Annotated in this window: 53 protein-coding genes (2 of these 53 cut by a window edge); 22 read left to right on the top strand and 31 right to left on the bottom strand. The window is 61.2% G+C overall.

Annotation, left to right across the window (positions count from 1 at the left end; genetic code table 11):
* Window positions 1-503, top strand: the 3' portion of a protein-coding gene (locus ACNAZA_RS02055) for a putative bifunctional diguanylate cyclase/phosphodiesterase (protein WP_415794725.1). It extends 1273 nt beyond the left edge of the window; only the last 503 of its 1776 coding nucleotides appear in the window; the start codon falls outside the window, past its left edge; the stop codon is at window positions 501-503.
* A 125-nt stretch (window positions 504-628) separates the two neighbouring features.
* On the opposite strand, the gene ACNAZA_RS02050 is transcribed toward ACNAZA_RS02055, so the two are convergent.
* Both ACNAZA_RS02050 and ACNAZA_RS02045 read right to left on the bottom strand, forming a co-directional pair.
* A complete protein-coding gene (locus ACNAZA_RS02050) occupies window positions 629-1639 on the bottom strand; it encodes an inorganic phosphate transporter (protein WP_120966509.1) in 1011 nt (336 codons plus the stop codon).
* 19 nt (window positions 1640-1658) lie between these two features.
* The gene (locus ACNAZA_RS02045) at window positions 1659-2306 is read right to left on the bottom strand and encodes a DUF47 domain-containing protein (RefSeq protein ID WP_415794724.1); all 648 of its coding nucleotides are present in this window, start codon (window positions 2304-2306) and stop codon (window positions 1659-1661) included.
* A 309-nt stretch (window positions 2307-2615) separates the two neighbouring features.
* Between ACNAZA_RS02045 and ACNAZA_RS02040 the strand changes: the two genes are divergently transcribed.
* Window positions 2616-2954, top strand: coding sequence for a hypothetical protein (locus ACNAZA_RS02040; protein ID WP_415794723.1), 339 nt, complete (start codon window positions 2616-2618; stop codon window positions 2952-2954).
* A gap of 159 nt (window positions 2955-3113) precedes the next feature.
* Here ACNAZA_RS02040 and ACNAZA_RS02035 read toward each other — a convergent pair whose 3' ends face one another.
* From ACNAZA_RS02035 to ACNAZA_RS02015, 5 genes are all read right to left on the bottom strand, one after another.
* Entirely contained in the window at window positions 3114-3878 is a 765-nt protein-coding gene (locus tag ACNAZA_RS02035) for an ABC transporter ATP-binding protein (protein ID WP_415794722.1), read from the bottom strand.
* 2 nt (window positions 3879-3880) lie between these two features.
* Complete coding sequence (locus tag ACNAZA_RS02030) at window positions 3881-4663, bottom strand: ABC transporter ATP-binding protein (protein ID WP_415794721.1); 783 nt, start codon at window positions 4661-4663, stop codon at window positions 3881-3883.
* 26 nt (window positions 4664-4689) lie between these two features.
* Complete coding sequence (locus ACNAZA_RS02025; protein WP_415794720.1) at window positions 4690-5769, bottom strand: ABC transporter permease subunit; 1080 nt, start codon at window positions 5767-5769, stop codon at window positions 4690-4692.
* Window positions 5770-5778: 9 nt separating this feature from the next.
* Window positions 5779-6708 (bottom strand): branched-chain amino acid ABC transporter permease, encoded by a 930-nt coding sequence (locus ACNAZA_RS02020; RefSeq protein ID WP_120966505.1) that lies wholly within the window; start codon window positions 6706-6708, stop codon window positions 5779-5781.
* Window positions 6709-7070: 362 nt separating this feature from the next.
* The gene (locus ACNAZA_RS02015) at window positions 7071-8429 is read right to left on the bottom strand and encodes a replication-associated recombination protein A (protein ID WP_415794719.1); all 1359 of its coding nucleotides are present in this window, start codon (window positions 8427-8429) and stop codon (window positions 7071-7073) included.
* 383 nt (window positions 8430-8812) lie between these two features.
* Between ACNAZA_RS02015 and brnQ the strand changes: the two genes are divergently transcribed.
* Complete coding sequence (gene brnQ, locus ACNAZA_RS02010) at window positions 8813-10138, top strand: branched-chain amino acid transport system II carrier protein (protein ID WP_415794717.1); 1326 nt, start codon at window positions 8813-8815, stop codon at window positions 10136-10138.
* A gap of 133 nt (window positions 10139-10271) precedes the next feature.
* Here brnQ and lolA read toward each other — a convergent pair whose 3' ends face one another.
* Together lolA and ACNAZA_RS02000 are read right to left on the bottom strand one after the other, a co-directional pair.
* Window positions 10272-10907: an outer membrane lipoprotein periplasmic chaperone LolA gene (lolA, locus tag ACNAZA_RS02005; protein ID WP_415794716.1), complete on the bottom strand. Its 636-nt coding sequence runs from the start codon at window positions 10905-10907 to the stop codon at window positions 10272-10274.
* Window positions 10908-10944: 37 nt separating this feature from the next.
* Window positions 10945-13305, bottom strand: coding sequence for a DNA translocase FtsK (locus ACNAZA_RS02000; RefSeq protein WP_415794715.1), 2361 nt, complete (start codon window positions 13303-13305; stop codon window positions 10945-10947).
* A 257-nt stretch (window positions 13306-13562) separates the two neighbouring features.
* Here ACNAZA_RS02000 and trxB point away from each other — a divergent pair, with 257 nt between their 5' ends.
* The 3 genes from trxB to rpmG all read left to right on the top strand — a co-directional run bounded on the left by trxB (window position 13563) and on the right by rpmG (window position 15195).
* Window positions 13563-14516 (top strand): thioredoxin-disulfide reductase, encoded by a 954-nt coding sequence (gene trxB, locus ACNAZA_RS01995; protein WP_120970712.1) that lies wholly within the window; start codon window positions 13563-13565, stop codon window positions 14514-14516.
* 254 nt (window positions 14517-14770) lie between these two features.
* Window positions 14771-15004 (top strand): 50S ribosomal protein L28, encoded by a 234-nt coding sequence (gene rpmB / locus ACNAZA_RS01990; protein ID WP_066539714.1) that lies wholly within the window; start codon window positions 14771-14773, stop codon window positions 15002-15004.
* 20 nt (window positions 15005-15024) lie between these two features.
* The gene (gene rpmG / locus ACNAZA_RS01985; RefSeq protein WP_415794714.1) at window positions 15025-15195 is read left to right on the top strand and encodes a 50S ribosomal protein L33; all 171 of its coding nucleotides are present in this window, start codon (window positions 15025-15027) and stop codon (window positions 15193-15195) included.
* Between the two features lie 74 nt (window positions 15196-15269).
* On the opposite strand, the gene ACNAZA_RS01980 is transcribed toward rpmG, so the two are convergent.
* Window positions 15270-16778 (bottom strand): aminotransferase-like domain-containing protein, encoded by a 1509-nt coding sequence (locus ACNAZA_RS01980; RefSeq protein ID WP_415794713.1) that lies wholly within the window; start codon window positions 16776-16778, stop codon window positions 15270-15272.
* Window positions 16779-16985: 207 nt separating this feature from the next.
* On the opposite strand from ACNAZA_RS01980, the gene ACNAZA_RS01975 reads away from it, so the two are divergent.
* Window positions 16986-17351: a hypothetical protein gene (locus ACNAZA_RS01975; RefSeq protein ID WP_415794712.1), complete on the top strand. Its 366-nt coding sequence runs from the start codon at window positions 16986-16988 to the stop codon at window positions 17349-17351.
* On the opposite strand, the gene ACNAZA_RS01970 is transcribed toward ACNAZA_RS01975, so the two are convergent.
* A complete protein-coding gene (locus ACNAZA_RS01970; protein ID WP_415794711.1) occupies window positions 17326-18537 on the bottom strand; it encodes a DesA family fatty acid desaturase in 1212 nt (403 codons plus the stop codon). The genes ACNAZA_RS01975 and ACNAZA_RS01970 overlap by 26 nt on opposite strands.
* A 126-nt stretch (window positions 18538-18663) precedes the next feature.
* A complete protein-coding gene (locus tag ACNAZA_RS01965; RefSeq protein WP_415794710.1) occupies window positions 18664-19995 on the bottom strand; it encodes an RsmB/NOP family class I SAM-dependent RNA methyltransferase in 1332 nt (443 codons plus the stop codon).
* Window positions 19996-20138: 143 nt separating this feature from the next.
* Here ACNAZA_RS01965 and ACNAZA_RS01960 point away from each other — a divergent pair, with 143 nt between their 5' ends.
* The gene (locus ACNAZA_RS01960) at window positions 20139-20396 is read left to right on the top strand and encodes a DUF1653 domain-containing protein (RefSeq protein ID WP_415794709.1); all 258 of its coding nucleotides are present in this window, start codon (window positions 20139-20141) and stop codon (window positions 20394-20396) included.
* Between the two features lie 40 nt (window positions 20397-20436).
* Here ACNAZA_RS01960 and purN read toward each other — a convergent pair whose 3' ends face one another.
* Entirely contained in the window at window positions 20437-21015 is a 579-nt protein-coding gene (purN, locus tag ACNAZA_RS01955) for a phosphoribosylglycinamide formyltransferase (RefSeq protein WP_415794708.1), read from the bottom strand.
* A gap of 88 nt (window positions 21016-21103) precedes the next feature.
* Between purN and ACNAZA_RS01950 the strand changes: the two genes are divergently transcribed.
* From ACNAZA_RS01950 to ACNAZA_RS01940, 3 genes are all read left to right on the top strand, one after another.
* Complete coding sequence (locus tag ACNAZA_RS01950) at window positions 21104-21790, top strand: YceH family protein (protein WP_415794707.1); 687 nt, start codon at window positions 21104-21106, stop codon at window positions 21788-21790.
* A 256-nt stretch (window positions 21791-22046) separates the two neighbouring features.
* Window positions 22047-23228 carry an acyl-CoA dehydrogenase family protein gene (locus ACNAZA_RS01945; protein ID WP_415794706.1) on the top strand — a complete coding sequence of 394 codons (1182 nt, stop codon included), beginning with the start codon at window positions 22047-22049 and terminating at the stop codon, window positions 23226-23228.
* A 126-nt stretch (window positions 23229-23354) separates the two neighbouring features.
* Window positions 23355-24470, top strand: coding sequence for an acyl-CoA dehydrogenase family protein (locus tag ACNAZA_RS01940; protein WP_415794704.1), 1116 nt, complete (start codon window positions 23355-23357; stop codon window positions 24468-24470).
* Window positions 24471-24570: 100 nt separating this feature from the next.
* Here ACNAZA_RS01940 and uraD read toward each other — a convergent pair whose 3' ends face one another.
* A complete protein-coding gene (uraD, locus tag ACNAZA_RS01935) occupies window positions 24571-25122 on the bottom strand; it encodes a 2-oxo-4-hydroxy-4-carboxy-5-ureidoimidazoline decarboxylase (protein ID WP_415794703.1) in 552 nt (183 codons plus the stop codon).
* Between the two features lie 68 nt (window positions 25123-25190).
* A complete protein-coding gene (locus ACNAZA_RS01930) occupies window positions 25191-26123 on the bottom strand; it encodes a LysR family transcriptional regulator (protein WP_415794702.1) in 933 nt (310 codons plus the stop codon).
* A gap of 131 nt (window positions 26124-26254) precedes the next feature.
* On the opposite strand from ACNAZA_RS01930, the gene ACNAZA_RS01925 reads away from it, so the two are divergent.
* From ACNAZA_RS01925 to ACNAZA_RS01910, 4 genes are read left to right on the top strand one after another with little or no spacing between them, the layout of a single operon-like run.
* Window positions 26255-27592, top strand: coding sequence for an MFS transporter (locus tag ACNAZA_RS01925; RefSeq protein WP_415794701.1), 1338 nt, complete (start codon window positions 26255-26257; stop codon window positions 27590-27592).
* Window positions 27593-27622: 30 nt separating this feature from the next.
* Complete coding sequence (locus tag ACNAZA_RS01920) at window positions 27623-28153, top strand: hydroxyisourate hydrolase (protein ID WP_415794700.1); 531 nt, start codon at window positions 27623-27625, stop codon at window positions 28151-28153.
* Window positions 28154-28205: 52 nt separating this feature from the next.
* Entirely contained in the window at window positions 28206-28541 is a 336-nt protein-coding gene (uraH, locus tag ACNAZA_RS01915) for a hydroxyisourate hydrolase (RefSeq protein WP_120966487.1), read from the top strand.
* 26 nt (window positions 28542-28567) lie between these two features.
* A complete protein-coding gene (locus ACNAZA_RS01910; protein ID WP_415794699.1) occupies window positions 28568-29062 on the top strand; it encodes a nucleoside deaminase in 495 nt (164 codons plus the stop codon).
* Window positions 29063-29146: 84 nt separating this feature from the next.
* On the opposite strand, the gene ACNAZA_RS01905 is transcribed toward ACNAZA_RS01910, so the two are convergent.
* Window positions 29147-30094: a bestrophin family protein gene (locus tag ACNAZA_RS01905; protein ID WP_415794698.1), complete on the bottom strand. Its 948-nt coding sequence runs from the start codon at window positions 30092-30094 to the stop codon at window positions 29147-29149.
* Window positions 30095-30189: 95 nt separating this feature from the next.
* Window positions 30190-30747 carry an HNH endonuclease gene (locus ACNAZA_RS01900; RefSeq protein WP_120966484.1) on the bottom strand — a complete coding sequence of 186 codons (558 nt, stop codon included), beginning with the start codon at window positions 30745-30747 and terminating at the stop codon, window positions 30190-30192.
* Between the two features lie 172 nt (window positions 30748-30919).
* On the opposite strand from ACNAZA_RS01900, the gene ACNAZA_RS01895 reads away from it, so the two are divergent.
* The 4 genes from ACNAZA_RS01895 (at window position 30920) to ACNAZA_RS01880 (ending at window position 37635) form a co-directional block, all read left to right on the top strand.
* Window positions 30920-31981, top strand: a complete 1062-nt coding sequence (locus ACNAZA_RS01895) for a bifunctional riboflavin kinase/FAD synthetase (protein WP_415794696.1) — start codon at window positions 30920-30922, stop codon at window positions 31979-31981.
* A 129-nt stretch (window positions 31982-32110) separates the two neighbouring features.
* Complete coding sequence (ileS, locus tag ACNAZA_RS01890) at window positions 32111-34966, top strand: isoleucine--tRNA ligase (RefSeq protein WP_415794695.1); 2856 nt, start codon at window positions 32111-32113, stop codon at window positions 34964-34966.
* Window positions 34967-35082: 116 nt separating this feature from the next.
* Window positions 35083-35610, top strand: a complete 528-nt coding sequence (lspA, locus tag ACNAZA_RS01885) for a signal peptidase II (RefSeq protein ID WP_415794694.1) — start codon at window positions 35083-35085, stop codon at window positions 35608-35610.
* A 360-nt stretch (window positions 35611-35970) separates the two neighbouring features.
* Window positions 35971-37635, top strand: coding sequence for a Na/Pi cotransporter family protein (locus ACNAZA_RS01880; RefSeq protein WP_415794693.1), 1665 nt, complete (start codon window positions 35971-35973; stop codon window positions 37633-37635).
* A 64-nt stretch (window positions 37636-37699) separates the two neighbouring features.
* Here ACNAZA_RS01880 and ACNAZA_RS01875 read toward each other — a convergent pair whose 3' ends face one another.
* On the bottom strand, window positions 37700-38506 hold the full coding sequence (locus tag ACNAZA_RS01875; RefSeq protein ID WP_415794692.1) for an NUDIX hydrolase: 807 nt from the start codon (window positions 38504-38506) through the stop codon (window positions 37700-37702).
* Between the two features lie 146 nt (window positions 38507-38652).
* On the opposite strand from ACNAZA_RS01875, the gene ACNAZA_RS01870 reads away from it, so the two are divergent.
* The gene (locus ACNAZA_RS01870) at window positions 38653-39555 is read left to right on the top strand and encodes a DMT family transporter (protein ID WP_415794691.1); all 903 of its coding nucleotides are present in this window, start codon (window positions 38653-38655) and stop codon (window positions 39553-39555) included.
* Here ACNAZA_RS01870 and ACNAZA_RS01865 read toward each other — a convergent pair.
* The 10 genes from ACNAZA_RS01865 to ACNAZA_RS01820 all read right to left on the bottom strand — a co-directional run bounded on the left by ACNAZA_RS01865 (window position 39552) and on the right by ACNAZA_RS01820 (window position 51042).
* Complete coding sequence (locus ACNAZA_RS01865; protein ID WP_415794690.1) at window positions 39552-41441, bottom strand: putative bifunctional diguanylate cyclase/phosphodiesterase; 1890 nt, start codon at window positions 41439-41441, stop codon at window positions 39552-39554. The genes ACNAZA_RS01870 and ACNAZA_RS01865 overlap by 4 nt on opposite strands.
* A gap of 227 nt (window positions 41442-41668) precedes the next feature.
* Entirely contained in the window at window positions 41669-42466 is a 798-nt protein-coding gene (locus ACNAZA_RS01860; protein ID WP_415794689.1) for an SDR family oxidoreductase, read from the bottom strand.
* A 323-nt stretch (window positions 42467-42789) separates the two neighbouring features.
* Window positions 42790-44094, bottom strand: a complete 1305-nt coding sequence (locus ACNAZA_RS01855) for a DUF3422 family protein (RefSeq protein ID WP_415794688.1) — start codon at window positions 44092-44094, stop codon at window positions 42790-42792.
* A 128-nt stretch (window positions 44095-44222) separates the two neighbouring features.
* Entirely contained in the window at window positions 44223-45734 is a 1512-nt protein-coding gene (locus tag ACNAZA_RS01850) for a tripartite tricarboxylate transporter permease (RefSeq protein ID WP_415794687.1), read from the bottom strand.
* A 17-nt stretch (window positions 45735-45751) separates the two neighbouring features.
* Window positions 45752-46240 carry a tripartite tricarboxylate transporter TctB family protein gene (locus ACNAZA_RS01845; RefSeq protein WP_415794686.1) on the bottom strand — a complete coding sequence of 163 codons (489 nt, stop codon included), beginning with the start codon at window positions 46238-46240 and terminating at the stop codon, window positions 45752-45754.
* Between the two features lie 183 nt (window positions 46241-46423).
* On the bottom strand, window positions 46424-48220 hold the full coding sequence (tfpB, locus tag ACNAZA_RS01840; protein ID WP_415794685.1) for a type IV pilus assembly ATPase TfpB: 1797 nt from the start codon (window positions 48218-48220) through the stop codon (window positions 46424-46426).
* A 70-nt stretch (window positions 48221-48290) separates the two neighbouring features.
* On the bottom strand, window positions 48291-48629 hold the full coding sequence (locus tag ACNAZA_RS01835) for a FlxA-like family protein (protein ID WP_415794684.1): 339 nt from the start codon (window positions 48627-48629) through the stop codon (window positions 48291-48293).
* 63 nt (window positions 48630-48692) lie between these two features.
* Window positions 48693-49565, bottom strand: a complete 873-nt coding sequence (locus ACNAZA_RS01830; protein WP_415794683.1) for a spermine/spermidine synthase domain-containing protein — start codon at window positions 49563-49565, stop codon at window positions 48693-48695.
* A 14-nt stretch (window positions 49566-49579) separates the two neighbouring features.
* Entirely contained in the window at window positions 49580-50107 is a 528-nt protein-coding gene (locus ACNAZA_RS01825; protein WP_415794682.1) for a DNA-deoxyinosine glycosylase, read from the bottom strand.
* Between the two features lie 104 nt (window positions 50108-50211).
* Window positions 50212-51042, bottom strand: coding sequence for a TatD family hydrolase (locus ACNAZA_RS01820; RefSeq protein WP_415794681.1), 831 nt, complete (start codon window positions 51040-51042; stop codon window positions 50212-50214).
* A 195-nt stretch (window positions 51043-51237) separates the two neighbouring features.
* Between ACNAZA_RS01820 and ACNAZA_RS01815 the strand changes: the two genes are divergently transcribed.
* Entirely contained in the window at window positions 51238-52680 is a 1443-nt protein-coding gene (locus ACNAZA_RS01815; RefSeq protein WP_415794680.1) for a methyl-accepting chemotaxis protein, read from the top strand.
* Window positions 52681-52790: 110 nt separating this feature from the next.
* On the opposite strand, the gene lolD is transcribed toward ACNAZA_RS01815, so the two are convergent.
* The 3 genes from lolD to ACNAZA_RS01800 form a co-directional block, all read right to left on the bottom strand.
* Window positions 52791-53492 (bottom strand): lipoprotein-releasing ABC transporter ATP-binding protein LolD, encoded by a 702-nt coding sequence (lolD, locus tag ACNAZA_RS01810; protein ID WP_415794679.1) that lies wholly within the window; start codon window positions 53490-53492, stop codon window positions 52791-52793.
* A complete protein-coding gene (locus ACNAZA_RS01805) occupies window positions 53485-54738 on the bottom strand; it encodes a lipoprotein-releasing ABC transporter permease subunit (RefSeq protein WP_415794678.1) in 1254 nt (417 codons plus the stop codon). Before ACNAZA_RS01805 ends, lolD begins: the two co-directional genes overlap by 8 nt.
* Before the next feature lie 76 nt (window positions 54739-54814).
* Window positions 54815-55294, bottom strand: a complete 480-nt coding sequence (locus ACNAZA_RS01800; RefSeq protein WP_415794677.1) for a MarR family winged helix-turn-helix transcriptional regulator — start codon at window positions 55292-55294, stop codon at window positions 54815-54817.
* A gap of 176 nt (window positions 55295-55470) precedes the next feature.
* On the opposite strand from ACNAZA_RS01800, the gene ACNAZA_RS01795 reads away from it, so the two are divergent.
* Window positions 55471-55668 carry the start of a Bug family tripartite tricarboxylate transporter substrate binding protein gene (locus tag ACNAZA_RS01795; protein WP_415794676.1) on the top strand. It continues 810 nt past the right edge of the window, so the window shows 198 of its 1008 coding nt (coding positions 1-198); its start codon is at window positions 55471-55473; its stop codon lies beyond the right edge, outside the window.

The following is a 55668-nucleotide window of genomic DNA, read 5'->3' as shown; positions in this document are numbered from 1 at the left end:
AGCAGTTGCAGCAAGCAGACTTTGCCAACCAGGTCGAGCAGATCATCAAACTCTGCGGTATCGCCCCAAGGCAATTGTTGCTGGAGTTTTCTGCAGCCCAGCTGCAAAACGCCACGCACGACAATCTTCAGACGTTGCGCCAGCTGGCCTCTGGCGGCATACGCCTGTCTCTCGATGACTTTGGCGCAATGCCCACTTCACAGAATCTGCTGATGCAGCTGCCGCTGTTCCAGCTCAAGATTTCTCAATCCCTGGTGCAAAGACTGGGTCCAAACAACGCCAGCGAGGCAGCCATGCAAGCAGCTATAGCGATGGCCAAGCAGCTGAAGATACAGATCGTGGCCAGCGGCGTAGAGACGCTGGAACAGCGCGCCTTGCTGATGCAAAACGATTGCCAACAGTTTCTGGGCTATCTGTTCAGCGTTCCCGTTCCAGCCAGCCAGCTCAAGTCCCTGCTGTACAGCAAGCCGACTCACAGAAGCGACCCGCTGCTGGTGGGCTGACAGCCCACATAAACCAGCCTCCCAATGAAAAAAGGCTTCGCATTCGCGAAGCCTTTGATTTTTCAAGCCAATCACGCTGCAGTCCTTTAAGGATGTGCGCTTTCAGCTCTCAATTCAGAAGTTCATCAGAACAGCTGCAAGCTCAACCAATAGGCAATGGAGGCCACGAAAGCGCTGGCAGGAATCGTCAGAACCCAGGCCCAGACGATGTTGCCCGCCACGCCCCAGCGCACGGCACTGGCGCGCTGTGTGGAGCCCACACCGACAATGGCACCCGTGATGGTGTGCGTGGTCGAGACCGGCACGCCCAGGAAGGTGGCCAGAAACAGCGTCAATGCACCACCGCTTTCGGCACAGAAGCCGCCCACAGGCTTGAGCTTGGTGATCTTCTGACCCATGGTCTTGACGATGCGCCAGCCTCCAAACATCGTGCCCATGCCAATGGCCAGATAGCAGCTGATGATGGTCCAGGTAGGTGGCTCGGCATCCGCCGCATTGGCATATCCGGTCGCAATCAGCAACAGCCAGATGATGCCGATGGTCTTTTGCGCATCATTGCCGCCGTGGCCGAGGCTATAGGCACCGGCCGAAACCAGTTGCAGACGACGAAACCACTTGTCCACACGATTGGGGCTTGCGCGGCGGCAAACCCAGGCCACCAGCACCATCATCAACGAGCCCAGCAGGTAACCCAGCACAGGCGAGACGAAGATGAAAGCCACGGTCTTCCAGATACCGCTGGCGATCAGTGCACCAGCACCGGCCTTGGCAATCACCGCACCGACGATACCGCCGATCAGCGCATGCGAAGAGCTGCTGGGGATGCCGTAAATCCAGGTGATGATGTTCCAGGCGATGGCGCCCACCAGTGCACCGAACACCACATGAGTATCCACAATGCCGGGTTGAACAATGCCCTTACCAACGGTTGCCGCCACACTGAGGTGGAAGACAAAAATCGCGACGACATTGAAGAAAGCCGCAAACAACACGGCTTGCGTGGGCTTGAGCACCCCCGTGGAAACCACGGTGGCAATGGAGTTGGCCGCATCGTGAAAGCCGTTCATGAAATCGAACAGCAAGGCGAGCACAACCAACAAGATCACAACCCAAAGGGCTGCTTGTACGGATTCCATTTTCCAGCTCCCGCGAGAATCAGGAATTCTCGAGGACGATGCCCTCGATCAGATTGGCCACGTCTTCGCAGCGGTCGGTGATGGTTTCCAGCAACTCGTAAATCGCCTTGAGCTTGATCACTTCACGCACATCGGGCTCTTCACGGAACAGCTTGCTCATGGCGGCGCGCATCACGCGGTCCGCATCGCTTTCCAGCCTGTCGATCTCATCGCAGGTCTTGGTCGAGGCTTCCACCACGCTCGGATCTGCGATGCGATCCAGCATCTTCACGGCATCACGAACGCGCTCGCAGCAGCGCACGGACAGATCCGTCAGACGCGTGATTTCGTCCGTCATATGGCGCACGTCGTACAGCGCCATGGTCTCTGCCGAATCCTGAATCAGGTCGGCCACATCGTCCATGGTGTTGATCAGCGAGTGGATGTGCTCGCGGTCCAGCGGAGTGATGAAAGTCTTGTGCAGCAGCTTGGTGACGTCATGTGTCACCTTGTCTGCCGCGCGCTCAGCGTTATCCACATCGTCGTTGTATTTCTGACGCAGATGGGGATCGTTGTAATTGGCTACCAGCTGCGAGAAGGCGTGCGCAGCATCAACGATGTGGTCAGCATGTTGATTGAACATCTCGAAAAAATTGCCTTCGCGCGGCAACAATTTGCCAAACAGCATGAATGCTCCTTACCGGGGAAAAAATAAAACCAGGCGACTCACTACGGCACAAAGGTGTGCAGGCATGGCTTCCCGGTTTGAATGACGCGAAGTGTACTCTTGAGTCTTTTTGCGTTTCTGCGCGCCTCAAAGACACCCCTTCAAGCCGCACGAAAAATAAAATACACCGTGCCAAGCTCGCACAAACCTGTCAAAGAAAACCCTAGGCTCGCGACCGGCTCGGCCAGCACACGACAAACCACGCAGCCGCCGCGAATGTGATCGCTTCCTCCATGCTCGAAGCTGATCCACCTGGAAGGCCGATCAGCCATGCGCCTGACAGGCCGCAATCACAGGCATTCTCACAGTGCAATACGCCACAACATCCAGGCTCCGGCCACCAGTACGCAGTTGCAAAAGCCATCAGCAGCAGGACCAAAAGACGGCCACAATCGTGCTCATTGCTGCTGGCCCTGTATCTGCAACACCGCGGCCCGCACGCATGTTCGTCGCAGTCTCCAGCAGCCATCGGGCTTTTTATCGGCAGAGATCACCTGGTTTGCGGGCATGGAGGCCATCCAGATCACACGCGAATTCATTCTAAAAATTTCTTTTATTTATATGCAAATACAAAAATCCGCATTTAAAGAAATAAAACGAATCAATTAACAACAATAACAACATTTCAAAAACATCAAAGAAACGTCATTTTTTTGTCATGTTTGCATTTTTGGGGGCATATTTAAGCGCCTCATGATGAAAATACAGCGCTGAAACGACTCAGAAAAGGCGCGTTTGAGGGCCTTGTTCTGCCTGCCTTCCAGAGGCTCACTCACCCAGATACGCAGCGCGAACCCGGGGGTCATTGAGCAAGGTCTGGCCTTTGCCGGTCATGGTGATGATGCCGGACTCCATCACATACCCCCGGTCGGCAACGGCCAGAGCGCGGCTGGCGTTCTGCTCGACCAGCACCATGGTCACGCCCAGCGCGTACACATCCCGCACCACTTCAAAAATCTTGTCCACCATGATGGGAGACAGGCCCATGGAAGGCTCGTCGAGCAGCAAGACCTTGGGCTGGCTCATCAGTGCCCGCGCCATGGCCAGCATTTGCTGCTCGCCGCCGGACATGGTGCCCGCCAGCTGATCCTTGCGCTCCTTCAGGCGCGGAAAGATGCCGAACATGCGCTCGATATCGGCCTGAATGCCGGCCTTGTCATTGCGCGTATAAGCGCCCATGAGCAGGTTTTCGGTGATGGTCATGCGGGCAAAGACGCCACGCCCCTCGGGCACCATGACCAGACCTTGCTTGACCAGATCCCAGGCTCCTTTGTTCTTGATGCTCTGACCCAGATACAGAATTTCGCCATCGGCCATGGGCAGACCGCGCGTCACAGCCTTCATGGTGGTGGTCTTGCCCGCACCGTTGGAGCCGATCAGCGAAACCAACTCGCCCTCGCGCACCTCGAAGTCCACACCTTTGACGGCCTGGATGCCGCCATAGGCCACCTTGAGGTTTTTGACGGCCAGCAGTATCTGACTCGCGGATTTGCCCGTCACGGCCACCAGTCTGTCTTGGATTTGCTCTTGCATAGTCAATGCCCTCCGGTGCCCAGATAGGCTTCAATCACTTTTTCATTCTTCTGCACCTGTGCCGGCGTGCCTTCGGCAATCGGCTTGCCGTAGTCCAGCACCGTGACACGGTCGCACAGGCCCATGACCAGCTTCACATCGTGCTCGATCAACAAGATGGTGCGCTGATCGTTGCGAATGCGGTCGATCAGCTCGCGCAGCTGCAGTTTTTCGGTGGCATTCATGCCGGCAGCGGGTTCGTCCAAGGCAATCAGCTTGGGATCGGTCGCCAAAGCGCGAGCAATCTCCAGGCGACGCTGATCGCCGTACGAGAGGGTGCGGGCCTTGAAGTCCGCGTATTTGCCAATGCCTACATAGTCGAGCAGCTCATACGCTCTTGCACGAATTGCCGCCTCCTCGGCTTTGAAGCGCTTGGTGCGCAGCACGGCGCCTATCAGGCCCGAATGGGTGCGTACATGGCGGCCCACCATCACGTTCTCCAGTGCCGTCATTTCGGCAAACAGGCGGATATTCTGAAACGTGCGGGCAATGCCGGCCCTGGCCACCTTGTGCACGGCCGAGGGCTCGTAGGGCTTGCCAGCCAGTTCGAACTTGCCGCTGTCCGGCGTGTAGAGGCCGGTGATAACGTTAAAAAACGTGGTCTTGCCTGCGCCGTTAGGTCCTATCAGGCCGTACACCTGTCCGCGCTCAATCTTCATGCTCACGCCGGACAGGGCCTGCAGCCCGCCAAAGCGTTTGGAGATATCCGACACATCAAGGACGGTGGAAGTTGTGCTGTCTGCCATATCGGTTGCCATTCCTTGGTTCTGGATCAGGACGCACGCGTCAAATTCTTGCCATGCTCTGGCGTAGGCCACAGGCCGCGCGGGCGCATCAGCATGATGACGATCATGGCCAGAGCAATCAGCAGCTGACGCAAGATGGAGGCATCCAGACGACCGCCCGTCATCTCCTGCAAGGGGCCGGCCACATAGCGCAGCACCTCGGGCAGAGCCGACAGCAGCACGGCACCCAAAATCACGCCGGGGATATGGCCCAGGCCGCCCAGCACCACCATGGCCACGATCATCACCGACTCCATCAGGCTGAAGGACTCGGGCGAGACAAAGCCCTGGAAGGCGCCAAACATGGAACCGGCCACGCCGCCGAACGATGCGCCCATGCCAAAGGCCAGCAACTTCATATTGCGCACATTGATGCCCATGGCCTTGGCGGCAATCTCGTCCTCGCGAATCGCCATCCAGGCGCGGCCGATGCGCGAATCCTGCAGGCGGTAGCAGATCAGGATCGTGAGCAGCACCAGCGCCAGAAACAGGTAGTAGTACAGCGTCACCGAGGAAATATCAAAGCCGAAGATTTCCTGGCGCTTGGCCAGATCCAGGCCGAAGATCTTGACCGAATCCACCTGCGCCAGGCCTTTGGGGCCGTTGGTGATATTGACCGGCTGATCCAGGTTGTTCATGAAGATGCGGATGATCTCGCCAAAGCCCAACGTCACGATGGCCAGGTAATCGCCCCGCAATCTCAGCACCGGCAGGCCCAGCAGCACCCCGGCGCAAGCCGCCAGCAGCATGCCCAGCGGAATCACCAGCCAGATGGACGTGTGCAGCCCCTCGGGGAACATGTTTCTGAACCACTCGAAAGTCTCCCCCAGATGCGGCGAGGCCATGAGGGCAAACATATAGGCACCCACGGCGTAGAAAGCCACATAGCCCAGGTCCAGCAGACCCGCATAGCCCACCACGATATTGAGGCCCAGCGCCAGCATCACATACAGCAAGGCTAGGTCGGCAATCCGCACCCAGGCATTGCCAAAATACTGCAGTATCAGCGGCAGCACCAGCAAGGCCATACCGCCCAGTACCCAGTGGAGTGTTTTGTTGTTCTTCATGGTCACTCCTTATGCCCGATCGGCCACACGCTCACCCAGCAGGCCCGAGGGGCGCAGCGTGAGAATGATGATGAGCACGACAAAGGCAAAAATATCGGTGTACTGGCTGCCCAGCACGCCCCCGGTCAGGTCGCCGATATAACCGGAGCCAATCGACTCGATCAGGCCCAGCAGCAGGCCGCCGACCACGGCGCCCGCCAGATTGCCGATGCCGCCGAACACCGCGGCCGTGAACGCTTTGAGGCCGGGCAGGAAACCCATGGTGTGATGGGCCGTGCCGTAGTTGGAGGCGTACATGATGCCGGCAATGGCTGCCAGCACCGCACCGATGATGAAGGTGGCGGAGATGATCATGTCGGGTTTGACGCCCATCAGCGCCGCCACACGCGGGTTCTCGGCCGTGGCCCGCATGGCCCGACCCAATTTTGTGTAGTTGACCAGATACATCAACGAAGCCAGGGCCACGGCCGTCACGCCCAGCACCAGAATCTGCGTGGGCGTGATGACTGCCGAGCCAATTTCATAAGGCGTGCTGGACAGCAGCGTGGGGTAGGCCTTGTAGTTGGGCTTCCAGATGATCATGGCCAGCGTCTGCAGCAAGATGGAGACGCCGATGGCGGTGATCAGCGGCGCCAGGCGCGGGCTGTTGCGCAAGGGTCGGTAAGCGACTTTCTCGATCACGAAATTAAGCGAGGCCGCCACCACACAGGCAATGATGGTGGCCAGCAAAAGCATCAGCCAACCTGGCAAGCTGGGCATGGCCTCCTGCATCAAGCCTATGCAGCTCCAACTGGTCAAAGCTCCCACCATCAGCACCTCACCGTGCGCGAAGTTGATCAGCTGAATGATGCCGTACACCATGGTGTAGCCCAAGGCTATCAAGGCGTACATGCTGCCCAGAACCAGACCATTGATGATCTGCTGCAGCAAGATATCCATAAGCGCGCTCCCCTACCTCAACCCCAAGACGGAGACACTGCAAGCCTCTCATCCCGAAGGCGGGGCCAGCGATGCCATGGCACCCCTCCTGCCAGCCGCGGCTTTGTGAGCCGCTTGTGCCAAGAGGTTGGCGCGATTCTAGGCAGCAGTGCTCACGGTGCAGAGACGGGGTTTCCCGTGGCAAGGGCCTCGCTTGCTGCGACGCAGCAATGCCACGATTTCCACAAATCCAATGAATACAGCGACTTAGTTGCGCACTGCAGCATCAAGCCATGGAAAACACTAGGAGCAGATCAAAAATTGCAGCATGCACGCAGTGACCGTGTTACGACAACCGCCAAAGTTTCGCTTTACAAGGCGGCTTAAGTCTCATCCGTCCGAGGCGATCCGGCCGCCCCTGCCTCGCGTGCGGCATCGTTGCGGGCGCGCAGCTCGGCCAGTTTCTGGCCAATCTTGATCTCCAAGCCGCGCGGCACGGGTTCGTAAAAACCGGGCTCCTCCATGCCGTCGGGCAGATAACTCTCGCCCGCCGCAAAACCGCCCTCCTCGCTATGGGCGTAACGGTAGTCACGGCCGTAATCCAGCTCTTTCATCAGCTTGGTCGGTGCATTGCGCAAATGCAGGGGCACGGGGCGGGTGGCATCGGTCTTCACAAACGCCTTGGCCTTGTTGTAGGCCATATAACCAGCATTGCTTTTGGCCGCCACAGCCAAATAGATCACGGCCTGGGCCAGCGCCAGCTCGCCCTCGGGGCTGCCCAGGCGCTCATAGGTGGCGGCCGCGTCGTTACACAGCTGCATGGCACGCGGATCGGCCAGTCCTATGTCCTCCCAGGCCATGCGCACAATGCGCCGGGCCAGATAGCGCGGATCCGCTCCGCCGTCGAGCATGCGGCAAAACCAGTACAGGGCCGCATCGGGGTCCGAGCCGCGCACGGATTTGTGCAAGGCGCTGATGGTGTCGTAGAACTGTTCGCCCCCCTTGTCGTAGCGGCGCATGCGCTCGCCCAGCACCTTGAGCAACCAGGCATCGGTGATCTGCTCGATCTTGGCCTGTTCGGCGGTGATGGCCAGCGTCTCCAGCGTGTTGAGCAGGCGCCTGGCATCGCCGTCGGCATAGGCGATCAGGCGATCAAGCGCTTCATCTTCTATAGCTGAAACTGCTTGTATCGCCTGGGCCTTAGCCACTATTTGCTTCAAGTCATCAGCCGTCAGACTTTGCAGCACATACACCGCAGCGCGCGAGAGCAGGGCCGAATTGACTTCGAACGAGGGGTTTTCCGTGGTCGCACCGATAAAGGTGAACAGCCCGCTTTCCACATGGGGCAAGAAAGCGTCCTGCTGGCTTTTGTTGAAGCGGTGTACTTCGTCCACAAACACGATGGTGCGCTGCTGCATCAAGCCATCGCGGGCGGACTGGGCCTGCTCCACGGCTTCGCGAATGTCCTTGACCCCGCCCAGCACGGCGCTCATGGAGATGAACTGCGCATCAAAGGCATCGGCCATCAGACGGGCAATTGTGGTTTTTCCCACGCCCGGCGGGCCCCAGAGAATGCAGCTGTGCGGACGCCCCGACTCGAAGGCCAGCCGCAGCGGCATGCCTTCGCCCAGCACATGCTGCTGGCCTATCACCTCGCCAAGCGTGCGCGGACGCAGGCGCTCGGCCAGGGGCTGATGGGAAGCCGCAGAGACGGCAGGGGAGAAGCTCTTTTGCGTGACCATACCCCCTCGAGTATCCACGCCTGGGCCAACCCTGGCAGCTTGCAGCCTCTTTTCAGCGACGGATGCCACCCAGCTTTTCCACAATTCAATAACAGATTCCTATATCGTGGAAAATAGGGTTTTCAGCGGATCAACACTCTCCATTTACGAGGCCACCCCTCACTGATATGGAAAGTAGCTCCCTATCTGCCTGCCACAAGCCAGGCTGGAGCTACGCCCCGGTTTTTTGCCGCCCGATTTCATCCGGCCGGCAATGCCTGTGACTGATGCTGCCACCCGCGCCTCAGCCAGAACTCAATCGAAAGCATCCGCTACTTTCCTTGATTCCCCCCAATTCTCCCGGACCTGCCGCTGCATGGCGGCACACGGGAGCCGTGCTTCGTATGACAAAACTCAAGACACAGGACTTGATTGCCCTGGGCTTCATGACCTTTGCCCTTTTTCTGGGTGCAGGCAACATCATCTTTCCTCCTAGCGTCGGTCTGGCCGCCGGAGAAAATCTCTGGGGCGCTGCCGCAGGCTTTTTGCTCACCGGTGTGGGCCTGCCCCTGATCACCGTGGTGGCCATGGCCCGCGTGGGCGGCGGCATCAAAACCATTACCTCGCCGATCGGCGTGGTGGCGGGCACGATTTTGGGCATTGCCGTCTACCTGACGATAGGCCCGTTCTTCGCCACGCCGCGCACGGCCACCGTGTCGTTCGAGCTGGGCGTGGCCCCGTTCATCGGCAACTCGTCCACTGCACTGATGCTGTATTCGGTGCTGTACTTCGGCCTGACCATGGTGCTGTCGCTCTACCCCGGCAAGCTGATGGACAACATAGGCAAGATCATCACGCCGGTGCTGATCCTGGCGCTGGTCGTGCTCGGCGGCGCCGCCTTCATGCTGCCTGCCGGTGCCTTCTCCACAGCTGCGCCTGACTATCTGCCGCAGAACATGGCTTTCGGCCAGGGCTTTTTGCAGGGCTACCAGACCATGGATGCGCTGGCGGCACTGGTGTTCGGCATCGTCATCATCAATGCCATCAAGGACAGCGGCATCAGCGACACCCGTCTGCACACGCGCTACGCCATCATTGCCGGCGTCATGGCCGCCACCGGCCTGGGCCTAGTCTATGTCTCGCTGATCTATCTGGGCGCCACCAGCAGCCCGCTGGTCGGCAATGCCTCGAGCGGCGTGCAGATTCTCACGGCCTATGTGCAACACACGTTTGGCGTCTGGGGCATGGCACTGCTGGCCATCGTCATTTTGCTGGCCTGCCTGACCACCGGCGTGGGCCTTATCAGCGCCTGCGCCACCTATTTCAGCCAGCTCACCGGCAAGTCCTATCGCAGCATGGTGATCGCCATCGGTCTGTTCAGCCTGGTGGTCTCCAATCAGGGGCTGGAACAGCTGATTGCCGTGGCCGTTCCCGTGCTGGTGGCCATCTACCCGGTGGCCATCGCCCTTGTGGCGCTCAGCCTCCTGCATTCGCTGTGGAAGCATCCCGGCCGCGTCTATACGCCCGTGATGACGATGGCCCTGGCGCTGGGCATCAGCGACTCGGCCAAGTCCCTGCTGGGTGGCGATGCCATGCCTTCATGGCTGGCCGATCTGCCCGGTGCCGCCATGGGTCTGGGCTGGACGACTCCGGTGCTGGCCGTGCTCGTCGTGGCGGCCATTGCCGATCGCATACTGCCGCCAGTGGCTCTCAAACCGGCCCAGCTCTGAAGCCATTGACTAACAAAATATGAGCTGCATGCGCTTATTGATATTGGGCTTCAGCCAGATTTCATAAGATATCGATACAAAAAAAGCCTGTGAGCGTGAAGTTCACAGGCTTTTTTTGATGAGGCGACCAGTTCTACTGCTTGAGCACATCCGCCCCCTTGGGCACGCTGAACTGGAAGGTCGATGCCGGCAGCGCAGCCAGGATCTGCAAGCCCTTGAACTGCATCAGCGAGCGCTGACCGAAGCTGTCTTCGATATCCAGCGCTGCCAGCTGGCCTTCGGGCGTAAAGCCCACGCGCACGCTTTTGAGCTGACCGCCCTTGACCTTGGGCGAAGCCAGCACCCATTCCAGACCTTCGCTGGCGGGCTGGGCACTCAGACCAAAATCGGCCTGCAAGGCCTTGAGATCCGTGGCCGAGGTCAGAATCGCTGCCGGGGTACTGGCCAGCACCTGGGCCTGGGCCCGCTGGGTGACCTGGTTCAGATCCGCGTCATACAGCCACAGCGTCTTGCCGTCCGCCACGATGAGCTGCTCGAAAGGCTTGGTGTAGTTGAACTTGAACTTGCCGGGACGCTGAAATTCGAAAGTGCCGCTGGAGACCTTGGTACGTGCCTCCTGGCCGGCCTTGGGCGGCGAGGTCACGGACTGGGTGAACTCCGCCTTGCCCGCATGGGCGCTTTTCATAAAGGATTCAAGGCTTTTCAAGCCGTCAGCCCACGCACCACTTGCGCTAGCAGCTATCAAAAATGCAGTCAAAAAACGTTTCATCAATCCTCTTCCTTTCGCGTCGTGAGGTCTCGCCCGCTCACTCCACCCGGGCCGCCACCAGCACTTCGCGCTGGCCGCCCGAGGTCAGCGAACTGACCAAGCCGGCCTTTTCCATCTGCTCCAGCAAATTGGCCGAGCGGTTGTAGCCTATGCGCAGCTTGCGCTGGACATAGGAAATGCTGGCTTTGCGGTCTTTCAGCACGATTTCGACGGCCTGGTCGTACATGGGATCTTTTTCCCCGTCGCCGCCGCCTTCACCGCCGTCCTCGCCTTCACCATCGGCCGAGCCGCCTTCCAGCACGCCGTCAATGTAATCGGCCTCGCCTTGCTCCTTGAGGTAACTGACCACGCGGTGCACTTCCTCGTCAGACACAAAAGCACCATGCACGCGAATCGGCAGGCCGGTGCCGCTGGCCATATAGAGCATGTCGCCCATGCCCAGCAGGGACTCGGCCCCCATCTGATCAAGCACGGTACGGCTGTCGATCTTGCTGGAGACCTGGAAGGCAATCCGGGTCGGAATATTGGCCTTGATCAGGCCGGTGATCACGTCCACGCTGGGGCGCTGGGTCGCCAAAATCAGGTGAATGCCGGCCGCGCGCGCTTTTTGCGCCAGACGGGCAATCAGCTCTTCGATCTTCTTGCCCACCACCATCATCAGGTCGGCCAGCTCATCGATCACGATCACGATGTGCGGCAGGCGCTGTAGCGGCTCGGGCTCTTCGGGCGTCAGGCTGAAGGGGTTGGGAATCGATTCCTCGCGCGCCTTGGCCTCGTCGATCTTGGTGTTGTAGCCGGCCAGATTGCGCACGCCCAGCTTGCTCATCAGCTTGTAGCGGCGCTCCATCTCGGCAACGCACCAGTTCAGTCCGTTGGCGGCCTGCTTCATATCGGTGACCACAGGGCACAGCAGGTGGGGAATGCCTTCGTAGACCGACATTTCCAGCATCTTGGGATCGATCATCAACAGGCGCACATCGCGGGCCTCTGCCTTGTAGAGCAGAGACAAAATCATGGCATTGATACCCACGGATTTGCCAGAGCCGGTGGTACCTGCCACCAGGCAGTGCGGCATCTTGGCCAGATCGGCAACCACGGGGTTGCCCACAATGTCCTTGCCCAGACCCATGGTCAGCATGCTCTTGGCATCGTGATAGACCTGCGAGCCCAGCACCTCGGACAGCCGAATCGACTGGCGCTTGGCATTGGGAAGCTCCAGAGCCATGAAATTCTTGCCGGGAATGGTCTCGATCACGCGAATCGACACCAGGGACAGCGAGCGGGCCAGATCCTTGGCCAGATTGACGATCTGCGAGCCCTTGACGCCCGTGGCGGGCTCGATCTCGTAGCGCGTGATCACGGGGCCTGGCATAGCGGCGACCACGCGCACATCCACGCCAAAGTCCTTCAAGCGCTTTTCTATCAGACGGCTGGTCATCTCCAGGGTTTCGGGAGACACCGATTCCTGGCGCAGTGGCGCCGCATCCAGCAGCTCCACCTGGGGCAGCTTGCTGTCGGGATGGTCCGTGAACAAAGGTTTTTGGCGCTCCTTGGCCACGCGGGCGCTGGGCTGGGTCGCATCGCGCAGCACGGGCTCGATGATCTGAACCGGGGCCGGCGGGCTGATCTCGGCGCTTTCGCTGCGCTCCTGAATGACTTCTTCACGCTCGCGCGCGGACTTGCGGCCCACGGCGGCATCCTTGGCAATTTCGCGGCGCTCGCGGCCGAACTGCACCATGCCGTCCAGGCGGGCGCCCAGGCTCTCGGCCAGATTGCCCCAGGAAAAGCCGAACACCATGGCCAGTCCCAGCACGAAGAGGCAGATACCGATCAGGCCCGAGCCTGTGGAGCCCAGCCATTGCAGGCTGTGAAAGCCCACCATATAGCCAAATACGCCACCGGCCGGGCCGGGCAAATGGCTTTCGAAACGATAAAGTCGCGTCCACTCCAGCGCACAGCTGGCGGACATCAGCACGGCCAGACCGCCCCAGAACAGAAAACGGCGGCGCCAGATCGGCACCAGCGGCAACGGTGCGCCATCCTTGCCCACGCCACCGCGCATCCAGCGCAGCAGCGAGGTCATCCAAGTCTGCAGGCCGGCCAGTACCAGCCACCAGACGGACAGGCCAAAACCAAAATAGCAGGCATCGGCCAGCCAGGCGCCTACGCGCCCCATCCAGTTGCGCACAAAGGCCATCTGCCCGCCGCCGGAGGTGGACCAGGCAGGGTCCAGCGGCGAATAGGTCAACATGGACACCAGCCAAAAGACCAGCGCCAGCAGACCTATGAGCAGCAACACTTCCTGGCTGAAACGGATCACACCATAGCGCGGAGCAGCCGAGCGGGATTTGTTCTTGCTAGAAGAAGACGCGTTCAAAGCGTTCAATGAATAAGTCATACGCAAGCAGGAGCTTACCTTAGCACCCGGGCAGGCGATGCAATTGTTCGGGACGGACCCTCAAGCGTAATGCAAGCACTTGCAACATTAGGGACTCGGACTGGAGGCAAACAAGTCATAACCATGATTTTTTACAATTTCGGCGATTAATACCGCGCAAACCGCAGGCCTTGATACCGAGCGATACTCCCACATCCTCCAGATTCTTTGACTGCGCGCCGGTTGTCGGCATGCGTTTTTTCTCAAAGCCAGGTTTCATGTCCTCTACACAACACGCACAAGTTCTCATTCTCGGCTCCGGCCCTGCTGGCTACACCGCCGCCGTGTATGCCGCCCGCGCCAACCTCAAGCCTCTTTTGATCACCGGCATGGCCCAGGGCGGCCAGCTGATGACCACCACCGAAGTGGACAACTGGCCTTCCGACGTGAACGGCGTGCAAGGCCCCGAGCTGATGCAGCGTTTTCAAGAGCACGCCGAGCGCTTCAACACCCAGATCATCTTTGATCACATCAGCAAGGTAGACTTCAGCCAGCGGCCCTTCACCCTGACCGGCGACAACGGCACGTATACCTGCGATTCGCTGATCATCGCCACCGGCGCCTCTGCCAAGTACCTGGGCCTGCCCTCCGAAGAAGCGTTCATGGGTCGCGGCGTCTCCGCCTGCGCCACCTGCGACGGCTTCTTCTACCGCGAGCAGCCCGTATGCGTGATCGGTGGCGGCAACACCGCCGTGGAAGAAGCGCTGTACCTGTCCAACATCGCCAGCAAGGTCACCCTGGTGCATCGCCGCGACAAGTTCAAGGCCGAGCCCATCCTGGTGGACAAGCTGATGGCCAAGGTCAAGGAAGGCAAGATCGAGCTCAAGACCCACTTCACCCTGGATGAAGTGCTGGGCGACCAGAGCGGCGTGACCGGCATCCGCATCAAGAGCACCCAGGACGGCCATACCGAAGACCTGAAGCTGCAAGGCGCTTTCATCGCCATCGGCCACCACCCCAATACCGACATCTTCCAGGGCCAGCTGGAGCTGGAAAACGGCTACATCGTCACCCAGGGCGGCCTGAAGGGTTTCGCCACCCAGACCAGCGTGCCCGGCGTGTTTGCCGCCGGCGACTGCCAGGACCACGTGTACCGCCAGGCCATCACCAGCGCCGGCACGGGCTGCATGGCTGCCCTGGACGCCCAGCGCTTCCTGGAACAGCAAGGCTGATCCAAGCCCGCAACCCATAAAAGCCCTTGAGTGCTGCCAGATATGGCCGGCCTCGGGGGCTTTTTAGCAAAAACGCTATAATCCAAGGCTTTGCTGAATTCAAGGCACTGCCAGGTGTTTGCACTTTGCAGGTTCGGGCTTTTTGCAATGGGGTTACCGCCACCCTTTTAAAACTGGCGAGGTGAGGTTGCCGGCACATTTTGCTTTTGCAAAATTTCAGAGCCGACAGCCGATTCAACTATCGGAGTGTCCAAATGGCACGCGTATGTGAAGTTACGGGCAAAAAGCCCATGGTGGGCAACAATGTTTCCCACGCCAACAACAAGACCAAGCGTCGTTTTCTCCCTAACCTGCAATACCGTCGTTTCTGGGTGGAAACCGAGAACCGTTGGGTGCGTCTGCGCGTTTCCAGCGCTGCTCTGCGCCTGATCGACAAGAACGGTATCGACTCCGTGCTCGCAGACATGCGCGCTCGTGGCCAAGCTTAATTTCCTAAAGGAGAAACACCATGGCTTCTAAAGGCGGACGCGAAAAGATCAAGCTGGCTTCTACTGCTGGCACTGGTCACTTCTACACCACAACCAAGAACAAGAAGACGATGCCTGAAAAGATGTCGATCATGAAGTTCGACCCCAAGGCTCGCAAGCACGTCGAGTACAAGGAAGCCAAGCTGAAGTAATTCAGCCCGGTCATCCTGAAAAAACCGCCTCACGCAAGTGCAGGCGGTTTTTTTATTGCCGCTTGATATCTGCCTCATTCCCGCACCGGCTGACCCAGCTGGCGGCAAGCCATGGCCCCCAGCTGCTGGATTGCCTTTTCCATCGCCGCATTGACCGGATGGGTACAGGCCAGCCGCATGCAGTGCTCGTAGCGACCGGAGTTGGAGAACATGCTGCCCGGCGCAATGCGTATGCCATGGACCAGTGCCTCGGTAAACAGACTGGCGGTAGACATGGCTTCAGGAAACTCCAGCCACAGGCACAGACCTCCCCCGGGAAGGCTGAGCCGCGTGCCCAGCGGAAAATAGCGCGCCACCAGGCGTGCCATGGCTTCGCGCTGGCTTTTAAGCTGCGCCTTGAGCCGCTGCAGATTGCGCAAATGCGTGGGCGAACCCAGCACCTCGGCCACCACCAGTTGCCCCAGGGTCTGGGTGTTGCGGCTCTGGGCAAATTTGAGCATTTGCACCCGGCCATGCCACTGCCCGCCATTCATCCAGCCCTGACGCAAACCGGGCGCCATGCTTTTGTTGAAGGCTTGGCAATAGATGACATGGCCGGAGACGCTGTCCCAGGCCTTGAGCGGTCGCACCGGCTGCTTGTCCTCCACGAACAGGCCGTAGGAATCATCCTCGATCAGGGCCGCTCCATACTGGGCACACAGCGCCACCAGCCTAGCCTTGTGTTCGTCCGGCATGCGGGTGCCCAGCGGCATTTGCAGCTCAGGCACCACGACCACGGCCTTGAGACGCGGCTGGGTCTGAAAAGCCAGCTCCAGCGCTTCAATCGACAGGCCGGTGCGCGGGCTGCAGGGAATCTCCAGCGTCTGCAGCTTCAGCGACTCCACCACCTGCAGCAAGCCGTAGTAGGTAGGCGACTCCACTGCCACCATATCGCCTGGCACGGCCACGGCAGCCAGCGCCAGCGACACCGCTTCTGAATTGCCCGTGGTGGCCAGCACATCGGCAGGCGCCACCCGTATGCCGCAAGCCAGCGCTCGCCGTGCCATGGCTTGTTGGAAATCCGGGTGATTTCCCTGGTTGGCCAGCAGCGAACGCCCCTGGGCCAGCAACATGGGCTGCTCGCGCAGCAGGCGGGTGACGGTCTTGTTCAGATGCTGATGGTCAAACAGCTCGGCCGGCGGCGTGCAGCCGCCTATGTCTATATGCGCCGGCGCCTGGCGGCCCCGCTCCAGCAGCAGCGAAATATGTTCGTTGATCCCCACGAAATGCGCATGCGGATTGGGCTGAACCGGCTGACTCAGATCCGGCTCGCTGGTCAGCGCCAGGCCAGTTTGCAGCTCGCGCACAAAATAGCCCACGCGAGGCCTGGCCTCCAGATGGCCCCGGCCTTCCAGAAATCTCAGCATCTGCAGCGCGGTGGAGAGGCTGACCTGATGGCGGGCCATCAGCTCCCGCACCGAAGGCATGCGCTCGCCCGCCTTGAGCGTGCCCAGCTCCATGGCGGCGCAATAGTCGCCTGCCAGCCGCTGGTACAGAGGTAGAGCGGCTTCATCGGTGCGGGCAAGGGCAACAGGATTGAGCATGGCAAACAGCAGGTGCGATCAGAGGCAATGGTCGCCATGATGCCAGCGCCAGCTGTTTCGCAACAGATACAGATGGAACAGATACAGACCAGAACAGTCACCCTACAAACTGCACTGATGCGCTCACACCGGGCGCTTGCTGTGCCTGTTGTGCAGCGCCGCATTTTTTTACGCTTGAGGCCTGAATCCAAGCAATCAAGGCCTGCCATGCATACCCCATCCAGCACCCCACTCCAACTGAACGCAGCACAAACTGCCAGCCTTCACCTGCCTGAGGGCAGCGAAGTGTTCTGCCGCCAGGGGCCGCTAAGGCTCTCGATTGCGCCGCTGGCTTTTGCCGATAACTGTTTCGAGCAAATCATGCTGCTGCAAACCGGCCAGAGCTGGCGCGCCCCGGCTGGCACCTGGGTGCAACTGATGGCGGCGGCCGAAACCGCCGGGCTTGAGATCCATGAGCGCGCAGCACAGCCCATGCAACAAAGCCGCCCGGGGCGGCTCTGGAATGGCGGCGTCGCCGTCTGGCTAGTGCGACTTCAGGCTCGCTTCGTCAAGCGTGAGCGGCGCGCAGCTTGACGGAGAAATCCTTGAGCGCGGCAATGCCGCTGGCCTCGGCACGCTGGCACCAGGCCTGCAACTGGCCGGTCAGTTGCTCGCGTGTGAGCGTGGTGTTGAGCCACAACTGGCGCAGCTCTTCGCGCATGACCAGCATCTGATCGATCACCGGATGGGCGGCGCGGGCCTGGGCCAGCTGGCTCATGGCATTGGCCGGCACTTTTTCGGCATCGCGATGCAGCCAGCGCTGCGCACTCTTGAGCGCAGACATATCGGCCTTGCGCTGCTTGAGTCCGTCGAGTTCCTGCTGCACCGCAAAGCGCACGCCGCGCGCATAGCGGGCCATGACCTCGTAGCGGTTGGCGATGATGGCCTCCAGCGTCATTTCATCGGCCACCGGCTTGACTGCCCCGGTGCGCAGGCACGGCGGAGTCTTCTTGACCTTGGCCCAGCCAATGACCTGCATGGCGCTGATATAGAGCCAGCCAATATCAAACTCATAGCGCTTGACCGAGAATTTGGCGGAGGTCGGGAAGGTATGGTGATTGTTGTGCAGCTCTTCGCCACCAATGATGATGCCCCAGGGCACGAGATTGGTGGAGGCATCGACGGCCTCGTAATTACGATAGCCCCAGAAGTGGCCCACGCCGTTGACCACGCCGGCTGCCCAGAAGGGAATCCAGACCATTTGCACGGCCCAGATGCTCAGGCCAATGGCACCGAACAGCAGCACATTGATGATGAGCATGAGAGAGGGGCCCAGCACCGAATGGCGGTAGACATGGCGCTCCATCCAGTCATCGGGCGTGCCGTGGCCGAATTTCTTGAGGGTTTCCGCGTTCTGCGCTTCCGTGCGATACAGCTCCGCACCTTCGCGCATCACCTTGGCCAGCCCTCGGGTCTGCGGGCTGTGCGGGTCATCCTCGGTCTCGCACTTGGCATGGTGCTTGCGGTGAATCGCCACCCACTCCTTGGTGACCATGCCCGTGCCCAGCCACAGCCAGAAGCGGAAGAAATGCGAGGGGACAGGCCCCAGATCCAGCGAGCGATGGGCCTGGCAGCGGTGCAGGAAAATGGTCACCGCCGCAATGGTGATGTGGGTGGTGGCCAGGGTATAGAGCAAGAGCTGCCACCATGACAGCTGCCACAGCCCATGGGCCAGCCAATCCACCACCGCATTCCAAACCCAGCCGAGATCCAGCGACATACGCAACAAAGCCTTTGGCAAAAAAACCGTGCTTCACTTGAGCAAAGCACGGTCGTTCAATTTTAGGCGGTCTGCCGCCAAACCCCCAAAGCTTTGCCCGACAGAGAGAGCGGACTTGCCTGGAAGTTAGGCCTTCTTCACCCAGACGGCAGCGAAAAAGCCGTCGGTCTCGTGGCTGTGAGGCCACAGGCGCAGATACTGCCTGCCGTCGTCACCGCCGCTGCACAGCGAATCGCCGTTCTCGATCTTGAGCTGCTCCAGCAGCTCGCCCGCGCTCAAAGGCACGAAGTCGGGATGTGCAGCCGCAAAGGCTTCGGCAATGGCTTCGTTTTCCTGCGGCAGGATGGAGCAGGTGGCATAGACCAGACGACCACCGGCCTTGACCAGGCGCGCAGCGCTGGCCAGGATGGCGGTCTGCTTTTGCGTCAACTCTTCCACGGCCTTGGGGCTTTGACGCCACTTGAGGTCGGGATTGCGGCGCAGCGTGCCCAGGCCCGAGCAAGGGGCATCGACCAGCACGCGGTCGATCTTGCCGGCCAGGCGCTTGACGCGCTCATCGCGCTCATGGGCAATGGCGGCGGGGTGCACATTCGACAGGCCCGAGCGCGCCAGACGGGGCTTCAAGGCATCGAGGCGGTGGCCGGAGACGTCAAAGGCGTACAGGCGACCGGTGTTGCGCATGGAAGCGCCGATGGCCAGGGTCTTGCCGCCGGCACCGGCGCAAAAGTCCACCACCATCTCGCCGCGCTTGGCATCCAGCATCAGAGCCAGCAGTTGCGAGCCTTCGTCCTGCACCTCGATGGCGCCACGGTTGAAGGCATCGACCTTGGCCAGCGCAGGCTTGCCGTCGATACGCAGACCGATGGGCGAGTACGGCGTGGGCACGGCCTTGATGCCGGCTTTTTCCAGTTCCTTGCGCACGTCGGAGCGCTTGTCGTTGAGAGCGTTGACGCGCAAATCCAGGGGCGCGGCCTTTTCCATGCTGGCAGCCAGCGCCCAGAATTCCTCGCCCAGCTGAGCCTTCAGTGGCTCGACCAGCCACTCGGGCAGGTTGTGGCGGTGGGATTCCATCAACTCGTCTTGCTTGATGCCGTCGCAGGCAGCCAGCCACTTGAGTTCCTGCGGCGTGAGAGCGGCCTGGATAAAGGTCTCGCTGTCCTGTCCGTCCTTGTTCTTGACTTTGCCTTCCTTCTTGGCCTGCTCGCGCAGGACGGCGGCAAAGCCCAGGATGGCCAGACGGCGCTCACGCGCGCCGCTGCCCGAATGCGCCAGCGCTTCGAACAACAGCTTCTTGCGCAGCACGGTGTAAGTGGTTTCGGCCAGGGTGGCGCGTTCGCGCGGACCGAGGTAGCGGTTTTCGCGGAAAAAATAAGACACCACGGAATCGGCCGGGTGTTCAAATGTCAGGGCGCGCTTGACGAGTTCAGAGCAAGCGTCGAGAAGCTGTTTGGGATGCATGGGCGCAATTGTCCCACTGTCGCCCAAGCCCTGGCTTGCACTGGCTTGTTCCGCCGCACATAGCCAACTCACTCAATCCCCAATAAAAACAGGCACCAGCGCTTATTTCATATACGCTGACAGCTATTGTTTTTGAGAAAACCATGTCCAACGATCACCTGCCCCCGCTCATCACCACCGCACCCGGCCTCTACGAACACTACAAAGGCATGCGCTATCAGGTACTGGACACCGTGCGCCATAGCGAGACGCTGGAACCCATGACGCTGTACCGCGCCCTCTATGGCGAGTACGGCCTGTGGGTGCGGCCCGCCGCCATGTTCAACGAGACCGTGGTGATTGACGGCGTGGAGCGGCCGCGTTTTCGCCGCCTGCCGGAAGATCAGCAAAAACCGGCTTAAAACAAAGCTCTAGCGCTTATGCATCAAGCACCAGCAGCTATCAATTTTTAATCAGATTGAGCACGGCACGCGGGTAGATGATGTGCTCTTGCACCAGCACGCGGGCCGCCAGCGCCTCGGCCGTGTCGCCGGGCAGCACCGGCACCACGGCCTGGTCCAGAATCGGCCCCACATCCAGCTCGGCCGTCACATGGTGCACGGTCACACCGGCAAACTTGCAGCCGGCATCAATGGCGCGCTGGTGGGTGTGCAGGCCGGTGAAGGCCGGCAGCAGCGAGGGGTGGATATTGACCATGCGCCCGGCGTAGTGCGAGACAAAGCCCGGCGTGAGAATGCGCATGAAGCCGGCCAGCACCACCAGCGAAGGCGCATGGCGGTCAATCACCTGGGCCAGCTGGGCATCGAAAGCCTCGCGGCTGTCAAACTGCTTGTGATCGAGAACCTCGGTGGCAATACCGTTATCGCGTGCAAACACCAGCCCCCTGGCGTCGGCCTTGTTACTGATCACGGCAGCCACACGGGCGTTGTGGCGCTTGGCCCAGTCTTGCTGCTGGGATGCACGCACAATGGCGGCCATGTTCGAGCCGCCGCCCGAGATCAGGATCACGATGTTTTTCATGGGCGGCGATTGTCGCACCGACGGGAATTTCCCCTCCGGGTCAACCCCAGTTCCTGTATGCGGCCCTGTACTTTTTTGAGGAGACAACATGCCTTTCGATCCCCGCGTCACCCCCTTGACCCCTGTGCAAGCCCGCGTTCTGGCCACGCTGATGGAAAAAGCCCGCACCGTGCCCGACAGCTACCCGCTGACGCTCAACGCCCTGATCACCGGCTGCAATCAAAAATCCAGCCGCGACCCGGTGATGGAAATCAGCGACGGCCAGGCACAGGAAGCACTGGACGAGCTGCGCCAGAAATCCCTGGCCGTGCAGATCAGCAGCACCCGCTCCACCCGCTGGGAACACAACTTTCCACGCGGCATTGGCGTGCCCGATCAGTCCGCAGTGCTGCTGGCCCTTTTGATGCTGCGCGGCCCGCAGACCGCCGGCGAGCTGCGCATCAACTCCGAGCGCTGGCACCGCTTTGCCGATATTTCCTCGGTCGAGGCCTTTCTGGACGAGCTGCGTGAACGCAGCGAGGAAAAAGGCGGCCCCCTAGTCGTGCTCCTGCCCCGCGCGCCCGGCGCACGCGAGCCGCGCTGGGCCCATCTGCTGTGCGGCCCGGTGGATGTGAATGCGCTGCAAGCCAGCAGCAGCGCCGGCACCGTCAGCAACGCATCGGCCCTGCAGCAGCGCGTGGACACACTGGAAGCCGAAGTGGCCCAGCTGCGCGCCACCGTGCAACTGCTGTGCGAATCCCTGGGCGTGGAACCACCGGCAGCGCCAGCCGAGTAAGCCGTCGCATTGAAATTGATAGCTACTAGCGCTTTCTGAATAAGCGCTAGAGCCCCATTTCATTCAAACTTCACAAGACAAAGCAAACCAGCAAGGCCAACAGGAATCGCCTCGCGTAGATGCCAGTACCCAGGGCGACCCAGGGGCTCATCGAGATCGGTGTTTTTACCCATTACGCGCCATCTGTCACGCCCTGGACAGATGAAAAAAGAACGTGCGTGCTACAAAAGCTTCCAGAATTTCTGGAGACAAACGCATGGATTTGGCATTTACCCCTGAAGAACAGTCTTTCCGCGAAGAAGTCCGCACCTGGGTGCGAGCCCATTTGCCCGAGGACATTGCGCACAAGGTGCGCAACGACCTGCACCTGACGCGCGATGATTTGCAGCGCTGGGCCAAGATTTTGGGCAAAAAAGGCTGGCTAGGCTATGGCTGGCCCAAGGAATTCGGAGGCCCCGGTTGGAGCGCCGTGCAAAAGCATTTGTTCGAGGAAGAATGTGCTCTGGCCTGCACGCCACGCATCGTGCCCTTCGGCCCGGTGATGGTGGCACCGGTCATCATGGCCTACGGCACGCCCGAGCAGCAGCAGCGCTTTCTACCCGGCATTGCCAGCGGCGAAGTCTGGTGGAGCCAGGGCTATAGCGAACCCGGTTCGGGTTCGGACCTGGCCAGCGTCAAGACCCGTGCCGAGCGCGTGGGCAATCACTACATCGTCAACGGCCAAAAGACCTGGACCACGCTGGGCCAGTATGGCGAATGGATTTTCTGCCTGGTGCGCACCAGCAACGAGGGCAAGCCCCAGACCGGCATCAGCTTTTTGCTGATCGACATGAAGTCGCCCGGCGTCACCGTGCGCCCCATCAAGCTGCTCGACGGCGGCCATGAGGTCAACGAAGTCTTCTTCGACAACGTGCAAGTGCCTGCCGACCAGCTGATCGGCGAGGAAAGCAAGGGCTGGACCTACGCCAAGCACCTGCTAAGCCACGAGCGCACCAATATTGCCGATGTGAACCGCGCCAAGCGCGAGCTGGAGCGCCTCAAGCGCATTGCCAAGGCCGAAGGCGTGTGGGAAGACCAGCGCTTTCGCGACCAGATCGCCCTGCTGGAGATCGACGTGATTGCACTTGAGATGATGGTGCTGCGCGTACTCTCGGCCATGAAATCGGGCAAGAACCCGCTGGATATCGCCGGCCTTTTGAAGATCAAGGGCAGCGAAATTCAGCAGCGCTACTCCGAGCTGATGATGCTGGCCGCCGGCCCCTATGCCCTGCCCTATGTGCAAGAAGCCATGGAAGCCGGCTACCAGGGCGACTTCCCCGGCGGTGCGGTGAGCAATGCGCCGCTGGCCTCTACCTATTTCAATATGCGCAAGACCACCATCTACGGCGGCTCCAACGAGGTGCAACGCAATATCGTCGCCCAGACGGTCCTCGGCTAAAGCCGAGTCCGGCCTGCATTTGCACGTACGACTCCCCCACGCCCCCTCCAGGAGGGGGCTCTTGCAAGAGCTTCGCTGAAGGTGATGGTGCGCAAAGCGCACTCGCTTTGGCGGCAGGAGACAAATATGGATTTCGATTTTTCCGACGATCAACAACAACTGCGCGATGCCGTGGCCCGCTGGGTCGAGAAGGGCTATAGCTTCGAACGCCGCCAGTCCATTGCCAGCCAGGGCGGCTTTTCGCGCGAGGTCTGGAACGAACTGGCCGAGCTGGGCCTGACCGCCCTGACCGTGCCCGAGGCCTATGACGGCCTGGGCCAGGGTGCGGTGGATGTCATGGTGGTGATGGAAGAGCTGGGCCGCGGCCTGGTAATGGAGCCGCTGGCCCAGGCGTTTGCCGCCTCTGCCGTGCTGACCCAATTTGGCAGCGATGCCGTCAAGCAAGCCTGGTTGCCCCAGATCGCCAGCGGAGAAAAGCTGGTGGTGCTCGCATCGCAGGAGCGCAAAGCACGCTACCGCCTTGATGTTTGTGATGCAAAAGCGAGCAAGTCCGGCGATGAGTATTCGCTAAGCGCTACCAAAAACATTGTTCCTGCTGGCGATCAGGCCGATTCCTTCATCGTGCCCGCGCAGCTGGACGGCAAGCTGGCCCTGTTCCTGGTGGAGAAAAGCGCCCCCGGCGTCAGCACACGCGGCTATGCCACCCAGGATGAAGGCCGCGCTGCCGATCTGATCTGCCATGCCGTGCCTGCCACGCTGATCACCAGCAACGGCCTGCCCGCCCTCACGCTGGCCCAGGACATAGTCAATGCCGCCCTGTGCGCCGAAGGCGTAGGCGTGATGGAGCAAACCCTCAAGCTGACCACGGAATACATGAACCAGCGCAAGCAGTTCGGCGTGGCCATTGCCAGCTTCCAGGCGCTGCGCCACCGCGTGGCCGATATGAAGATGCAGCTGGAGCTGGCCCGCTCCATGAGCTATTACGCCAGCCTGAAGCTGGGCGCCCCAGCCGAGGAGCGCCACACGGCCGTGGCCCGCGCCAAGGTGCAGCTGGGCCAGTCCATGCGCTTTGTGGGCCAGCAGTCCGTGCAGCTGCACGGCGGCATCGGCGTGACGGACGAATATGTGGGCAGCCACTACTTCAAGCGCCTGACGCAAATGGAGATGACGGGTGGCGACACCTTGCACCATCTGGGCACGGTGTCCGCCCATATGCAGGACAGCGCCGGCGTGTTTGCATAACTCGCTGGCAAATCGCAGCCGCGGCATTCAAGCCCACTTCAAAAACCAACAGCACGCCACGGCGTGCTGTTTTGTTTCAGGGCTATGCCCCTGGGCCGACTCAAGCGGCTTGCAAGCAGGCTTCACTCACGCGCTGCGCCAAGCGCAGGCGGCTGATAAAGCCGATCTGGCGCAGCGCTTCGGCAAACTCCGCCTCGGTAGCGCGATCGGTGCGCGAAGCCAGCTCGGCAAACAAGCCGGCGCGCGTGTAGTGACGCACGCAGGCGATGAAGGGAAAGCCATGGCGCGTGCGATAGCTCTGATTCAGCACCGCCAGGCGCTCGCCCTGAGCCTGCTCCAGCTCGCCCAGACCGGCGCTTTGCTGCTCCTGCTGCGAATCGCTGGTCAGCGTGCCCGAACGTACGGCACTGGCCGACAGCTCGGGGTGACCGCAAAGAAAGCGCACGGTCTGCTCGCGGGGGCTGGCATGCACGGCGGCCAGCATGGCGGCATGCAGTGCATCGATGCTGTGGAACGGGCGCTGTAGCGCGGCGGCTTGGGCCACCCAGGGAGCGTATTCGAAGACCTCACCTAGCGCGGCCACAAAAGCGTCCGGCGTCATGGTGTTGAGTTCGTCTAGCGTGGGGATGGAGGAGTGAGTTTCGGTAGTCATGAAGCCAGTGTAGAAAGCCGGTTTGCTGCCTCACAGTCCTGGCTTGTTATAGCCCGTATAGCAGCCGGCTACGCCAGCTGCGTCAGCACCTGCGCGGCCTGGCTCAGCAATCCGCGCATCCAGATATGAGAAGCGTCCCGATGGCGGGACGAATGCCATAGCTGATAAAAGCGCATGCTGCGGTTGCCCATGGGCAAGGGCACCATGGCCAGCGGCAGACGTCTGCAGTGGTAGAGCGCGAAATGGCGGCTGGTGGTCAGCAGCAAATCCGTGCCTACCAGCAGCTCGGGGGCCAGCGAGAAATGGGAGCACTGCACGCGGCCGTCACGGCTGACCCGCATGGTGCCCAGGCTAGTCTCCACCACGCCGCGCTGGTCCGGCGAGTACGGGGTGAACACCACATGGGCGGACTGCAGATATTGCTCTGAGGTGAGCTGGCCCGGCACAGCCAGCGGATGCTTTTCATCCAGCAGGCAGACCACCTCATCCTCGATCAACGTGGACATATGCAGATGCTCGGGCGGACTCGGCCAGTTGCCTATGACGATGTCCACATCGCCGTTTTGCAAGGCCTGCTCGTAGTCGAAGCTCTGGCCCAGCGGCAGCATCACCAGCCGGGCACCCGGCGCCTGCGCCCGCATGAGCTGCACCACGCGCGTCATGAAGGGCGGCGCCAGATAGTCGGGCGTGGCAATGGTGAAGCGCTGTTGCGTGGTCTCGGCAGCAAATTCCTTGCCCGTAGTCAGCAGCCCGTCGATAAGACCCAGTGCCGCACGCGCCTGCTCCACAGCCTGCAGCGCGCGCGCCGTGGGCACCATGCGGTTCTTGTCCCGCACCAACAGCGGGTCACTGAAGATGGCCCGCAAGCGCCTCAATGCCGCACTGATGGCCGGTTGTGACTGATTGAGGCGTATTGCCGCGCGCGACACGCTTTTTTCGCTGATCAAGGTGCACAGCACGCGCAGCAAGTAGGTGTCGAACGGATCTTCGCTGCGAGACACGTGTTTTCCCTATGAATATGCAATTTGCTATGCGGCTCATAGCAGCAGCCTAGTTTCGCATATCGCGGCAACCCGCGACCATGCAGGCGTCCACATACCCAAATAACAGACTTCTGAGACAAGGACTTGCTATGAGTGCTCAACATATGCCGATCAGCGGCACGGCCCCCTCGGTCGATCAGATCGACGCCACCTATTCCAAGATCTCCTGGCGGCTGCTGCCCTTTCTGGGCGTGCTGTGGGTGCTGGCCTGGCTGGACCGCGTCAACATCGGTTTTGCCAAGCTGCAGATGCTTGATGACCTGAAATTCAGCGAGGCGGTCTACGGCCTGGGCGCGGGCATCTTCTTCATAGGCTACTTTCTGTTCGAAGTGCCATCCAATATGCTGCTGCAGAAGATTGGCGCCAAGAAGACGGTGATGCGCATCACCATCGGTTGGGGCCTGATCTGCATCTTGCAGGCCTGGGTGACGACGCCGACCCAGTTCTACATCCTGCGCTTTCTGATGGGCGTGTTCGAAGCCGGCTTCTACCCCGGCATCATCCTGTACCTGACCTACTGGTACCCATCCAAGCGCCGCGCCAAGGCCTTCGGTACCTTTATGTCGGCCTCTGCCATTGCCGGCGTGATCGGCGGCCCCCTGGCCGGCGGCATCATGACCTGGGCTGCAGGTGCGCATGGCATGCACGGCTGGCAGTGGCTGTTCATCATCGAAGGCATTCCTTCGGTGCTGGCCGGCGTCTTCGCCTATTTCTACATGACGGACCGCCCCGAGCAGGCCAAGTGGCTCACCGATGCGGACCGCGCCGTCGTGCGCCAACAGCTGGAACTGGACCAAAAGGCCCAGGGCGAGCGCCACAGCGACTGGCGCACCCTGTTCAGCAATCCCATGGTGTGGCTGCTGATCGCCGTATTCTTCTGCCTGCTGTGCGCCAACTCCACACTGACTTTCTGGATCCCTACCGTCATCCGTGAAGCAGGCTTCACCTCGCCCATGCAAGTGGGCTGGATTGCCGGCGGCGCCTATCTGCTGGGTGCTGCAGGCATGGTGCTCAACGGTCGCCATTCCGACCATCACGGTGAAGTGCGCTGGCACTTTGCAGGCTCGGTCCTGCTGGGTGCCGCGGGCATGTTGGCCCTGGCCATCACCATGGGCATGAACAGCATTCCCGTGATCGTTGCACTGACGGCCATGGTCCTGGCCCTGGTAGGCACCATGAGCGCTATCCCGGTGTTCTGGCAGATGCCCAATATGTTGCTCAGCGGCGGTGCCGCCGCTGTGGGCGTGGCCCTGATCAACTCTGTCGCCAATCTGGCCGGTTTCGGCGCCCCCTATCTGATGGGCTTGATCAAGGCTTCCAGCGGCAAGGTCGCTCCCGGCCTGTACCTGGTCGCCATTGTGGAAGCGCTGTCCGCCATCCTGGCCATTGCCTTCATCACCCGCCTCCAACGCCGCAAAAACGGCTGAAACTGCATCTGATCTGAAGGAAACAGGTTTATGTCCAAGACTTCTTTTTCCAGCACACAAGCTCTGCTCCCGGCGCGCCGTCAGTTCGCCCTCTCCGGTCTGGCACTCGGCGCCTCAGCCCTGGTCGCGGCACGTGGTGCCCTGGCTGCCGAAACGCCCCAGCCGGCACCGGCACAGTCCTCCGGACCCATCGTGCTGCATGGCGTCAGCCCGCGCCTGACCATGCACGCCGTCGACACTTTCCACGGCTCGGCAGCCACGGGCCTGCGCATCGACTTCTCACGCTGGGACGGCCAGAACTATGTGCTGGTGCGCAGCTTCATCGTGAACGCCAACGGCCGAGCCGACGATCCTCTGCTGATCGACGATAGCTACCGCGCCGGCCGCTACGAGATGCTGCTGCATGTGGATGAATACTTTGCCGCCAAGGGCTCCAAGCTGCCCCGCCCCGCCTTTCTGTCCAAGGTGCCGGTGCGCTTTCAGATCGCGAACACGGCCGAGCGCATCCACCTGCCTATCCAGTTCGGCCCCTGGAACTACACCTACTCGCGCGGCAGCTGAGCCGCAGCCCTTTTCCCCAGCTCGAATATTCCAATCTCGTGAAAGGCAAATCATGGCAGGCATCAGCACCCACGCACTCAATGTCACCACCGGCCGCCCCATCGCGGGCCTGCGGGTAGAGCTCTACGACGTCGCGCAATCCCCGCCGCAGCGCCTGAACAGCACCCGCACCAATGCCGACGGCCGCACCGACAGCCCCATGCTGGCGGCCCAGTCCGCTCGCACCGGAGACTTCGAACTGCGTTTTTACGTAGGCGAGCACTTCAAGGAACCCACGGCATTATCGGAAGAAGTGCTGGTGCGTTTTTCCATCTTCGACGCAGCCCAGCACTATCACGTGCCCATGCTGTGCTCGCCCTGGTTTTTCACCACCTACCGTGGCAGCTGATTTTTTCAACAAGGAGAACGATTCCCATGCATAACGAAGACAAGTACCTGCTCGATTCCATCCGCCTGGCCATGGGCAATGTCAAGGACAGACAGCAGCCTACCTGGCCGTTCGGCGCCGTGCTGGTCAGGGACGGCAAGGTGCTGGCTCAGGCGGTCAATCAGGTGGACGAGCTCTGCGACCCCTCGGCCCATGCCGAGATGCAGGCCTTGCGCATAGGCGCCAAGGCCCAGGGCAGCACGGATCTGAGCGGCGCCGTCATGTATGCCAGCGGCTACCCCTGCAGCATGTGCTACACGGCCATGCTGCTGGCCGGTGTCAAAAAAGTGTATTTCGCCTATTCCAACGAAGACGGTGAACCCTATGACCTGTCCGCCGCGCGCGGCTATGTGGAACTGGCCAAGCCCGAGGAACAGCGCGAGCTGACCCTGATCAGCCACCGCGTGCGCGATGAAGGCCAGGATCTGTACGAGGCCTGGCAGCAGGCCGTGGATAAAACCCAAACCGAAACAAGCCTCTAAGCCATACAATAAAAGCGCTAGTCGCTATCAAAAACAAAGCCCCAACAGCAAGTCTGTATGGGGCTTTGTTTTGGACGGAAGGCTTCAGGTCAGCTGGTAGTCCACCGGTTGGAGCGGTGCCGGCACCTTGGGATCGCCAAGAGACTGGCACATGGCAATCTCGATGCCGCGGCAAATGCTGTCCAGCGCCAGATCATTGCTTTCCATGCCAAACGGCTCTTCCAACTCGTCGCCCAACGCATCCAGCCCGTAAAACGTGTAGGCCACGATGGCCACCACAAACGGCGTCATGAAGCCCGTGACATCGACCAGTCCGAACGGCAGCAGAAAGCAATACATATGCGCCGTGCGGTGCAGCAGCAGCGAATAGGAAAACGGGATGGGCGTGTTGCGTATGCGCTCGCAAGAGGCGGCGGCAGCCGTCAAGCCATTGAAGGTCTTGTCCACCGCCACGGCCAGGCAGGGATCGATGCGATGCTGCTGCACGCATTGGTTCAAGTCATGGCCCATGGCCAGCATCAGTGCATCCGTGCGCTGGGACAGCGGCAGTTGCTGCAGGCGCTGCCACTCTTCGGCGGCCAGCCAGTGCTGTGCCGCCGCGTCCTCGTTGAGACCGCGCAGCTGCGCCCGCAGCGCATGGGCAAAAGCCACAACGCGGTGCACCATGCGCACCCGGGCATCGTCGGCCCGCTGACGAGGATCTGGCGGATGGTCAAAAACGATGAGCGTCTGGCATTGGCGCGACAGCGTGCGCGCGTAGATCAGGATTTCGCCCCAAAGCTTGCGCCCCTCCGAATACCGGGCATAGGCCGTGTTGTTGCGAAAGCCCAAGAAAATGGCCAGCGGCAGGCCAATCAGGGTGAAGGGGATGGTGGTGACGGGAATCTTGACATCAAACAACATGCCATGCGCCACGGTAATCAGCATGGCAAACACGATGTTGACAGCCAGCACGGCCATGATGCGTTGTAGCACCGAGCCCCGCACTATCCAGAAAAGCTTGAAGCCAGAGGGTCGATCGCGAACGATCATGATGGATGATCCAAGGGTAAACCCGATATTCGAACACAAACCCGCGTGCCTGTCAGGCAAGACGCAAGCGCAAACGGCCCGGATCGCAAAAAAAATCAGCTGCGCCAGCGCGAATAACGCGGCACATGGGCCACGAGAAACTCCATCTGATCGGCCAGAATGCGGCGGTTTCGCAAGATGAAGTCTTCCCACAGCGTGGGCGTGTACGGGGTGTAGAGCAAGGGCATATGCGCCTGCTCGGGCGTGCGCGGGCCTTTGCGGTGGTTGCATGCGCGGCAGGCCGTGACCAGATTCATCCAGGTGTGCTGGCCGCCCACGCAGACGGGCACGATGTGCTCGCGCGTCAGATCGCCTTCATGGAACTGCCGGCCGCAATAGGCGCACAGGCAGCGGTCGCGGGCAAACAGCTTGCCATTGGTCAGCCCCGGCAGCAGCTCGTGCGGGTTGATGGCAGACACGCCCTTGGTGCCGATGATGGAGTTGATGTGAATGACTGACTGCCGACCCGTCACCGCGTTATGGCCACCGCGAAAGCAGGCAATCTCGGCGCCGGCTTCCCAGCGCACCTCATCCGCCGCATAGTGCAGCGCCGCTTGCTCCAGCGTCACCCAGGACTGCGGCAGCCCCTGGGCTGTCAGCTTCAAGACTTTCACAACACGCCTCCTGTCAGTCAGATCTGAACCGTGAGAACGAGAGAGCGTCTTGGCGCTCTTTTGGCAGCCGGTTTGGCTGCAGGGATGGAAGCAATATACTCTGAAACTATGTCAAATTGACGGCTTGTGCCGCTCGCATCGGCGCCAGCTGCTACCAAAAACAAAGCAGCCCATGAAGATTTTCCGTGGATTCAAGCACCCCGGCCTGGCCCCAGCCTGCGCTGTGACCATTGGCAATTTCGATGGGGTGCACCGAGGCCACCAGGCCATGTTGGGACTGTTGCGCGCCGAAGCGGCACAGCGCGGCATACCCACCTGCGCCATGACCTTCGAGCCCCACCCGCGCGACTATTTCGCGCAAAAGCTGGGCAAGCCCGAGCTGGCGCCGGCCCGCGTGGGCACGCTGCGCGACAAGCTCAGCCAGCTGGAAATCTGCGGCGTGGACCAGGTCGTCATCCTGCCCTTCAACGCCTCGCTGGCCAGCCAGCGTCCCGAAGACTTCATTCAGGATGTGCTGATCTCCGGTCTGGGCGCCAAATACGTGCTGGTGGGCGATGACTTCCGCTTTGGCAACAAACGCGCCGGCGACTACGCCATGCTCGACTCCGCCGGTCAGGCCCTGGGTTTCGATGTGGCACGCATGAATAGCTACGAGGTGCATGGTCTGCGCGTCTCCAGCACGGCCGTGCGCGAATCCCTGGCCGCTGGCGATATGCAGCAGGCGGCCAAGCTGCTGGGCCACCCCTACCGCATCTCCGGCCATGTGGTCCACGGGCGCAAGCTGGGACGCAAGCTGGCCGAGAGCGCCGCCGGCGCAGACGACGGTTTTCGCACCCTGAACCTGCGCTTTGACCACTGGAAGCCCGCCGCCAGCGGCATTTTTGCGGTGCTGGTGCATGGACTGACGGATGCCCCCCTGCAAGGCGTGGCCAACCTGGGCGTACGCCCTTCGCTGGACCCCAACGACATCAACGGCGGCCGCGTGCTGCTGGAGACCCACTGCTTTGATTGGCCCGCCCAACTGGGTGGGGAAGGGGCCTACGGTAAAATCATCCGCGTGGAACTTCTGCACAAACTGCACGACGAGCTGAAGTACGACAGTCTCGATGCCCTGACGGCAGGCATCGCCAAGGACTGCGATGACGCACGTGCGTTCTTCGCTGGCAACCACGCGCCGTCCCATACGTCCAGCCATACCGAGACCCGTCGCCAAACCACGCGCGACCGAATTTGACGCTCTCGCTGTCCGCCTGCCCGATCCGCCGTATCTGCCAGAGCCCTGGCAGCGGCGCACCGGGCACCAAACTCCCCATTCATGCCCTGGCACCGCTGCCCGGGCCTTGTATTGCTCTCAAGGTTTTCCATGTCTGAATCGAAGTCCAACAAGCCCGAAGCGTCCGTTTACCGTGCGACGCTGAACATGCCCGACACCCCCTTCCCCATGCGCGGCGATCTGCCCAAGCGCGAGCCGGGCTGGACCAAGGAATGGGAAGAGCAAGGCATTTACAAGAAGCTGCGCGACGCCCGTGCCGGCGCCCCCATGTTCATCCTGCACGACGGCCCGCCCTACGCCAACGGCAAGATCCACATCGGCCACGCCGTCAACAAGATCTTGAAGGACATGATCGTCAAGAGCCGCCAATTGGAAGGCTTTGACGCGCGCTATGTGCCGGGCTGGGACTGCCACGGTCTGCCCATCGAGAACGCCATCGAAAAGCTGCACGGCCGCAATCTGCCCCGTGACGAGATGCAGGCCAAGAGCCGCGCCTTTGCCACCGAGCAAATCGCCCAGCAGATGGTGGACTTCAAGCGCCTGGGCGTGCTGGCCGACTGGGACCACCCCTACAAGACCATGAACTACGCCAACGAGGCGCTGGAGCTGCGTGCCTTGAAGCAGGTGATGGAGCGCGGCTTCGTCTACCGCGGCCTCAAGCCCGTGTACTGGTGTTTCGACTGCGCCTCCTCGCTGGCCGAGTTCGAGATCGAATACCAGGACAAGCAGAGCCAGACCCTGGACGTGATGTTCCCCGCCGCCGAACCCTCCAAGCTGGCTGCGGCCTTTGGCCTGGAAAAGCTGGACAAAGAGGCCTTCATCGTCATCTGGACCACCACGGCCTGGACCATCCCCGCCAACCAGGCGCTCAACGTCAACCCCGATCTGGAATACAGCCTGGTCGATACCGAGCGCGGCCTGGTGATCGTGGCCTCGGCCCTGGTCGAAAAATGCCTGGCACGCTGGAAGCTGGAAGGCACTGTTGTTGCCACGGCCCAGGGCAAGGCGCTGGACCACATGCCCTTCAAGCACCCACTGGCCCATGTGGACAAGGGTTTTGACCGCATCTCGCCCGTGTACCTGGCCGAATACGCCACGGCCGACGACGGCACGGGTATCGTGCACTCGGCTCCTGCCTATGGTCTGGACGACTTCAACTCCTGCGTCGCCAACGGCATGGAGTACAAGGACATCCTCAACCCTGTGCAAGGCAACGGCGTATATGCGCCCGACATGCCTTTGTTCGGCGGCCAGCATATCTGGAAGGCCGTGCCCGTCATTCTGGACGCACTGAAGCTGGCCAATCGCCTGATGGACACCACCACCATCAGCCACAGCTACCCGCACTGCTGGCGCCACAAGACGCCGGTAATCTACCGCGCTGCGGCCCAGTGGTTCATCCGCATGGACGAAGGCGAAGGCGTGTTCACCGACCCGGCCCAAAAGCCCGAGAAGACGCTGCGCCAGATCGCTCTGGACGCCATCGAGCAGACCAACTTCTACCCCGAAAACGGGCAAGAGCGCCTGCGCGCCATGATCGCCGGCCGTCCGGACTGGTGCATCTCGCGCCAGCGCAGCTGGGGCGTGCCCATCCCCTTCTTCCTGCATGTGGACACGGGCGCACTGCACCCGCGCACCATGGAGATCATCGACCAGGCGGCCGACATGATCGAGCAAGGCGGCATCGAGGCCTGGAGCCGCGTGAGCACCGAAGAAATCCTGGGTGCCGAGGAAGCTTCGCTCTACACCAAGAGCACCGACATTCTGGAAGTCTGGTTCGACTCGGGTTCCACCTTCTGGCACGTGATGCGCGGCACCCATGCCGATATGCACCACGACCAGGGCCCCGAAGCCGACCTGTACCTGGAAGGCCATGACCAGCACCGCGGCTGGTTCCACTCTTCGCTGCTGCTGGCCTCGGCCATCTTCGGCCGCGCGCCTTACAAGGGCCTGCTGACCCACGGTTTCACCGTGGACGGACAGGGCAAGAAGATGTCCAAGTCCGTGGGCAACACCGTGGCGCCGCAAGACGTGAGCGGCAAGATGGGTGCCGAAATCATCCGCCTGTGGGTGGCATCTACCGATTACTCTGGCGACCTGGGTATCGACGACAAGATCCTCGCCCGCGTGGTGGATGCCTATCGCCGTATCCGCAACACCCTGCGCTTCCTGCTGGCCAACACCAGCGACTTTGACGCCACCACCGACAGCGTGGCCTACAAGGACATGCTGGAAATCGACCAGTACGCCCTGGCGCGTGCGGCCCAGCTGCAAAAGGAAATCATCGGCCACTATCAGGTCTATGAATTCCACCCCGTGGTGGCCAAGCTGCAGCTGTTCTGCTCGGAAGACCTGGGCGGCTTCTACCTGGACGTCTTGAAGGATCGCCTCTACACCACGGCGCCCAAGAGCCTGGCGCGCCGCTCGGCCCAGACCGCGCTGCACCAGATCACCCAGGCGCTGCTGCGCTGGATGGCACCGTTCCTCTCGTTCACGGCCGAAGAAGCCTGGAAGATCGTGGGCAACAGCGAAACCATTTATCTGGAACAGTTCACCGATCTGCCCGAAGGCAGCGAAGCCCTGCTGGCCAAGTGGAGCCGCCTGCGCGAGATCCGCGACGTGGTCAACAAGGACATCGAAGCCGTGCGCGTGACCGGCCTGGTCGGCGCCTCGCTGCAGGCCGAGGTGACCATCTCCGCCCAGCACGAAGACCTGGCCCTGCTGCAATCGCTGGCCGACGATCTGAAGTTCGTCTTCATCACCTCCGCAGCCCAGGCTGTGGCGGGCGAGGCCCTGGCCGTAGCGGTCAAGCCCTCGGAGGCGGCCAAGTGCGAGCGCTGCTGGCACTACCGCGACGACGTGGGCGTGAACCCCGAGCACCCCAGCCTGTGCGGCCGTTGCGACAGCAATCTGCACGGCACGGGCGAGGTACGCAAAGCTGCGTAAAAAGTGAGCTGCATGCGCTGATCAAAAGCCACTTTCAGATGAAATTCATGCTGAAAGTGGCTGAGATCCAGCGCTGACAGCTATCGATTGAAGACTCCTGTTTACTAAGAGCCGTCATGAGCAACACCTTGACATCCTCCGCAGGCTTTGGCCGCATCTGGCCCTGGCTGCTGTGGGCGCTTGTCATCATCGGCGTGGACCAGATCACCAAGCAATGGATTCTGGCCCATTACCAGTACGGAGACTGGACGCCGCTGACCAGCTTCTTCAACATCGTGCGGGCACACAATACCGGTGCAGCCTTCTCCTTTCTGGCCGATGGCGGCGGCTGGCAGCGCTGGTTGTTTGTGCTGATCGGTGCAGTAGCCACCGTGCTCATCGTCTGGCAGCTGAAAAAGCATCCGGAGCAGAAGCTGTTTTGCCTGTCCCTGTCCAGCATTCTGGGCGGTGCCATCGGCAATGTGGTCGACCGTCTGCAGCACGGCTATGTGGTGGATTTCCTGGATTTCTACTGGGGTCGCAGCCATTTCCCGGCGTTTAACGTGGCCGATATGGCTATCACCCTGGGCGCCGTGCTGCTGATTCTCGATGAGATCCTGAGAGCCCGACGCGCCAAGCAAGAAAGTGCCAAAGCCCAGGGCTGACAAGCGCCACGCGCTATGTGTTCGAGAGAACCCGCTGCTCGCAAGACAGCGGGTTTTGTTTTTCAGAACGCAGTTCAACGGACTGCTCCGTCTCTGCCCTGTCCAAGCTTTGCCTAGACCAGGCGGGGCTGAACGCGGCAGCAAACATGCTGCCCGCCTTTTTTCGCTGCCCATGCCTAAGGCACCAACAGGTCATGCAAAATGCGCAAGTGCGGTTCTTGGTAGAAACGATGTTTGAAAACTTTCGTTTTCGTTCTATTGTGTTCTTTATTTCGCACCTATTTGTGCGTCATGGAAGTGCTCCCACAGCGGACACCCCTGAGTCGGGGGTATATTAGTTCGCTTCTTCGCTCGCAGCACATGAAGCATTTACTGAATCTTTTAGCAGCCATTGCCCTCCTCGTCTGGGGCTCTCATATGGTTCGCACCGGCGTTTTGCGCGTCTTCGGTGCCAACTTGCGCAACATCCTCGCCCGCAGCATGAGCAACCGCTTTTCTGCGGCGCTTTCCGGCCTGGGCGTGACGGCGCTGGTGCAGTCGAGTACGGCCACCTCGCTGATGACTTCGTCCTTTGTGGGTCAGGGCCTGATCACCCTGCCCTCGGCCCTGGCTGTCATGCGCGGCGCCGATGTGGGCACGGCGCTGATGGCGGTGCTGTTTTCCACGGATCTTTCCTGGCTCTCGCCGCTGTTCATTTTTGTGGGCGTGGTGCTGTTCATCACCCGCCAGGACTCCACTCCCGGACGCATAGGCCGCGTGCTGATCGGTCTGGGCGTGATGCTGCTGGCCCTGCGCCTGGTGGTCGAAGCCACCGAGCCCCTGCTGCAAGCGCCTGCCGTGCGCACCCTGCTGACCTCGGTCAGCAGCGATATGTTCATGGAGTTGCTGCTGGGCGCCGTGCTGGCCGTGGTGGCCTACTCCAGCCTGGCCGTGGTGCTGCTGATTGCAGCCATGGCCAGCTCCGGTGCCATTCCGATTGAAGTCGCCCTGGGACTGGCCCTGGGTGCCAACCTGGGCAGCGGCCTGGTTGCGGCGTTGACCACGGCAAAGGCTGCGGTCGAAGAACGCCAGGTCACCATCGGCAATCTGCTGTTCAAGATCATGGGCGTGGCCATTGTTGCGCCCTTCCTGGGGCTGTGGGTGCAATACGTGCAGCCCTATATCCCCAACGCCGGCCAGAACGTGGTGCTGTTCCACCTGGCCTTCAACATCTTCAACAGCGTGTGCTTCATCGGCCTGACCCAGACCGTGGCGCGCTGGGTCTCAGCCCTGCTGCCCAAGCCCGAGGACAACAGCACCGGCCAGTTGCTACGCCCCCGCCACCTCGATCCCTCGGCCCTGTCCACCCCCTCGCTGGCCATCTCCTGCGCAGCGCGCGAAGCCCTGCATCAGGCCGATGTGGTCGAGTCCATGATGATCGGCCTGCAGAAAGTGGTGGAATCCGACGATGTCAAGCTGTCCGAGGAAGTGCGGCACCTGGAGGCCACGGTGGACGACTTGTACTCGGCCATCAAGTACTACATGACCAAGATTTCGCGCGCCGAACTGGACGAACGCGAAGGTCAGCGCTGGACGGAAATCATCAGCTTCACCATCAATATGGAGCAGATAGGCGACATCATCGAACGCGTGCTGCTGGATCTGGAAGACAAGAAGATCAAGAAGGGGCGCCACTTCTCGGACGCCGGCATGCAGGAGATTCACGAGCTGAGCCAGCACCTGCTGGACAATCTGCGCCTGGCCATGAGCGTGTTTCTCAACGGAAATGTGCGCGAGGCCCAGAAGCTGCTGGAAGAAAAAGCCCGTTTTCGCGATCTGGAACTGGCTTATTCCGCCACCCACCTGGCCCGCCTGTCGCACAACACGGTCTCCAGTATCGAGACCAGCTCGCTGCACATCGATCTGATCAGCGATTTGAAGCGCATCAACTCCCTGCTGTGCTCGGTGGCCTATCCCATTCTGGAGCAGGCCGGCGCGCTGGCCCCCAATCGCTTGAGATCTTCCGCGCTGGAAGGCAAGCGCTAGTCGCTGAAGCCGCCTCAAAAGCAAGCCCCGCAGCAGCGGGGCTTTTTCATGCCTTCCTCGCGGTTCAGCGCCAGCCGAAATATGCGGCCAGAATCAGGGATGCCTCTGGCGTGAACCGGTCTTGCACCAGCCAGTCCTCGACGCTCTCTCGCTCCAGCAGCTCAAAGCGCTGCACCTCGCCATCCTGGTTGTCGGGGCTGAGCGATTCGGGCACGGTGGCCTCAAACCAGTCAATGCGTTCGCTCACATAGCCATGGCCCTCGGCCTCATCGCTGGGGCGGCAAAAGCTGACAAAACCGCCATGGCGCAGATCCGTCAGATCGGCAACCCTGAGGCCCGCCTCCTCCCAGGTTTCGCGCTCCAGCGCCTGCGGCAAGCTGTCTGCGGCGGACACCATGCCCCCCATCAAGGTGTCCCACATGCCGGGGTTGGTAGCCTTGTTATCCGCCCTCTGCTGCACCCAGATGCGGCCGTCGGGCGCGGCCCCCACCAGGTGCACCGCCTGCGTGGCAATGCCCAGCGGGCGTACCGCTCCACGCTCCACCGTGCCCACCTGCAGGCCTTGGGCGTTATGCACCGCCAGCTGCTCGTTGCGCCATGCACCGCACAGGCCGGCCTCCCGCAAGGCCTGTGCCATACGGTTGAGCACGGCCGTGACATCGCCCTCGCCCTGCAGCGCCCACAAGCTTTTGCTCCAGACCAGCTCCAGCCCATGTTGTCGCAGCTGCTCAGAACTGAGCCTGCGCACCAGATCGCCATCCATCGTGCCCACCACCTGGCCGGCCACGGCCAGACTTTGACGAGTTTGCAGCGGCGGCTGCTGCGCGGCTTGGCGGGTCTGCTCCAGCCACAGTTTGCTTGCTTGATTCATTGATTCACTCTCGGTTGTGCTGCTGTCATTGTGGCGTCGCGACCAAACACCTGGGGGCCGTGCCTACGCTCCAGGCATTCGCGTATGGCGAAGGCCTGGCTGCACAGATAGGTAGTGGTGCCGGATCGCAGTAAAGTGTCGGCCCTATGACCACCTCTTTAAAGCCCTCTACCGTCGCCATGCTCACGCTGGCTCCGCTGCTGTGGGCTGGCAATGCCATCGTGGGCCGGCTGGCGCACGATCTGATTTCCCCGTTTGCCCTCAATTTTCTGCGCTGGTGCATTGCCTTTGTCCTGCTGCTGCCGCTGGCCTGGCGGGTGCTGCGCAAGAACAGCCCCATCTGGCCGCTGTGGCGCCAGTATCTGCTGCTGGGCCTGCTGGGCATTGGTTGCTATAACGCGCTGCTGTATCTGGCGCTCAAGACCTCTACGCCGCTGAATGTCACCCTGGTGAGCTCCAGCATGCCGGTATGGATGCTGGTCATAGGCCGCATCTGCTGGGGCACGCCGGTCAGCGGCCGCCAGTTCGCAGGCGCGCTGCTGTCCGTGCTGGGGGTGGCCGTGGTGCTCTCGCGCGGCGATCTGCCAACGCTGATGCAGCTGCATTTCGTGGCCGGAGATCTATTCATGGTGCTGGCCACGATTGCTTGGGCCTTCTACACCTGGTTGATTGCCAAGACACCCGGCCCGGCCGAAGTGAAAGCGCACTGGGCCAGCTTTCTGGTGGCGCAGCTGGCCTTTGGCCTGCTGTGGTCGGGCTTGTTTACCGGCGGTGAAGCCCTATGGGGCGATTTTCGTCTGGTACCAGGCTGGCCTCTGCTGGCCACCCTGCTCTTCATCGCCATAGGGCCGGCGATTTTGGCCTATCGCTTCTGGGGCATGGGCGTGCAGCGTTCCACCCCGGCCATTGCCGGCTTTTTTGGCAATCTGATTCCGCTGTTCACGGCCTTGCTTTCCATTCCCGTGCTGGGAGAGATGCCGCGCGCCTACCATGCACTGGCGTTTGCGCTCATCGTGGCAGGCATTGTGGTGTCTTCGCGCAAAGCCTAGGCGCGCATGCCGGCGCGATCGCAGCCCGGCGTGCAGCTCAGCAACTGCTCGAACTTCTGCACCGGCACCGGCGGGCTGAAAAAATAGCCCTGGAACAGCTCGCAGCCATAGCGTGCCAGCATGGTGCGCTGCTCCAACGTCTCAACGCCTTCGGCTATCACTTCCAGATTCAGGTTGCGGGCCATGCCGATGATGGTCTGCACGATCACATCGTCGCTGTGCCGTTGGCCCATATGGCGCACAAAGGACTGGTCGATCTTGAGCTGATGCAGCGGCAACTGGGTCAGATAGGTCAGCGAGGACTGGCCGGTACCAAAGTCATCCATGGAAAAACACAGGCCGTGATTGCGCAGCTGTTTCATGGTCGCAATGGTTTGCTGCACGTTCTCTATCACCAAAGACTCGGTCAGCTCCAGCTTCAGCAGCTGCGGCGCAATGCCGGCACGCTCCACGACGTCAATCACGCGATCGGCAAAGTCTGCATGGCGAAACTGCTTAGCGCTCACGTTCACCGCTACCTGCAGATGGCTCAGGCGCGAATCTTTTTGCCAGGCAGCCAGCTGATCGCAAGCCTGCTCTATCACCCACATGCCCAAGGGAATGATGATCTCGCTTTCCTCGGCCACCGCAATGAACATGCCCGGCGGCACCAGACCGCGCTCCGGGTGACGCCAGCGCAGCAAGGCTTCTGCGCCAATGACCTGACCCGACAGCGTGAACTGCGGCTGGTAGTGCAGTTCGAACTGCGATTTCTCCAGCGCCAGACGCAAATCCCCTTCCATGCGCGCGCGCTGATGGATTTCGACCTGCATTTGCGGATCGAAAAAACACAGACCGCTGCCGCTTCTGACCTTGATCTGGTGCATGGCAATATCCGCCTGCTTGATCAGCTCGCCCGCCGATGAAAGCTGAAGCTGACCAAACAGCGTCACCCCCATGCTGCAGGCGCTGCGATGCTCATGCTCGCCCAAAGTGAAGCTCTGATTCAGGTGCGCCAGAATCTTCTCGCCCACGCGCTGAGCCAAGGTGGCGGCTTCAGCCTCGGTGCGTGCCAGCTCGCACAGCATGATCACAAACTCGTCGCCACCCAGGCGCGCGACCGTATCGGAGGCGCGCACCGCAGAGCGCAAGCGCTTGGCCACCTGCTGCAGCAACTGGTCTCCCGTTGCATGGCCCAGGGTGTCGTTGAGCAACTTGAAGTGGTCCAGATCCAGAAACAGCAAGGCACCATACCAGCCATCACGCTGGGCCTGCACCGTGGCCTGTGTCAGCCTGTCTAGCAGCAAGCGGCGATTGGGCAAATGGGTCAGCGAGTCATAGAAAGCCAGGCTTTCAATCTCGGCGGCCGCCATGCGGATGTCGCTCACATCCTGGTAGGTGATGGCCAGGCCGCCCTGTGCGACCGCGCGAGCCGTCAGCTGCACAAAGTGGCCGGCAGGCAATTGCTGCTCCAAAGGCTTGCCGGGTTGCGCCAGCAACTGCTCATGCAGGGCTTTGATCTTGCCCAGCTGCATCGGGCTCAGGCCCTGCTCTGCCGCATCGAACAGCTGCAACAAGGGCAGACCTGGCACCAGCTGCGCTTTTTGCCAGGGAAAAAATGCTTCGTAACAGGGGTTCCAGACCTGAATCCGCCGCTGCGCGTCCAGCAGCAAAAAGCCGCTGTGCATGCTGCTCAGCGCCTGCTCCAGCCGCTGCTCGGACTGCGCAGCCATTTGCTGCATGGAGTGCAGCTTGAGCTTATAAGCACGCAAGCCAATCCATGCAACAAGCATAAGCGCGGTAAACACCAGCAGCGCCAGGCCCCATCCCCAGGTCGCCAAGCGCCAGTCGGCATGGACCAGTTCCTCGGCCGAGCGGATCTGCAGATTCCAGCCGACAACAGCCATAGCCGCAGCCCATGCCAGCAAAAGCAGAATCAGCAGCCCCCACACCCTGCGGCCCGGACCGGGAGGATGAACAGCAGATTGCGCAAGCTTGGTCAGTGGCATGGCTCAGATTTCAGGCAACAGGCTGCGCACCTGGACCCGCGCAGACTGCGCGACAAGAGCTGGCACCGCTTTCGCGGCGCCGCCGGATCCAAGCTGGGCGGAGATCATCAGCGGCTGGCCGTTGATCAATAGGTTCCGGGGTACAGACCACCGTCAGGCAAGATGTTCTGTCCTGTCAGATAGCCTGCATGCCGGCTGCACAGAAAAGCGCAGATGGCGCCAAATTCCTCTGGCGTACCAAAGCGCTTAGCCGGCACCTGGGCCTGCTGCAAGGCGCGCACTTCATCGGAACTCTTGCCACTTTTGCCAGCCGCAGCGGCAAAGGTGGCGCCCAGACGGTCGGTATCGAACTTGCCGGGCAGCAGATTGTTGATGGTTACGCCCTTGGCGGCCAACGGGCTGCGTGCCAGACCCGCGACAAAGCCGGTCAGGCCGCTGCGAGCACCGTTGGACAGGCCCAGAATATCGATAGGCGCTTTGACGGCACTGGAGGTGATGTTGATGATGCGGCCAAAACCGCGCGCGGCCATGCCATCCACAGTGGCCTTGATCAGATCGATGGGAGTCAGCATATTGCCATCCACCGCCTTCAGCCAGGCCTGACGATCCCAGTCGCGGAAGTCGCCTGGAGGCGGGCCGCCGGCATTGGTCACCACGATGTCGAAGTCCACTCCCGGGCCTTGAGGCACGGAAAACACTGCGGCGCGGCCTTGCTCGGTGGTGATGTCTGCAGCAACACCGAGCACGGTGACGCTGGGAGCCAGCGTCTGGAGTTCGGCGACGGCGTCCTGCAAGGCTTCGGCATTGCGCGCATTGATGACGACGTTCACGCCCTCCTGCACCAGCGCCTTGGCACAACCAAAGCCCAGACCTTTGCTGGCGCCACAAACCAGGGCCCACTTGCCCGCAATACCCAAATCCATTGTTACTCCTTTGACAAAAGCAGCCTGCCCAGGAAGGGGCTACATGACTTTTGCATCTTGTCTATCTTGTTGCCGCCCGCCGCGATGACCATTGGGCGTGCTCATGCTGGCCTCAGTATGAAGCCTGCTATTGAAACTATTATTTCAATAGCGAAATACGCTTACCACCGCTTGGTTACCGCGCTATTCAATTACTGGTTTTAACATAGGAAACCCGCCTGATGAAAGCCGCTGCGGTTTTGCGTGCAAGCTATGCGTCAGCCCATACCTCTGCACCGGCGAGGCAAGATCTTCTCAGGGCGAAACAGTTGCCATTGCCTGCACTAGTGCTGCTTGCCAAACAGCTTGTGATGCAAGCGCCGCAACGACCACCAGACACTGAAGGCCACCACGGGAATGGCCACGGCGGCCGTGGACTCCGGCGACCAGGGCCAGCCCAGCTTGGAGCCGCCCTTGGCCAGATAGCTGATCAAGCCGGTGATGTAGTAGGTGATGGCCGCCACCGACAAGCCCTCCACCGTGGACTGCAGCTTGAGCTGCATGCCCTGGCGCTGATTCATGGTGCCCAGCAGTTGCTGGCTGCTTTGCTGCTGTTCGATCTCCACCCGTGTGCGCAGCAGGCTGCTGACACGCGATACCCGCTCGGACAGCGCATCCTGGCGTCGTGTCGCCCATTCGCAGGTGCTGCGGGCCGGCGTCAGGCGTCGGTCCATGAACTCCCGGATGGTCTGTATGCCGTCCAGACGCGACTCCTGAAGCTCTTGAATGCGCTTGTCCACCAGCTCGAAATACGCCGAACTGGCCGAGAACCGCGAATGCGTGGCGGCATACTCGCTCTCGACCTGACCGGCCAGACGCGTCAGACGATCCAGCAAGGCGGGTTCGTTGTCGCTGTCTGCACAGCGGATGGAATGGGCCAGCTCGGCCAGTTCCCGCTCGGCCGTGGCCAGCACGCTGGCGGCCTTTCGCGCGGCGGGCAAGCCCAGCAAGGCAGCCATGCGATAAGTCTCAATTTCCAGCAGACGCTGCACCAGGCGGCCCAGGCGCCTGGGCGATAACTCGTCACCCGCCAGCAGCAGCATGCGCGAGAAGCCATCGGCATGAATGGCAAAGTCGGTATAGATCTTGCCGGCATCTGTCGCCACCCGCGAACCCACCACGGTGTCGGCCTGCAACATATGGCGCACCAGGTAGGCGCCATCGACCGCGTTTTCCTTGCAGACCCAGAGGTGCAGGCTGCTCAGGCACTGGCCGGGCAAAGCCGCCAGCCAGCCATGCGGCACGGTATCAATGGCGGTTTCGGGTTCGCGCACATCGGCCACCGAGGCCTGAGCCATGGGCCTGGAAAAAGTCCAGGCCACAAATTCGGTGTGCTGCTCCCAGCGCAGGCGAAATGCACCCAGGTCGATCAACACATGGGTGGTGGTCGCATCGGGCAAAGGCCGATGATGGTTGCGCAGCAGTGCCGCCACATGTTCGCGGCTGGCTTCGCGCTGCGCGGCATCGGTGAGCATCACCATATGCGTGATGGCCAGCGGCGCCTGCATGATCTCGGCGGGCCGCGCATGAATTTCGTTGTGCAGCAGCACCCGCTGCGGGTGCTGGGCCGGTAATAAAGACAAAGCCATGAAATCCTCAACAAATTGCACTTATTGTGCCGTTTGTCCGCAGGGCTTCCGAGCAAAAGTCCCGGCATAAAAAAAGCGACCCTCACGGGTCGCTTTCATGCTTTTCAGCGGTCTGCTCTTGGGGAAGATCAGTCTTCCACAAAAGCCTCTTCGCGCTTGTTCTTCACCGCGGGCATCAGCACCACGACCAGCAGGATCACCGCAGCAATCAGCAGGCCGGCAGAGATGGGACGCGTCACAAACACGCTCCAGTCACCACGCGACAGCAGCAGTGCACGGCGCAGGTTTTCTTCCATCATCGGGCCCAGAATGAAGCCCAGCAGCAAGGGAGCAGGTTCGGTACCCAGCTTGTGGAACACATAGCCGATGAAACCGAAGATACCGACCATCCACACGTCCCAGGTGTTGTTGTTGGTACCGTACACGCCGATAGCACAGAACAACACGATGGAGGGGAACAACCAGCGGTAAGGCACGGTCAGCAGCTTGATCCAGACGCCGATCAGCGGCAGGTTCAAGATGATCAGCATCAGGTTACCAATCCACATGGAGGCGATCAGACCCCAGAACAGTTCTGGGTTGCTGGTCATCACCTGAGGGCCGGGCTGAATGTTGTGAATCGTCATGGCACCCACCATCAGCGCCATCACGGCGTTGGGAGGAATACCCAGAGTCAGCAGAGGAATGAAGGACGTTTGCGAACCAGCGTTGTTGGCCGACTCGGGAGCGCACACACCACGGATGTTGCCTTGACCGAAAGGAACTTCACCGGGCTTGAGCTTGGTCTTCTTTTCAATCGTGTAGGCAGCAAAGGCCGACAGCATGGCACCGCCACCGGGCAAGATACCCAGAGCCGAACCCAGAGCCGTACCGCGCAGCATGGCTGGCAGCATGCGCTTGAAGTCTTCCTTGGTGGGCATCAGGCCGGTCACCTTGGCAGCGAACACTTCACGCTCGTCATCGGGCTTGGACAGGTTGGCAATGATTTCGCCGTAACCGAACACACCCATGGCGATCACCACGAAGTCGATACCGTCGGTCAGTTCGGGAATGTCAAAGCTGTAGCGGGCCACACCGGAGTTCACGTCAGTACCGACCATACCCAGCAGCAGACCCAGCACGATCATGGCAATGGCCTTGAGCAGCGAACCGGAAGCCAGCACCACGGCACCAATCAGACCCAGAGTCATCAGCGAGAAGTACTCGGCAGGGCCGAACTTGAAAGCCACTTCAGTCAGCGGAGGAGCGAAGGCAGCCAAGATGATGGTGCCCACGCAACCTGCGAAGAAGGAGCCGATACCGGCAGCTGCAAGCGCTGGACCCGCCCGGCCTTTTCGGGCCATCTGGTAGCCGTCGATCACGGTCACCACAGACGAGGACTCACCTGGCAGATTCACCAAAATGGCGGTGGTGGAGCCACCGTACTGAGCACCGTAGTAAATACCGGCCAGCATGATCAACGCCGCCACAGGGGGCAGTGCGTAAGTCGCGGGCAGCAGCATGGCGATGGTCGCCACTGGGCCGATGCCTGGCAACACGCCAATCAGCGTACCGAGCAAACAACCCACAAAGCAGTAGATCAGGTTCTGGAACGTGAAAGCCACGCCAAAACCCGTCGACAAGTTCTGAATAAGATCCATGGACGAAGTGCTCCTACTTAGCCAGCGATGAAGCTAGGCCACACGGGGAACTGCAGATTCAGCGCCCACACGAAAGCGAAATAGCTACCGACTGCGAGGACGGTTGCAAGAATCGCTGTTTCTTTGAACTTGAAGCTCTGGCCAGCCATGCTGGCGATGAACACCAGGGCATAAATCGCGATGATCAGACCGAACTGGGGGATGTGCAGCTGAGGCACGCCGACCAGCAAGATACCGAACGCGAAGTTGGCAGCGAGAACGAAGAACACGGGTTTCCAGGCCCACTTGCCGATCTTGTCCCCACCTTGCGGGCCCTTGGTCAGCCCGGATACGCAGATGGCTGCGCCCAGGATGGCCATCAGCACACCCAGAATGAGAGGAAAGTAGCCGGGGCCCATACGAGCGCCGGAACCGATGGTGTAGTTGGATGCGCCGATCGCAAAAGCGAGTCCGACGACCAAGAACATCAGACCGGAGAAAAAGTCTTTCTGGCTCTTGATATTCACAAAACGTCTCCTTACGGAAATCACGACTGGGCGATTCTGATGTCATTACCAGGCCAATTTGATGTGGATTCCACCTACACAGGGGATACCCTAGGTTGGCCGGTGCATCAGCAGTTGAAGCTATCAAAATAATAGCAAATCAAGGCATCAGACCGCATCAATGTTCAGTGATCAGCGCCGCGTTCAGGACATGAGCGGCGTGCAGGCCAGCACCTCGGGCAAGGTGGTGACGCCTTCGGCCACACGCAAGGCCCCCGCCAACCGAAGTGGGCGCATGCCATCGTGTACCGCCTGACGGCGCAAGACGTCCATGGAAGGCGCTTCGTGAATCTGCTGCTTGAGGCTTTCGGTCACGATCAGCAGCTCATACAGACCCATGCGCCCCTTGAAGCCCGTCATGCGGCAATCCTCACAGCCCACGGGCTTGTAGGGCTGGTAGCTGCCGGAGAGCTTCCAGGGCTTGACGGTCTCGGCCAGCCCATCCACCGTCGCCGCTTCGTCGCGCTGCTTGCAGCTGGCGCACAGCGTGCGCACCAAGCGCTGGGCAAGCACTCCCAGCAAGGTGGCGTTGATCAGATAGGCGGGCACGCCCAGCTCCATCAAGCGGCTCACGGCGCTGGGGGCGTCGTTGGTGTGCAGGGTGGAGAACACCAGATGCCCGGTCAGTGCGGCCTGCACCGCCATTTCGGCCGTGGCCAGATCGCGGATCTCGCCCACCATGATGATGTCCGGGTCCTGGCGCATGAGCGCGCGCAGGCCTTCGGTGAAGTTGAAATCCAGCTGGGGCTGCACCTGGGTCTGATTGAAGCTGGGTTCGATCATTTCGATGGGGTCTTCCACGGTGCTGACATTGACCTCCTCGGTCGCCACCCGCTTCAAGGTGGAATACAGCGTGGTGGTTTTGCCAGAACCCGTGGGACCGGTGACCAAAATAATGCCGTGCGGACGCTTGACCAGTTCTTCCCAACGCTGTGCGTCATAGGCGCTGAAGCCCAGTGCATCCAGATGCTTGACCGTGTTCTCGGGATCGAAAATACGCATCACCATCTTCTCGCCAAAAGCCGTGGGCAAGGTGGACAAACGCATTTCCACTTCTTCGCCGCGCGGATTGCGGGTCTTGATGCGGCCGTCCAGCGGCCTGCGTTTTTCCACCACATCCATGCGGCCCAGCAGCTTGATCCGAGCCACCATGGCGTTGAGCACGCCCATGGGCATTTGATAGACCGGATGCAGCACGCCATCGATGCGAAAGCGGATCACGCCCTGCTCGCGCCGGGGCTCCAGGTGGATATCGCTGGCACGCTGGTCAAAAGCGTATTGCCACAGCCAGTCCACCACCTTGACCACACCCTGGTCGTTGGCATCGAGCTGCTTGTTGCTCTTGCCCAGTTCCACCAGTTGCTCGAAGCTGGCGGCGCTGGCCGCACCACCGGCTTTTTCCGCCGCTCGCACGGACTTGGCCAGTGCAAAGAATTCGGCCGTAAAGCGCTTGATGTCCAAAGGGTTGGCCACCACGCAGCGCACACTGCGGCGTGCCTGGCGCTCCACCTCGGCCACCCAGTCGTCCTGAAAAGGCTCGGCCGTGGCAATCACCACCTCGCTGCCGCTGACCTGCACGGGCAGCACCTTGTGGCGCTCGGCATAGCTGGCGCTCATCACATCGCCCACGCGCCCCACATCCACACGCAGCGGATCGATGCGCAAATAGGCCAGACCACTGCGCTTGCCCAGGTACTGGGTCAGCTCCTCGATATCCAGGGTTTTGCCGGTCCCGGCATGGACCACGCCCACATTGGCCAGACGCACCAGAGGATGCTGGGCACTTTCGGCCGACGAACAACGCATGGTGACGCGCTCGGCCTCTTGTGCGGTCACCAGCCCATCCTCCAGCAGCCACTGCACCAGAGATCGCCAGTCCAGCTGCCCCACATGGCGCGGGCGCAAGACCGGGGAAGCAGACAGGTGGGAAGAAGTGGTCATGAACGGCAGTGAAAGAGGGGACGACTAAATGTAAGTCAATCCCAGGAGCGCAAGCGGCCCCTGACCTGGCTCAGACGTATTCATCCAGCAGCGACCCCAGGCCGCCGCCTTGGGCTGGACGCTGAGCCGTGGCAGCTTCCACGGCCTTGGCAGGCGAATGCTGCTTCTGCGCTTGCTGGTTTTGCTGATTTTGCAATGCCTCTATCTGCGACTGCAGCATCTGGATGCGCATCTGCAGCAACTCGGCCTGCTGCTTCTTGGTCTCGGCATCGCCGCTGCCATTGGCAACCTCCTTGAGTTCCCGGGTCGCATCCCTGAGCTGCTTTTGCAGCTGCTGGATGCGAGACGCCGTGTTGCCGCTGCCGGAGGTAGAACTGGCAGAGGCATTGGATAGTGCGCTGATGGTCATAAACAGAGTATCGGCAGTTGCGGCCCAGACTCAAGCCCCTGGCACATGACACAGACTTGGCCATCAGGCCTTTTTGGCGCTCGCACCGGTCGCCTTGGCCACTTTAGGCTTTGCCGCCTTGGTGCTGGCACCCGCGTCCTTGGCCGGGCCAAACACCTTGGGCCAGCGCCCTGTAGGCAAGTCCCAGCGCACCTGCACCATTTCGCTGGCCGCTTGCAGCGCTGCGGCATCCAGAGCGCGCGGCGTACGCTGGGCCAGCACCACGGTATTGCCCTCGCGCGTGGGCTTGAAGGCCCAGAGCGCCTCTTCGCCAAAAGCCTGGGCCATCTGCGCCAGGCTTTTGTCAAAACTCGATGAACGGCCAAACAGGTTGACGGTCATGATGCCGTCTTCCGTCAGCAGATTGCGGCAATCAGCATAGAACTCGGCACTATCGAGCACCGGAGCCGCTGCCTCATGGTCGTACAGATCCACGGCCAGCGCATCTACCGTGCCCTGCCACTGGGGCTTTTTGATTTCCTGGGCGGCATCGGCCAGCACCACCTGCAGCGTGCTGCTATCGGGCGGCAGCTTGAACCAGCTGCGGCACACGGCAAGCACCTGCGGATTGATCTCGATGGCCGTAGTCTTCATGCGCAGCTTCTTGTGGCAGAACTTGGTGATGGCCGCCGCCCCCAGCCCCAGCTGCATGGCATGGCGCTGAGTGACGGAAGCCGGCTCGGCAAACATCAGCCAGCCCATCATGCGCTGCACATATTCCAGATCGATCTCGAACGGCTGCTTGATGCACATGGAGCCCTGCACCCAGGGCGTACCCAGATGCAGATAGCGCACCTCGCCGTCGTCGGAGACGCTGACTTCGGGCAGCTCCAGGGCGCCGCCGTCACTGTGGGGTTCATGGGCGGGCTTGGCCCCGCCACGGGTTTTACGAATCACGTTTCACACCATAGTCATAGCAGTCCATGCGCCGACAAAGCCTCACGCCAGGACTGCAGTTTTTGATCGAATGACCAGCTGGCATGGGCCGGGCTGCTGGATGGCAGCTTGACCACCTCCAGCCCCTGGCCTTGCAGCTGGCGCGCATGTTTGTAGCTTTCGCCGCCGTTGTGCAGCGCCAGCTTCAACTGGGGGCACAGCCGGCGCAAGCCCGCAAAATCATTGACTTCGGCGGCGCGAATGGCGCTGTCCAGACTGCCTGCACGCTCACAGCTGGCATACACATCCCACAGTCCCAGCCCCCGCGCCAGCAGCCATTCGCAGCGACCGGCGTAATCTTCACGCGGCGGCTGGGGGTGCTGCAGCCACAAGGCCTGCAGCAACGGCCAGAACTGGTTTTGAGGGTGGGCGTAATACTGCTGTAGCTGCAGCGAGCGCAGACCCGGGAAGCTGCCCAGCAACAGGGCCTGGGTGCGTCCATCAGCGACCGGCTCCAGCCCTTGCCAGCGCCTGGGCTCCGGCCCCGAATGATCAGAAAGCATGGTCGCCATTGTCGCCCAAGCCGCCAATTCGCAGCAGAGAGCGCGCTCAATACACTATGAATAAATGAGCTATATATTCATATCCAGTCTGCGCTTCAATTGATTTATTCCTGAATCTTGAAAGCAGGCAGCCCCCCCAAGGCCGCCCGCGCATTGGCCGTGCAGGCCTGGGCCAAAGCCTGCACCTCCATGCCGCGCAGCTGCGCCACTTGCTGGGCAATGCGCGGCAGCTCGGCCGGGCTGTTGCGGCCCTGGGCCTGGCCCTGAGCCCGGTTCTCGGCCGTGGTGTAGAGCCAGTGCGGGGGAATATCGGGCGCATCGGTTTCCATCACCAGGCTGTCTAGCGGCAAACAGGCCGCCAGCTCGCGCAACTTGAGTGCACGTTCATAAGTCAGCGCACCACCAAAGCCCAGCTTGAAGCCCAGATCGATAAACGCCTGCGCCTGCTGGGCACTGCCATTGAAAGCATGGGCAATGCCGCCCACCGCCGGGTGCTGGCGCAAGGTCTTGAGCAAGCGGTCACTGGATTTGCGCACATGCAGGATGACGGGCAGATCAAACTCGCGCGCCAGCTTGATCTGCTGCTCGTAAAACCAGATCTGCCGTTCGACATCCAGACCGGGCACAAAAAAATCCAGCCCGATCTCACCCACGGCCACCAGGTGCGGATCGCTGCGCTGCTGCTGCAGCAATTCGCGCAGAGCCAGAATATCGGCCTCCTCGGCGGCTGGCGTGAAAAGAGGATGAATGCCCAGGGCATAGCTGTCGCCATGGCGGTGGGCCAGCGCTATCACCTGCTGCCAATGGCTGCGCTCCACGGCAGGAATCAGCAGATGCGCCACGCCCGCAGCCCGGGCCAGGTCGCGAACGGCATCGCGATCGGCAGCAAACTCCGGCGCATCCAGGTGGCAATGGGTATCTATCCAGACAGACATGCAGTCATCATGCCATCCGCTTTGGGCGGGCCTGTGTAGGGATGCCCACCTACACAGCCTATAGGCAGCAAGCGTTATGCAACGTGAGAAAAAAGCTTATGCAAAATCAGCATCGTCTTACAAGAAAACATGCTGCAACAACTTAATCATTAAGCAACATTTTTGGCATTTACCACAGCGCAGCAGGAGCATCTCATGACTGGATTTCTACGAGGTCGCCTTCTGGGCCTGGGCCGTGGTCGGCATGCGGCCGACATGGCGGGCAAGCTGGCAGCGCTTGATCGGGTACAGGCCGTGATCGAGTTTGATCTGCAAGGTCATGTGCTCGCGGCCAACCGCAATTTCCTCGACACCATGGGCTACAGCGCCGAGCAGATCATCGGCCAGCATCACCGCATGTTTGTGGATGAGGAAACGCGCAACAGTGACGAATATGCCAATTTCTGGCAGCGTCTGGCTGCCGGCGCGCACGACAGCGGCCGCTACCGCCGCACCAACAGCCGAGGCGAAGACGTGTGGCTGCAAGCCAGCTACAACCCCATTCTCGGCAGCCAGGGCAAGCCCTTCAAAGTCGTCAAATACGCGACCGACATCACTGAGCAGCAACACCGCGAAGCCGATGCACGCGGGCAGTTGGACGCCATCTCCAAGGTTCAGGCCACCATAGAGTTCGACCTCAACGGCGTCATCCTCCACGCCAATGATCTGTTTTTGCAGACGCTGGGCTACAGCCTGTCCGAGATTGTGGGCAAGCACCACAGCATGTTTGTGCAGCCGTCAGAGCGCAGCAGCACCGCATACCAGCAGTTCTGGCAAAAGCTGGGCAACGGCCACCATGACGCGGGCCAATATCTGCGCCTGGGGAAAAACGGCAGGCAGGTGTGGATTGAAGCTAGCTACAACCCGATTCTGGATGCCGACGGCAGGCCGTTCAAAGTGGTGAAATTCGCCACCAACATCACCCGCCGCGTGACGGCGGCGCAAACGCTGCGTGCAGCAGTGCAGGGCCTGACGGAAAGCGCCAATCAGGCCCGTCAAGCCAATGAGCTGGCACAGGATGCCCGCCGTGTGGCCGAAGCAGGTGGCCATACCGTGCAGGAAGTGGTCGCCACGATGGAGTCCATCAGCGACAGCTCGCGCAAGATCAGCGACATCATCGGCATGATGGATTCCATCGCCTTCCAGACCAATCTGCTGGCCTTGAATGCCGCAGTCGAAGCCGCACGCGCCGGCGAACAGGGACGCGGCTTTGCCGTGGTAGCCAGCGAGGTGCGCCAGCTGGCCCAGCACAGCACGGAGGCAGCCAAGGAGATCAAGCAGCTGATACAGGCTTCGGTCCACCAGGTCACCCAGGGCGTGGCCCAGGTGCGCGATGCGGGATTGACCATGGAGGAAATCGTCAACTCCTCGCGCCAGGTGACGCAGATCATGGGCGAGGTGGTTCAGGCCTCGCTAAGCCAATCATCCAAGCTGCGCGAGGTGACCGACGATTTAAGCGCGCAGGATGTACACCGCGAGCCAGTCAGTCCAGGCCCTGGCAGCAGCCCCAAACCCTCTTATCTGGGCGGCACGCCCACGCATCGCCCAGCCCATAGACAACACATCGCTCTCAATACAGAAGCAATCAGCGCTTGTTGAAAAAGGAACTTAGCGCCAAAGACGCGCAACAACCAAACAAAAAAGGCGCCAACCGCTCCTGATACAGAAGCAGTTAGCGCCGGCCTTGGCTTTGGCGCGGTACAAAAACCTCAGGTGAGTTGGCCCCGCACCAGGCGCACCATGCGGTCGCAACGCGCGGCCAGCGATTCATCGTGCGTCACCATCACAAACGCCGTGCCGTGGCTGCGCGCCAATTCCAGCATCAGGCCGAACACGGTTTCCGCCGTGTTGCGATCCAGATTGCCCGTGGGTTCATCGGCCAGCACGCAGGCCGGGCGGGTGACCAGCGCCCGCGCAATCGCCACGCGCTGGCGCTCGCCGCCCGAAAGCTCGGCCGGGCGGTGCAGCACGCGATCCTTCAGGCCCACCGCGCTCAGCATCTGCCCGGCGCGGTCCATGCAATCGAGCTTGTCATCGCGGCGAATGCGCAGCGGCATGGCCACGTTTTCCTGCGCCGAGAACTCGGCCAGCAGATGGTGAAACTGGTAGATAAAACCCAGGTGCTGGTTGCGCAACGCGCCCTGTTTTTGCGGGTTCAGGCGGTGCAGCGGCTGGCCCATCAGCTCCACGCTGCCATTGCTGGGCGCATCCAGCCCGCCCAACAAGTGCAGCAACGTGCTCTTGCCCGAGCCCGAGGCCCCCACGATGGCCAGGGTCTCGCCGGCGCGCACTTCCAGGTCCACGCCTTGCAGCACGGCCACGTCGAGCTTGCCTTCCACGAATCGCTTGGTCAGGCCCTGTGCCTTGAGCACGGTCTGACCTGCCGTCAAGCGGGTTGAAACATCATTCATAACGCAGTGCCTCCGCCGGGTTCACGCGGCTGGCACGCCAGCTGGGATAAATCGTGGCCACAAAAGCCAGTACCAAAGAGATGACGCCAATGGGCACGATGTCCGAGCTTTGCGGCTCGCTGGGCATCTTGCTGATGAGATAAATGTCCTTGGGCAGGAAGTTGGCGTGCAGTGCATGCTCGATGGCCGGCACGATCACATCGATGTTGAACGCAATCAGCAGACCCAGGCCCAGACCGGCCAGCGTGCCAATCACGCCCACCATGGCGCCTTGCACCATGAAGATGCCCATGATGGACGAGGGCGAGGCGCCCAGGGTGCGCAAAATGGCAATGTCAGCCCGCTTGTCCTGCACGCTCATCACCAGCGTGGAGACCAGATTGAAGGCCGCCACGGCCACGATCAGCGTGAGGATGATGAACATCATGCGTTTTTCCAGCTGCACGGCGGCAAACCAGGTCTTGTTCTGCTGCGTCCAGTCGCGGATGAAGAGGCTGTCCGTCAAGGTGTTGGCCAGCTCCTGCGCCACGCGCGGAGCTTCGTGCAAGTCCTTGAGCTTCAGGCGTATGCCGGTAGGCCCCTCGAGGCGGAACAGGCGCTGCGCATCCTCGTAATGCATCATCACCAGGGCCGAGTCGTATTCGTAGTGGCCCGAGTCAAAAGTGCCGGCCACCGTCATCTGCTTCAAACGCGGCACCACGCCGGCCGGCGTGACCTGGCCGCTGGGCGCAATCATGGTGACCACATCGCCCTCGCGCACGCCCAGCGAGCGGGCCAGCTCCACCCCCAGCACCACTTTGAATTCACCGGGCACCAGCTGCTTGAGCACCTCGCCGTTGGCTGCGGCCATATCGGTCACCTCGCCTTCGCGGCTGGGGTCTATGCCGCGCACCAGCGCGCCCTTCATATCCTCGCCGCGCGCCAGCAGCGCCTGCGCGGAGACAAAAGGAGCTGCACCCACCACGTCGGGATTGGCCCGCGCCTCGCGCATGGTGCGCTCCACATCGGGCAGGGGCGAGCCCTGGGGCGCAAAGATTTCCACATGGGAAACCACGCTGAGCATGCGATCGCGCACTTCCTTCTGGAAGCCGTTCATCACGCTCAGCACAATGATCAAAGCCGCCACGCCCAGCGCAATGCCAAGCATGGAGACACCCGAGATAAAGGAGATGAAGCCATTGCGACGCGTGGCGCGCCCCGCGCGGGTATAGCGCCAGCCCACGGCCAGTTCGTAGGGAAATTGCATGTTGCCCGCATTGTGGCATTGCCTGCAATGTCCTGACGCCGGTCTAGGCCCCAGGGGGCAATTCTTGTGAAACGCTCTATTTCAGGCGCTTTCCCCGGCTGCTGCGAGTTACATGCGGCAAGTCTGCATAGTGCTCCTGCTGCTCCAGTGTCTGCGCATGGGCTTGCAGCCTGGCCAGCATGTCGTCGAACTGCGCCAGCTCCGCATCGCTGAGCACCGACACCAGATCCAAATGAATTTTTGCCATCTCCGGCAGGATCAGCCCATACATGCGCCGCCCTTCATCGGTCAGGTAAATGGCAATCCGGCGGCGGTCGCCTGGCAGAGGTTGGCGCTGCACCCAGCCCTTGTCCTCCAGCCCGCCCAGAGCGCGTGAGGTACGAACCCGGTCCAGCAAAGCTTTCTCAGCCAGTTCCGATGAAAGCAGACCTTCGTTCATCGCTACCGTCGCCATCACCCCCCATTCGCGGCGCGTCAGGCCAAAGCGTGCCTCGCACATGCGCATGGCCACGCCACCAGCCGCACCAAAAAAGCGGTTGATGCGAAACAGCAGCATCTGGTGAATGCTTGTCGGAGGTGATCGGGTATTCACGGAGATGAGTTGATTTGGTCAATTGATGCCCGGACTTCTACAGTGGGCGCTCCTGATTGGAGACACCAAGAACACCGCTTGGCATGGGTCTGGATTTTCTCAAAGCCTGGGTGTTCTCACAGAGAAGAAAGTTTGTTGCCATGTTTTCTGCGTTGATTGCACCCCGCCGCCATCTTCTTCACACCAGCTTGGCCCTGCTGCTGGGCAGCGCTGGTATTGCCGCCCACGCCCAAGCTGGCAGTGATGCCAATGCAGCCAACTGGCCCAGCAAACCCGTGCGCATGGTGGTTGCGTTCTCGCCCGCGGGCGCTGCCGACATTCTGGCGCGCAGCCTGGGC

This window comes from Comamonas aquatilis (genome assembly GCF_965139575.1).
GTDB lineage: Bacteria > Pseudomonadota > Gammaproteobacteria > Burkholderiales > Burkholderiaceae_C > Comamonas > Comamonas aquatilis.
The sequence above is the reverse complement of the archived record's forward strand: the minus strand, read 5'-3'. Positions and strand labels throughout refer to the sequence as shown.

What these genes read in the sequence shown, in the direction of transcription:
- ACNAZA_RS02030 (WP_415794721.1), bottom strand. Translation starts at nt 4,663, where the DNA reads ATGGCAGACAGCACAACTTCCACCGTCCTTGATGTGTCGGATATCTCC.
- ACNAZA_RS01860 (WP_415794689.1), bottom strand. Translation starts at nt 42,466, where the DNA reads ATGGATTTGGGTATTGCGGGCAAGTGGGCCCTGGTTTGTGGCGCCAGC.
- ACNAZA_RS01800 (WP_415794677.1), bottom strand. Translation starts at nt 55,294, where the DNA reads ATGCTGCTGTTTCGCATCAACCGCTTTTTTGGTGCGGCTGGTGGCGTG.
- ACNAZA_RS01820 (WP_415794681.1), bottom strand. Translation starts at nt 51,042, where the DNA reads ATGTCTGTCTGGATAGATACCCATTGCCACCTGGATGCGCCGGAGTTT.
- ACNAZA_RS01950 (WP_415794707.1), top strand. Translation starts at nt 21,104, where the DNA reads ATGCCTTTCGATCCCCGCGTCACCCCCTTGACCCCTGTGCAAGCCCGC.
- trxB (WP_120970712.1), top strand. Translation starts at nt 13,563, where the DNA reads ATGTCCTCTACACAACACGCACAAGTTCTCATTCTCGGCTCCGGCCCT.
- tfpB (WP_415794685.1), bottom strand. Translation starts at nt 48,220, where the DNA reads ATGACCACTTCTTCCCACCTGTCTGCTTCCCCGGTCTTGCGCCCGCGC.
- ACNAZA_RS01925 (WP_415794701.1), top strand. Translation starts at nt 26,255, where the DNA reads ATGAGTGCTCAACATATGCCGATCAGCGGCACGGCCCCCTCGGTCGAT.
- ACNAZA_RS01895 (WP_415794696.1), top strand. Translation starts at nt 30,920, where the DNA reads ATGAAGATTTTCCGTGGATTCAAGCACCCCGGCCTGGCCCCAGCCTGC.
- ACNAZA_RS02025 (WP_415794720.1), bottom strand. Translation starts at nt 5,769, where the DNA reads ATGAAGAACAACAAAACACTCCACTGGGTACTGGGCGGTATGGCCTTG.
- uraH (WP_120966487.1), top strand. Translation starts at nt 28,206, where the DNA reads ATGGCAGGCATCAGCACCCACGCACTCAATGTCACCACCGGCCGCCCC.
- ACNAZA_RS01905 (WP_415794698.1), bottom strand. Translation starts at nt 30,094, where the DNA reads ATGATCGTTCGCGATCGACCCTCTGGCTTCAAGCTTTTCTGGATAGTG.
- ACNAZA_RS02020 (WP_120966505.1), bottom strand. Translation starts at nt 6,708, where the DNA reads ATGGATATCTTGCTGCAGCAGATCATCAATGGTCTGGTTCTGGGCAGC.
- ACNAZA_RS01805 (WP_415794678.1), bottom strand. Translation starts at nt 54,738, where the DNA reads ATGCAATTTCCCTACGAACTGGCCGTGGGCTGGCGCTATACCCGCGCG.
- ACNAZA_RS01835 (WP_415794684.1), bottom strand. Translation starts at nt 48,629, where the DNA reads ATGACCATCAGCGCACTATCCAATGCCTCTGCCAGTTCTACCTCCGGC.
- purN (WP_415794708.1), bottom strand. Translation starts at nt 21,015, where the DNA reads ATGAAAAACATCGTGATCCTGATCTCGGGCGGCGGCTCGAACATGGCC.
- lspA (WP_415794694.1), top strand. Translation starts at nt 35,083, where the DNA reads ATGAGCAACACCTTGACATCCTCCGCAGGCTTTGGCCGCATCTGGCCC.
- uraD (WP_415794703.1), bottom strand. Translation starts at nt 25,122, where the DNA reads ATGACTACCGAAACTCACTCCTCCATCCCCACGCTAGACGAACTCAAC.
- ACNAZA_RS01825 (WP_415794682.1), bottom strand. Translation starts at nt 50,107, where the DNA reads ATGCTTTCTGATCATTCGGGGCCGGAGCCCAGGCGCTGGCAAGGGCTG.
- rpmB (WP_066539714.1), top strand. Translation starts at nt 14,771, where the DNA reads ATGGCACGCGTATGTGAAGTTACGGGCAAAAAGCCCATGGTGGGCAAC.
- ACNAZA_RS01945 (WP_415794706.1), top strand. Translation starts at nt 22,047, where the DNA reads ATGGATTTGGCATTTACCCCTGAAGAACAGTCTTTCCGCGAAGAAGTC.
- ACNAZA_RS01975 (WP_415794712.1), top strand. Translation starts at nt 16,986, where the DNA reads ATGCATACCCCATCCAGCACCCCACTCCAACTGAACGCAGCACAAACT.
- ACNAZA_RS01850 (WP_415794687.1), bottom strand. Translation starts at nt 45,734, where the DNA reads ATGGATCTTATTCAGAACTTGTCGACGGGTTTTGGCGTGGCTTTCACG.
- ACNAZA_RS01880 (WP_415794693.1), top strand. Translation starts at nt 35,971, where the DNA reads ATGAAGCATTTACTGAATCTTTTAGCAGCCATTGCCCTCCTCGTCTGG.
- ileS (WP_415794695.1), top strand. Translation starts at nt 32,111, where the DNA reads ATGTCTGAATCGAAGTCCAACAAGCCCGAAGCGTCCGTTTACCGTGCG.
- ACNAZA_RS02040 (WP_415794723.1), top strand. Translation starts at nt 2,616, where the DNA reads ATGCGCCTGACAGGCCGCAATCACAGGCATTCTCACAGTGCAATACGC.
- ACNAZA_RS02045 (WP_415794724.1), bottom strand. Translation starts at nt 2,306, where the DNA reads ATGCTGTTTGGCAAATTGTTGCCGCGCGAAGGCAATTTTTTCGAGATG.
- ACNAZA_RS01920 (WP_415794700.1), top strand. Translation starts at nt 27,623, where the DNA reads ATGTCCAAGACTTCTTTTTCCAGCACACAAGCTCTGCTCCCGGCGCGC.
- rpmG (WP_415794714.1), top strand. Translation starts at nt 15,025, where the DNA reads ATGGCTTCTAAAGGCGGACGCGAAAAGATCAAGCTGGCTTCTACTGCT.
- ACNAZA_RS01815 (WP_415794680.1), top strand. Translation starts at nt 51,238, where the DNA reads ATGACTGGATTTCTACGAGGTCGCCTTCTGGGCCTGGGCCGTGGTCGG.
- ACNAZA_RS01910 (WP_415794699.1), top strand. Translation starts at nt 28,568, where the DNA reads ATGCATAACGAAGACAAGTACCTGCTCGATTCCATCCGCCTGGCCATG.
- ACNAZA_RS01855 (WP_415794688.1), bottom strand. Translation starts at nt 44,094, where the DNA reads ATGGCTTTGTCTTTATTACCGGCCCAGCACCCGCAGCGGGTGCTGCTG.
- lolD (WP_415794679.1), bottom strand. Translation starts at nt 53,492, where the DNA reads ATGAATGATGTTTCAACCCGCTTGACGGCAGGTCAGACCGTGCTCAAG.
- ACNAZA_RS02015 (WP_415794719.1), bottom strand. Translation starts at nt 8,429, where the DNA reads ATGGTCACGCAAAAGAGCTTCTCCCCTGCCGTCTCTGCGGCTTCCCAT.
- ACNAZA_RS02035 (WP_415794722.1), bottom strand. Translation starts at nt 3,878, where the DNA reads ATGCAAGAGCAAATCCAAGACAGACTGGTGGCCGTGACGGGCAAATCC.
- ACNAZA_RS01970 (WP_415794711.1), bottom strand. Translation starts at nt 18,537, where the DNA reads ATGTCGCTGGATCTCGGCTGGGTTTGGAATGCGGTGGTGGATTGGCTG.
- ACNAZA_RS01980 (WP_415794713.1), bottom strand. Translation starts at nt 16,778, where the DNA reads ATGCTCAATCCTGTTGCCCTTGCCCGCACCGATGAAGCCGCTCTACCT.
- ACNAZA_RS01870 (WP_415794691.1), top strand. Translation starts at nt 38,653, where the DNA reads ATGACCACCTCTTTAAAGCCCTCTACCGTCGCCATGCTCACGCTGGCT.
- brnQ (WP_415794717.1), top strand. Translation starts at nt 8,813, where the DNA reads ATGACAAAACTCAAGACACAGGACTTGATTGCCCTGGGCTTCATGACC.
- ACNAZA_RS01960 (WP_415794709.1), top strand. Translation starts at nt 20,139, where the DNA reads ATGTCCAACGATCACCTGCCCCCGCTCATCACCACCGCACCCGGCCTC.
- ACNAZA_RS01940 (WP_415794704.1), top strand. Translation starts at nt 23,355, where the DNA reads ATGGATTTCGATTTTTCCGACGATCAACAACAACTGCGCGATGCCGTG.
- ACNAZA_RS02000 (WP_415794715.1), bottom strand. Translation starts at nt 13,305, where the DNA reads ATGACTTATTCATTGAACGCTTTGAACGCGTCTTCTTCTAGCAAGAAC.
- lolA (WP_415794716.1), bottom strand. Translation starts at nt 10,907, where the DNA reads ATGAAACGTTTTTTGACTGCATTTTTGATAGCTGCTAGCGCAAGTGGT.
- ACNAZA_RS02050 (WP_120966509.1), bottom strand. Translation starts at nt 1,639, where the DNA reads ATGGAATCCGTACAAGCAGCCCTTTGGGTTGTGATCTTGTTGGTTGTG.
- ACNAZA_RS01875 (WP_415794692.1), bottom strand. Translation starts at nt 38,506, where the DNA reads ATGAATCAAGCAAGCAAACTGTGGCTGGAGCAGACCCGCCAAGCCGCG.
- ACNAZA_RS01865 (WP_415794690.1), bottom strand. Translation starts at nt 41,441, where the DNA reads ATGGCTGTTGTCGGCTGGAATCTGCAGATCCGCTCGGCCGAGGAACTG.
- ACNAZA_RS01965 (WP_415794710.1), bottom strand. Translation starts at nt 19,995, where the DNA reads ATGCATCCCAAACAGCTTCTCGACGCTTGCTCTGAACTCGTCAAGCGC.